The 56,671-nt window shown below is 71.1% G+C and carries 48 protein-coding genes and 1 tRNA gene; 21 read left to right on the top strand and 28 right to left on the bottom strand.

The genetic code is table 11. The features are described 5' to 3' along the window. The first annotated feature begins 38 nt into the window (after positions 1-38). From POL72_RS34240 to POL72_RS34225, 4 genes are all read left to right on the top strand, one after another. The gene (locus POL72_RS34240; protein WP_272100990.1) at positions 39-497 is read left to right on the top strand and encodes an SRPBCC family protein; all 459 of its coding nucleotides are present in this window, start codon (positions 39-41) and stop codon (positions 495-497) included. 124 nt (positions 498-621) lie between these two features. Continuing rightward, positions 622-1,080, top strand: a complete 459-nt coding sequence (gene trxA, locus POL72_RS34235) for a thioredoxin (protein ID WP_272100989.1) — start codon at positions 622-624, stop codon at positions 1,078-1,080. A 297-nt stretch (positions 1,081-1,377) separates the two neighbouring features. Beyond that, positions 1,378-1,647 carry a hypothetical protein gene (locus POL72_RS34230; RefSeq protein WP_272100988.1) on the top strand — a complete coding sequence of 90 codons (270 nt, stop codon included), beginning with the start codon at positions 1,378-1,380 and terminating at the stop codon, positions 1,645-1,647. After that, a complete protein-coding gene (locus POL72_RS34225) occupies positions 1,644-2,345 on the top strand; it encodes an RpnC/YadD family protein (RefSeq protein WP_272100987.1) in 702 nt (233 codons plus the stop codon). The genes POL72_RS34230 and POL72_RS34225 overlap by 4 nt, the downstream gene beginning before the upstream one ends. An 81-nt stretch (positions 2,346-2,426) precedes the next feature. Here the strand turns inward: POL72_RS34225 and POL72_RS34220 are convergent, their stop codons facing one another. The 14 genes from POL72_RS34220 to POL72_RS34155 all read right to left on the bottom strand — a co-directional run bounded on the left by POL72_RS34220 (position 2,427) and on the right by POL72_RS34155 (position 18,045). Next, entirely contained in the window at positions 2,427-3,596 is a 1,170-nt protein-coding gene (locus tag POL72_RS34220; RefSeq protein WP_272100986.1) for a sigma-54 interaction domain-containing protein, read from the bottom strand. 146 nt (positions 3,597-3,742) lie between these two features. Then, positions 3,743-4,498, bottom strand: a complete 756-nt coding sequence (locus POL72_RS34215) for an ABC transporter ATP-binding protein (RefSeq protein ID WP_272100985.1) — start codon at positions 4,496-4,498, stop codon at positions 3,743-3,745. A 69-nt stretch (positions 4,499-4,567) separates the two neighbouring features. Next, positions 4,568-5,350, bottom strand: coding sequence for an ABC transporter permease (locus tag POL72_RS34210; RefSeq protein WP_272100984.1), 783 nt, complete (start codon positions 5,348-5,350; stop codon positions 4,568-4,570). Positions 5,351-5,382: 32 nt separating this feature from the next. Next, positions 5,383-6,243: an ABC transporter permease gene (locus POL72_RS34205; protein WP_272100983.1), complete on the bottom strand. Its 861-nt coding sequence runs from the start codon at positions 6,241-6,243 to the stop codon at positions 5,383-5,385. 67 nt (positions 6,244-6,310) lie between these two features. Beyond that, entirely contained in the window at positions 6,311-7,348 is a 1,038-nt protein-coding gene (locus tag POL72_RS34200; protein ID WP_272100982.1) for an ABC transporter substrate-binding protein, read from the bottom strand. A gap of 206 nt (positions 7,349-7,554) precedes the next feature. Then, complete coding sequence (locus POL72_RS34195) at positions 7,555-8,982, bottom strand: porin (RefSeq protein WP_272100981.1); 1,428 nt, start codon at positions 8,980-8,982, stop codon at positions 7,555-7,557. 243 nt (positions 8,983-9,225) lie between these two features. Next, complete coding sequence (locus POL72_RS34190; protein WP_272100980.1) at positions 9,226-10,755, bottom strand: amidohydrolase family protein; 1,530 nt, start codon at positions 10,753-10,755, stop codon at positions 9,226-9,228. Positions 10,756-10,887: 132 nt separating this feature from the next. Next, a complete protein-coding gene (locus tag POL72_RS34185) occupies positions 10,888-11,124 on the bottom strand; it encodes a hypothetical protein (RefSeq protein ID WP_272100979.1) in 237 nt (78 codons plus the stop codon). Positions 11,125-11,542: 418 nt separating this feature from the next. Then, positions 11,543-12,439, bottom strand: coding sequence for an STAS domain-containing protein (locus tag POL72_RS34180; RefSeq protein ID WP_272100978.1), 897 nt, complete (start codon positions 12,437-12,439; stop codon positions 11,543-11,545). 292 nt (positions 12,440-12,731) lie between these two features. Then, the gene (locus tag POL72_RS34175; protein WP_272100977.1) at positions 12,732-13,097 is read right to left on the bottom strand and encodes a DUF1428 domain-containing protein; all 366 of its coding nucleotides are present in this window, start codon (positions 13,095-13,097) and stop codon (positions 12,732-12,734) included. Positions 13,098-13,370: 273 nt separating this feature from the next. Then, positions 13,371-14,399 carry a hypothetical protein gene (locus POL72_RS34170; RefSeq protein ID WP_272100976.1) on the bottom strand — a complete coding sequence of 343 codons (1,029 nt, stop codon included), beginning with the start codon at positions 14,397-14,399 and terminating at the stop codon, positions 13,371-13,373. 366 nt (positions 14,400-14,765) lie between these two features. Then, positions 14,766-15,725, bottom strand: coding sequence for a phosphotransferase (locus POL72_RS34165; protein ID WP_272100975.1), 960 nt, complete (start codon positions 15,723-15,725; stop codon positions 14,766-14,768). Then, positions 15,722-16,264: a hypothetical protein gene (locus tag POL72_RS34160; protein ID WP_272100974.1), complete on the bottom strand. Its 543-nt coding sequence runs from the start codon at positions 16,262-16,264 to the stop codon at positions 15,722-15,724. Before POL72_RS34160 ends, POL72_RS34165 begins: the two co-directional genes overlap by 4 nt. A gap of 275 nt (positions 16,265-16,539) precedes the next feature. Next, complete coding sequence (locus POL72_RS34155; RefSeq protein ID WP_272100973.1) at positions 16,540-18,045, bottom strand: FAD-dependent monooxygenase; 1,506 nt, start codon at positions 18,043-18,045, stop codon at positions 16,540-16,542. Between the two features lie 105 nt (positions 18,046-18,150). Between POL72_RS34155 and POL72_RS34150 the strand changes: the two genes are divergently transcribed. The 3 genes from POL72_RS34150 (at position 18,151) to POL72_RS34140 (ending at position 21,461) form a co-directional block, all read left to right on the top strand. Next, the gene (locus tag POL72_RS34150; RefSeq protein WP_272100972.1) at positions 18,151-18,855 is read left to right on the top strand and encodes a TetR/AcrR family transcriptional regulator C-terminal domain-containing protein; all 705 of its coding nucleotides are present in this window, start codon (positions 18,151-18,153) and stop codon (positions 18,853-18,855) included. Between the two features lie 280 nt (positions 18,856-19,135). Further along, complete coding sequence (locus tag POL72_RS34145) at positions 19,136-20,512, top strand: LLM class flavin-dependent oxidoreductase (protein ID WP_308738138.1); 1,377 nt, start codon at positions 19,136-19,138, stop codon at positions 20,510-20,512. A 112-nt stretch (positions 20,513-20,624) separates the two neighbouring features. After that, a complete protein-coding gene (locus POL72_RS34140) occupies positions 20,625-21,461 on the top strand; it encodes a cyclase family protein (protein WP_272100971.1) in 837 nt (278 codons plus the stop codon). Between the two features lie 64 nt (positions 21,462-21,525). Here POL72_RS34140 and POL72_RS34135 read toward each other — a convergent pair whose 3' ends face one another. Both POL72_RS34135 and POL72_RS34130 read right to left on the bottom strand, forming a co-directional pair. Further along, on the bottom strand, positions 21,526-21,915 hold the full coding sequence (locus POL72_RS34135; protein ID WP_272100970.1) for a tautomerase family protein: 390 nt from the start codon (positions 21,913-21,915) through the stop codon (positions 21,526-21,528). A gap of 177 nt (positions 21,916-22,092) precedes the next feature. Then, the gene (locus POL72_RS34130) at positions 22,093-24,006 is read right to left on the bottom strand and encodes a glycoside hydrolase family protein (RefSeq protein ID WP_272100969.1); all 1,914 of its coding nucleotides are present in this window, start codon (positions 24,004-24,006) and stop codon (positions 22,093-22,095) included. A 168-nt stretch (positions 24,007-24,174) separates the two neighbouring features. On the opposite strand from POL72_RS34130, the gene POL72_RS34125 reads away from it, so the two are divergent. The 4 genes from POL72_RS34125 (at position 24,175) to POL72_RS34110 (ending at position 29,560) form a co-directional block, all read left to right on the top strand. Continuing rightward, positions 24,175-25,341, top strand: a complete 1,167-nt coding sequence (locus POL72_RS34125) for an RtcB family protein (RefSeq protein WP_272100968.1) — start codon at positions 24,175-24,177, stop codon at positions 25,339-25,341. A 145-nt stretch (positions 25,342-25,486) separates the two neighbouring features. Then, entirely contained in the window at positions 25,487-27,271 is a 1,785-nt protein-coding gene (locus POL72_RS34120; protein ID WP_272100967.1) for a Rieske (2Fe-2S) protein, read from the top strand. A 73-nt stretch (positions 27,272-27,344) separates the two neighbouring features. Then, positions 27,345-28,232 carry a serine/threonine-protein kinase gene (locus POL72_RS34115; protein WP_272100966.1) on the top strand — a complete coding sequence of 296 codons (888 nt, stop codon included), beginning with the start codon at positions 27,345-27,347 and terminating at the stop codon, positions 28,230-28,232. A 5-nt stretch (positions 28,233-28,237) separates the two neighbouring features. Next, positions 28,238-29,560: a GNAT family N-acetyltransferase gene (locus tag POL72_RS34110; RefSeq protein ID WP_272100965.1), complete on the top strand. Its 1,323-nt coding sequence runs from the start codon at positions 28,238-28,240 to the stop codon at positions 29,558-29,560. A gap of 10 nt (positions 29,561-29,570) precedes the next feature. On the opposite strand, the gene glgX is transcribed toward POL72_RS34110, so the two are convergent. Continuing rightward, entirely contained in the window at positions 29,571-31,700 is a 2,130-nt protein-coding gene (gene glgX / locus POL72_RS34105; protein WP_272100964.1) for a glycogen debranching protein GlgX, read from the bottom strand. A gap of 78 nt (positions 31,701-31,778) precedes the next feature. Next, positions 31,779-32,030 (bottom strand): hypothetical protein, encoded by a 252-nt coding sequence (locus POL72_RS34100; RefSeq protein ID WP_272100963.1) that lies wholly within the window; start codon positions 32,028-32,030, stop codon positions 31,779-31,781. A gap of 620 nt (positions 32,031-32,650) precedes the next feature. Between POL72_RS34100 and POL72_RS34095 the strand changes: the two genes are divergently transcribed. Further along, positions 32,651-33,784, top strand: coding sequence for a hypothetical protein (locus POL72_RS34095; RefSeq protein ID WP_272100962.1), 1,134 nt, complete (start codon positions 32,651-32,653; stop codon positions 33,782-33,784). Positions 33,785-33,921: 137 nt separating this feature from the next. Here POL72_RS34095 and POL72_RS34090 read toward each other — a convergent pair whose 3' ends face one another. From POL72_RS34090 to POL72_RS34080, 3 genes are read right to left on the bottom strand one after another with little or no spacing between them, the layout of a single operon-like run. Further along, positions 33,922-34,053, bottom strand: a complete 132-nt coding sequence (locus tag POL72_RS34090; protein WP_272100961.1) for a hypothetical protein — start codon at positions 34,051-34,053, stop codon at positions 33,922-33,924. 39 nt (positions 34,054-34,092) lie between these two features. Further along, the gene (locus tag POL72_RS34085) at positions 34,093-35,286 is read right to left on the bottom strand and encodes a glycosyltransferase family 4 protein (protein WP_272100960.1); all 1,194 of its coding nucleotides are present in this window, start codon (positions 35,284-35,286) and stop codon (positions 34,093-34,095) included. 14 nt (positions 35,287-35,300) lie between these two features. Continuing rightward, a complete protein-coding gene (locus POL72_RS34080; RefSeq protein WP_272100959.1) occupies positions 35,301-36,380 on the bottom strand; it encodes a glycosyltransferase family 4 protein in 1,080 nt (359 codons plus the stop codon). Positions 36,381-36,651: 271 nt separating this feature from the next. On the opposite strand from POL72_RS34080, the gene POL72_RS34075 reads away from it, so the two are divergent. The 3 genes from POL72_RS34075 to POL72_RS34065 all read left to right on the top strand — a co-directional run bounded on the left by POL72_RS34075 (position 36,652) and on the right by POL72_RS34065 (position 39,426). After that, positions 36,652-37,548, top strand: a complete 897-nt coding sequence (locus POL72_RS34075) for a hypothetical protein (protein ID WP_272100958.1) — start codon at positions 36,652-36,654, stop codon at positions 37,546-37,548. A 79-nt stretch (positions 37,549-37,627) separates the two neighbouring features. Beyond that, positions 37,628-38,710, top strand: a complete 1,083-nt coding sequence (locus POL72_RS34070) for a nucleotidyltransferase domain-containing protein (RefSeq protein WP_272100957.1) — start codon at positions 37,628-37,630, stop codon at positions 38,708-38,710. 8 nt (positions 38,711-38,718) lie between these two features. Further along, positions 38,719-39,426 carry an apurinic/apyrimidinic endonuclease family protein gene (locus tag POL72_RS34065; RefSeq protein ID WP_272100956.1) on the top strand — a complete coding sequence of 236 codons (708 nt, stop codon included), beginning with the start codon at positions 38,719-38,721 and terminating at the stop codon, positions 39,424-39,426. Between the two features lie 87 nt (positions 39,427-39,513). Here POL72_RS34065 and POL72_RS34060 read toward each other — a convergent pair whose 3' ends face one another. From POL72_RS34060 to POL72_RS34050, 3 genes are all read right to left on the bottom strand, one after another. Next, positions 39,514-40,779: a glycoside hydrolase family 113 gene (locus POL72_RS34060; RefSeq protein ID WP_272100955.1), complete on the bottom strand. Its 1,266-nt coding sequence runs from the start codon at positions 40,777-40,779 to the stop codon at positions 39,514-39,516. A gap of 52 nt (positions 40,780-40,831) precedes the next feature. After that, entirely contained in the window at positions 40,832-42,850 is a 2,019-nt protein-coding gene (locus tag POL72_RS34055; RefSeq protein WP_272100954.1) for a serine/threonine protein kinase, read from the bottom strand. A gap of 282 nt (positions 42,851-43,132) precedes the next feature. Continuing rightward, positions 43,133-43,480: a transcriptional regulator gene (locus tag POL72_RS34050; protein ID WP_272100953.1), complete on the bottom strand. Its 348-nt coding sequence runs from the start codon at positions 43,478-43,480 to the stop codon at positions 43,133-43,135. A 204-nt stretch (positions 43,481-43,684) separates the two neighbouring features. Between POL72_RS34050 and fusA the strand changes: the two genes are divergently transcribed. After that, positions 43,685-45,796, top strand: coding sequence for an elongation factor G (fusA, locus tag POL72_RS34045; RefSeq protein ID WP_272100952.1), 2,112 nt, complete (start codon positions 43,685-43,687; stop codon positions 45,794-45,796). Between the two features lie 192 nt (positions 45,797-45,988). Here the strand turns inward: fusA and POL72_RS34040 are convergent, their stop codons facing one another. Then, complete coding sequence (locus POL72_RS34040; protein ID WP_272100951.1) at positions 45,989-47,629, bottom strand: L,D-transpeptidase; 1,641 nt, start codon at positions 47,627-47,629, stop codon at positions 45,989-45,991. 221 nt (positions 47,630-47,850) lie between these two features. Between POL72_RS34040 and POL72_RS34035 the strand changes: the two genes are divergently transcribed. Beyond that, positions 47,851-47,924: transfer RNA gene (locus tag POL72_RS34035), tRNA-Arg, on the top strand. Positions 47,925-48,504: 580 nt separating this feature from the next. Here POL72_RS34035 and POL72_RS34030 read toward each other — a convergent pair. After that, positions 48,505-49,539: a GNAT family N-acetyltransferase gene (locus POL72_RS34030; RefSeq protein ID WP_272100950.1), complete on the bottom strand. Its 1,035-nt coding sequence runs from the start codon at positions 49,537-49,539 to the stop codon at positions 48,505-48,507. A 91-nt stretch (positions 49,540-49,630) separates the two neighbouring features. Between POL72_RS34030 and pdxR the strand changes: the two genes are divergently transcribed. The 3 genes from pdxR to POL72_RS34015 all read left to right on the top strand — a co-directional run bounded on the left by pdxR (position 49,631) and on the right by POL72_RS34015 (position 52,350). Further along, positions 49,631-51,088, top strand: coding sequence for a MocR-like pyridoxine biosynthesis transcription factor PdxR (gene pdxR / locus POL72_RS34025; protein ID WP_272100949.1), 1,458 nt, complete (start codon positions 49,631-49,633; stop codon positions 51,086-51,088). Positions 51,089-51,248: 160 nt separating this feature from the next. After that, the gene (locus POL72_RS34020; protein WP_272100948.1) at positions 51,249-51,509 is read left to right on the top strand and encodes a SemiSWEET transporter; all 261 of its coding nucleotides are present in this window, start codon (positions 51,249-51,251) and stop codon (positions 51,507-51,509) included. Positions 51,510-51,687: 178 nt separating this feature from the next. Further along, a complete protein-coding gene (locus POL72_RS34015) occupies positions 51,688-52,350 on the top strand; it encodes a methyltransferase family protein (protein ID WP_272100947.1) in 663 nt (220 codons plus the stop codon). Between the two features lie 98 nt (positions 52,351-52,448). On the opposite strand, the gene POL72_RS34010 is transcribed toward POL72_RS34015, so the two are convergent. Further along, positions 52,449-53,765 carry a serpin family protein gene (locus POL72_RS34010; RefSeq protein ID WP_272100946.1) on the bottom strand — a complete coding sequence of 439 codons (1,317 nt, stop codon included), beginning with the start codon at positions 53,763-53,765 and terminating at the stop codon, positions 52,449-52,451. A 99-nt stretch (positions 53,766-53,864) separates the two neighbouring features. Here POL72_RS34010 and POL72_RS34005 point away from each other — a divergent pair, with 99 nt between their 5' ends. Further along, the gene (locus POL72_RS34005; RefSeq protein ID WP_272100945.1) at positions 53,865-54,350 is read left to right on the top strand and encodes a gluconokinase; all 486 of its coding nucleotides are present in this window, start codon (positions 53,865-53,867) and stop codon (positions 54,348-54,350) included. Between the two features lie 78 nt (positions 54,351-54,428). Here the strand turns inward: POL72_RS34005 and POL72_RS34000 are convergent, their stop codons facing one another. Continuing rightward, a complete protein-coding gene (locus POL72_RS34000; RefSeq protein WP_272100944.1) occupies positions 54,429-55,850 on the bottom strand; it encodes a hypothetical protein in 1,422 nt (473 codons plus the stop codon). Positions 55,851-56,671 lie beyond the last annotated feature (821 nt).

Below are 56,671 nucleotides of genomic sequence, written 5' to 3'. Positions count from 1 at the left end.
CTTCTCGAAGAGGGGCGCGATGCGATCCATGCTCGCGCATGCCCACCTTCGAGAAGCGCACGCGCATCGCCGCGCCCCCCGAGCGGGTCTTCGCCTTCCACGAGGAGCCTGACGCCCTCGAGCGCCTCACGCCCCCCTGGGAGCACGCGCGCGTGCTGGAGAAGACCGGCGGCATCCTCGTCGGCGCGCGCGTGGTCGTCGAGACGCGCGTCGGCCCCGTCCTGCTGCGCTGGGTCGCGGAGCACACGCAGTACGAGCGGGGCCGGATGTTCCAGGACACGCAGCGCAGCGGGCCGTTCAAGCGCTGGGTGCACACGCACCGAATGGACCCCGACGGCTCGGGCGGCTGCTACCTCACGGACCGCGTGGAGTACGAGCTCCCGCTCGGCGTGCTCGGCCGGCTCGGCGGCGGTCGCTTCGTCCGGCGCAAGCTGGAGCGGATGTTCGACTACCGCCACGAGGTGACGCGACGGGCCTGCGAAGCCCCGCCGCGGTAGCCCGCTCGCCGACCGCCGCGTCCGCCACGTCCGCCGCGCGGCCCACGCCCCGCTGGTTGCCAAGGCGTACGCCGGACCCAAGTTGCTCGCAATGCCGCGGCACGCGGCGGCGAGGAGAAGGAGCATGGCTATCTACCGTTGCGGCCGTTGCGGCTCGATCAACCGGGTTGCGGACCAGAGGATCAAGGATCGGCCGGTCTGTGGCCGCTGCAAGGCCCACCTCGACACGACGGGCGCTCCGCAGCCGGTGGACGGGGCCGCGCTCGAACAGGCGATAGCGAGCTCTCCTGTCCCCGTCCTTGTCGACTACTGGGCCACCTGGTGCGGCCCGTGCCGTGTCGTCGCGCCGACCCTCGACGAGCTCGGCCGCAGGAATGCGGGCAAGGTGCTGGTCCTCAAGGTCGACACCGACGCCGATCCGGCGGAGGCCGGGCGCCGGCGCATCCAGGGGGTGCCCACCTTCGTGCTCTTCAACGGAGGGCGAGAGCTCGATCGCCGCAGCGGCGTGACCTCGCGCGCCGATCTGGAGCGCTGGATCGAGACCAAGGCCGGGCAGCCCTCCACGCGCGCGAGCCACGCTTGAGCGCGCGCCGCGGGCCCTGGAGGGAGCGGAGCTGGGGAGCGGGGAGCCGAGAAGCGCGGGCGACGCGAAGCGCCTGGTCGATGTCACAAGCGCATCTTCAATCAAGCGTTGCGCGTCCGGCGACGCAGGCGTGGCGTTGAAGAATTGGTTCATTCCGCGTCGATCGACGCAGCCATTTGGATTTCTGCGTGCCTGCGACGCGCTGCTGTGAGGTGCGCACGCGAGGCGAGCAGAACTTGGCCGCTTAACACCGTTTCGGCGTAGTCACGCGCCGTGCCGAGCACACCGCACGAGGTTTTGATCGTCGCATTGCGCGAGCAGCCGGGGTTGCTCGGCGCGCTCGTCTCCAAGCTCACCGGCGTGCAGCTGCCGCGGCGCCTCAGGCCCGCCGACGCCACGCTCCGCTTCGTGAAGCCGGCGGAGCTGCGGCTCGATCTCGTCCTTCATGGCGGCCGGCGCCGCTGGGTCCTGGTCGAGCTCCAGCGCAGCGTCGACCGGCCAAGCGCCGCCGATGGCCCCTCGCGGCCAGCCTGCTCTTCAGTCAGACTGGCGCGCTCGGCGACGTGATCGTCATCACCGCGCGCCGCGCCGTCGCCCGCTGGGCCGAGCGCGTGGCGTGCGCGCGGACGCGCCTCGGGACGTTGCTCCAGCTCAAGCCGGTCGTGCTCCACCTCGGCCACGCCGAGGGCAAGGCGCTGCTCGACGAGCGCCACCCGGAGCTGGCGCTCTTCGCGGCCTGGGCCATGCAGCACCGCCATGGGCCTGGGGCGCGCGCCGTCGTCGAGCGCGCGTTCGAGCTGACCGAGCGGCTCCCGCGCGCGTTGCGACGGGCCCAGCAGCGTGCGATCCTCTCCGTGCTCAGCGAGCGAATGCTGGAGCTCCTCAGGGAGGCCTCGATGAACCCCGACAAGATCCCGGAGACACCCGCTGCCCGGAAGCTCCGCCTTTTCCTCGAAGCGCAGGGGCGGAAGAAGGGCCGGGCCGAGGGCGAGGCCAAGGGCCGGGCCGAGGGCCGGGCCGAGGGCGAGGCCAAGGGCCGTCAAGACGCGCTGATCACGCTGCTGCGGGCGCGCGGGCTCTCCCCCTTGCAGGACGAAGAGGCGCGCATCCGGGCCTGCGCCGACACGGCGAAGCTCGATCGGTGGATCGCGCAGGCGGCCACGGCCACGACGGTGCGAGAGGCCCTCGGGATCAAAACCCCGGCCGCGAGGGCTCGCCCCCGCACGCCAGGTCGCCCCCGGCCGACCTCCCCATCGCGCTCCTGAGCCGCCCCCGCCGGCATCGCTCGCCTCACCGCGCCCGCCGCACCCCGCACAGCCGACCTGACGCGCTCGCCCAGCGCCCGCTCAGGTCGTCCCCGGGGCGCGCGACGCGGAGCTCGCCTCTCCTCGCCCGAACGCCGCGGCCGCCGCCCCGCCGCGCGACGCCCGGTAGCGCGCCAGCTCTCCGAACTGCGCGAGCCGCGCGCGCACGATGTTCCTGCTGATGCCGAGCAGCCTCGCCGTCTGGAGCTGGTTGCGATCGCAGTAGCGGTACGCCGTCCGGATGATCGTCTCCTCGATCTGCTCGTGCAGGTTCGGCAGGTTCTGCTCGAACAGCGCGAGCAGCGCGCCCTCCAGCGCCGTCGCCTGCGGCGTCGGCCTCACCTGGGACACCGCGTCCGTCGCCCCCTGCTCCGGCGGAGGAATGCTCGCCCCCGCCTTCGGCTGGAGCGCCGTCAGGCGCAGATCCGCCGGGGTGATCTCCTGGCCTTTGCAGACAAGGAGCGCGTGGTGCATCGCGTTCTCGAGCTCCCGGATGTTCCCGGGCCAAGGGTGCCCGAGGAGCCGCGCCGTCGCCTCCGCCGTGAGCACGGCCGGCCCCGAGCCGAGCCGGTGCGTGTAGAGCTCGATGAAGTAGCGCGCCAGCGGGAGGATGTCGCCCGGCCGCTCGCGCAGCGGCGGGAGCGACAGCGTCGCCACGTTGAGCCGGTAGAAGAGATCCTCGCGGAACTTCCGCGCGATCACCGCCTCCTCCAGGTTCACGTTGGTCGCCGCGATGAGCCGCACGTCGATCGGGATCGGCTGGCGCGAGCCGAGCCGCACCACCTCGCGCTCCTGCAGCACGCGGAGCAGCTTGACCTGGAGCGGCAGCGACAGATCCCCGATCTCGTCGAGGAACAGCGTTCCGCCGTCCGCGGCCTCGAACCACCCGGCCTTCGAGGTCGTCGCCCCCGTGAAGGCGCCCTTCTCGTGGCCGAACAGCTCGCTCTCGACGAGGGACTCCGACCAGGCGCCGCAGTTGACCGCCACGAAGGGCCGCCCCCGCCGGTGGCTCAGCGTGTGGATGTGACGGGCCACGATCTCCTTGCCCGTGCCGGTCTCCCCCGTCACGAGCAACGTCGCGTCGCTCGGGGAGAGCTGCCGGATCCGCTCGAGGATCGCCTGCGAGCGCGGATCCTCGAAGACAAGCGCCTTGGCGCGCACGGAAAGGGCCAACGAGCTCGTGTTGGGAAGCGTGAGCAATGGCATCGTCATCGGGCTTCACTCACCATGATAGCGGACGGTTCATCCATTATAACGGATGCACCTGCCATGCGCCAGAGATCTTTCTCTGGCGCGACCCCACCGGTTGTCTCGGATGGCTTCTGGCCTTCCGTCACGCTGCGCCTCGATCCGTCGCGCTACGCCTCGAGGAGATAGCCGCGCACCTCGTCGACGAGGGCCTTGATCTCGTGGTCGGTGCGGGACCTCGGGCGCGGCGCGCTGACGGGGACGACGCGCTTGATCCTCCCGGGCCGCGGTTCGAGCACGACGACGCGATCGCCGAGGAACACGGCCTCCTCGACGTCGTGCGTGACGAGGATCATCGTGATCTGCTCCTCCTGCCAGATGCGCTGGAGCTCCTGCTGCAGCTTCGCGCGGGTCAGCGCGTCGAGCGCGCCGAACGGCTCGTCGAGCAGCAGGATGCCCGGCCGGTTGACGAGCCCTCGCGCGATCGCCGCCCGCTGGGCCATCCCGCCGGAGAGCTGGTGCGGGTAGGCCCGCTTGAACGCCGACAGGCCCACGAGCTCGAGGTGCTCGTCGACAGCGCGGGCCTTGTCGGCCTGCGTCCACGCCGAGCTCTCGAGCCCGAGCGCGACGTTCTGCTCGATGGTGAGCCAGGGGAAGAGCCGGTGCTCCTGGAAGACGATGCCCCGATCGAGGCTCGTCCCCTCGACGCGCGCGCCGCCGACGAGGATGTCGCCCTCGTAGTCGCCGTCCAGCCCGACGAGGAGCCGGAGGAGCGTCGACTTCCCGCAACCGCTCGTGCCCACGACGCTGATGAACTCGCCGGGGTGAATGGTCAGGCCGATCCCGCGGAGGACCTCCAGCGGCTTGTCCTTGACCACGTACTTCTTGCTGACGTCGCGAATGTTGATGACTCCAGGCGAGCCCATGAGTTCCTCCTCGAAGCAGACGAAGCAGACGGAATCAAACGTTGAAGACGTTGACGACGTTGACCACGTTCACACGCCGCGGACACGCCATCGCAACAGGCGGTCTTCCGCCGCCTTGGCCAGCGCGTTCAGGCCGAAGCCCACGAGGCCGGACACGATGAGCCCGACCAGCACGACATCCATGGCGAAGCGCTCGCGCCCGTCCACCATCAAGCTGCCGATCCCGGGGGCGGGCTCGAGCAGGTACTCGGCCCCGAGCGTGCCGAGCCACGCGTAGATGAGCCCCTGGTGCACGCCCGCGAAGAGCGACGGCGCGGCGGACGGCAGGATGACCTTGCGGAGGATCTGCCACCGCGAGAAGCGGAGCACCCGCGCCACCTCGATGTGCTCGACACCGACGCTCCGCACGCCTTCATAGGTGTTCACGACGACCGGGTAGAAGGCGGAGAGCGCGATGAAGGCGACCTTCGCCTGCTCGCCGACGCCGAGCCACACCGACATGAGCGGGATCCACGCGAACAGCGCGACCTGCTTCGCGGCGTGGAAGCTCGGTGAGAACAGCTTGTCGGCGGAGCGCGAGACGGCGAGGAGGCCGCCGACGGCGCCGCCCGCCACGACGCCCAGCGCGAGCCCAAGGAGATCCCGGACGAGGCTGGCGCTCAGGTGGCCCCAGAGCTCGCCGCTCTCATGAAGCGCCCTCGCGGCCTCCCAGACCGCGAGCGGCGGCACCAGGATGCGGGTGTTGGCGAGCTCGTAGCGGCAGACCACGAGCCACGCGACGAACAGCAGGACGGGCAGGACCAGGCCGCGCCGCAGCCGCGGCTGGATCAGAGCATGGGTGATGGCGCTCATCGTTCGATCTCCGGTAAGGTTCCGGTGAGATGTTACAGGGCCGCCCGCCGCCAGCGGAGGAGGCGGGCCTCGATCGCCTCGAGCCCCTTGTCGAGCACGAGCCCGACGATCCCCACGACGAGGATCGCCGCGAGCACCACGTCGAGCTGGAACAGCTGGCGGCCCCAGACGATCAGGAATCCGACGCCCTCGGAGGACGCCAGGAGCTCGACCGTGACGAGCGACAGCCACGCTTGCGTCAGGCCGTAACGGATGCCGACGGCGATGGACGGCACCGCGGCGGGGAGCACGACCTTCCGGAGCAGCTGAGCATGGCTGAACCGGAAGACCCGGGCCACCTCGATGTACGATCTCGGCACGTTCTTGATGCCCTGGAACGTGTTGATCGCCACCGGGATGAGGCTCGCCTGCGCGATGAGGATCAGCTTGAGCGACTCGCCGATCCCCGCCACCATCATGACCAGCGGAAGCCACGCGAGGGCGGGGACCTGCGAGAGCGCCTTGAAGAGCGGGTGGACGTGCTCCTCGATCCGCCGCGAGAGCCCCATGGCGATGCCGAGCGCGAGGCCCGCCGCGCCGCCCGCGGCGAAGCCGCCGAGGACGCGGCCGAGGCTGACGGCGATGTTCGTGTGCAGATCGCCCGAGCTCGCGAGCTCGGTCAGCGTCTGCAGGACGAGCCCTGGCGCCGGCAGGATCTGCGCCGGGATCAGCTCGCGCTGCGAGGCGTAGCTCCACGCGAGGAGGAGCGCCGCCGGGAAGACGAGCCCCACGGCGACGTTGCCCACCCGCCGCGACAGGAGCCGGGAGGCGCGGCCCGCGGGCAGCGCCACGTCGGGCGCCTCGAGCTTGTAGGCGGCCTGGGTCTGGCTTTCTTGAATTCCCTGCTGCGTCATCTTGGTTGCCTTTCTCTCGTGGCGTTCCGCCCTGCCCTGCGCTGGGCCCCTTCGCCGCGCGCTCCTCTCATGACCTCCCGGGGTGCTTGACCTTCCCGTTCACGTCGAACTCGGGCCAGTAGCCCTCGAGGTTCAGCTCCTTCAGCGCCGCGTTCAGGAACCGCAGATCGATCCAGGAGTCGACGTCGAACGTGTTCCTGATCAGGCCGAACCGCTTCGCGTCGACGACGGCCGCCTTGTAGCGGGAGATCAGGTATTCATCGAACAGGGGGCTCGCGCGCACCTTGAGCGAGTCGCCCGTCTGGTCCGCCTTGAAGTTCGAGTACGGCACCCCCGACTTGGACCAGAGCTGGTAGATCGGCGCCGGGTTGGCCTCGTTCTGCGCGATCCAGTGGGCGGCCTGCACGACGACCTTGACGACGCGCTTCGTGATGTCCGGATACTTGTTCGCGAAGTCCTCGGTGACGATCAGGTGGGCGTGCCGCAGGTAGGCCGGCGAGTCGTTCTTCGTCGAGTAGACGATCTTGGCGACCCCTTGATCCTGGAGCGTGAGGAGGTCGTATCCGCCGAAGGCGGCGTCGATGTCCCTGGTCGCCAGCGCCGCCTTCGCGGTCGCGGAGTCCATGTTGAGGATCCGGAGATCGCGCTCCGACAAGCCGCTGCCCGCGAGGATCTTGTTGACGGCGAGCTGCAGGTTCGTGCCCTTGAAGAGGGCGACCTTCTTCCCCTTGAGGTCCGCGAGCGACGCGATCGACGAGTCCGCCGGGACGGCCAGGTAGGTGTGCTGCCTCGTCGACACCCCCGCGAGGAGCTTCGTCTTGAGCCCCCCTGCCCTCCCGATGCTCGACGGCAGGTCTCCCTGGAGCGCGAAATCGAGCAGGTGGTTCGCGTACGCCTCGTTGACGGCGGGCCCGGCGCCCTTGAAGAAGGACCACTCGATCTTGATGTTGTCCTTCTTGAACTCCTCCTCCAGGAGCCCCCGCGCGTGCACCACGCTCAAGCTGCTACCGCCGACGAACGGCCGGTTCCCGATCCCCACCCCCGCGAACGCCACCCGGATGACGCTAGGCGCGTCCGCCCGCGCCACATGCGCAGACAACGTCAAAATCGCCGCCACCAACATCTGCACAAAAATCAAAGCTCGTCTCATATTTTTCCTCACTGAATTCATTGCCACGCGTCGCCGAGCGATGCTCGCCCGCACAGGAGACGGGCCCAGATCGGCGTCTTCGGCGCGCAGGCGTACTCCGGTACGCCGAGCACCGAAGACGTCGAGGTGGGCCCGTATCCGAAGCGGGCGAGCATCGCTCCTCAGAAGCCGCCTTGGAGCTGGGCTAGGATTTCGTGCGTGGCCCCCTCTGTGCTCGTGCGGTCGTCTCGACGGTTGAGGTTGAGCTGGAACTTCGTCGTCTCCGCGAAGAAGACGTTGAAGCCGAGCGTGTAGACGTCGACCCGGTTCTCTTTCACCTCGGTGCTCGGGTCGAAGAGGTCGACGCGGAGGAACGGCTGGTAGGTCTTCGGCCACCAGTCGTCGTAGCGGCCCTGGTTGCGGTAGCCCCTCAGGAACTGCTCGCCCCAGTTGTAGAAGAAGGTCGCCACGTGCGACAGGCTGGTTTGCCTCGTCTTCCGAGGGTCCTCTGCCGTCGTCCCGAGCGTCGCGTCGTCCTGGCCGTAGATGAACTCGTAGGTGACGCCGATCGGATAGTGGTTGTAGTAGATATCGCCGCCGAAGCGGCGCTTGACGCCCTTTCCGGACAGCGTCTTCTTCTCGTCCTTGAGGAACGTGTTCTGCCAGCCGATGTACGCGCTCCCGCCGAGCGTGATCTGGCGGAGGATGGAGTTGTAGTCGGACGGCACGGTGAACGCGAGGCGGCCGATGATGTCCTTCTCGCTGTTGTCGTCGGTCGTGTTCGGCCCGCTCCCGTTGACGATGCCGATCGCGTAGGCGAGGATGGGCGCCCGGTAGTTGTAGCCGTAGTCCACCTGCGGCAGGATGTCGCCGCGGACGATGAGCCCGAGGTCGCGCCGGTTCAGCCCGAGCTTCGTCGTGAACTGCGCGTTGGTGATCACCGGCTTCAGCTCCTCGCTCGCGGGGACCTCCAGCCCGAACGGCAGGAGCTGCTGGCCCAGGGTGACCTGAAGGACCCAGTCCTCGGGGGCGAGGGTGGGGAGCACGGAGTACGCCAGCTGCGCGTCCAGCAGGTTGAGGAAGCTGTTGTTGCTCGCCTGCTGGGGCGAGGCGCCGAAGCGCACCGAGTAGGTCAGGTTGCGGCCTTCCTCGTAGTCCTTGTAGAGGATGCCATTGAACGTGAGGGTCGCGGCGCCCGTGTCGAACGTCACCTTGCGATCGTTCGAGGTCGCCGTGTTCACCGGCTGCTCCGTCCATCCGATGCGCGCCTGGATGACGCCGCCGACGAGGAGGGAGCGGGTCGAGAGGGCGGTGTGGAGGTCGCGCTCTCGCTGCCACTGGAACTTGAAGTTCTCGAGGTCGGTGACGAGCCCTTGCAGGTCGTCGCGCGTGACGGCGTTGGGATCGGGCTCGACGAAGGCCTCCGCGGCCGCGTCGCCCGCGGGCGGGGTGCCGGGGGGCGGCGCGCCGGGAGCAGCCGGGGCGGCGGCCGCGGCGCCCGGCGCGGCGGGGGCCGCGCCAGCAGGCGTCGCGCCCGCGGGCGTCGGAGCCGCGCCAGCAGGCGCAGGCGCCGCGCCAGCGGGCACAGGCGCCGCGGCGCCGGGGGCCACGCCGGCAGGCGCGGGGGCCGCACCACCGGGCGCAGGTACAGGACGCTCACCCTGGGTTCTGCCGGGCGGGTTCTGCGCACTCGCCTGCGTCACGCAAAGGACGATGGTCGTCGTCGCGAGGATCGATGAGAGGGCGGTTCTTGAGCGGTCGAGCAAACGCATGAATGGATCCAGAGGGGTTCGTTGATTCACAGTTACCGTCGGGCGGGGCCGCTTCCGTCGCCCCGCCCCGGCGCTCCACGTTCAGGCCGCCTTGCTCTTCCGCAGCTTCTGCTCGACCGCGGTCCCGGCGAAGAAGCCGGGGTTCTTGCCGGCAAAGAAGTTGTAGGGATGGGTGAACACGAGATCGCGGAAGTTCGCCTCCGTGAGCGCCCCGCGCTCGACGAGGCTCCAGGTGTCCGCGAGGACCTCGGTCAGATCCGGCACGTCCCAGTGGCCGCTGTCCGACGCCCAGAAGGCGTTGAGCTGCACGCCGAGCGGGTTGACCTTCGTGTTGAACGCGTACGCGATCGTGGGGTCGTCCGCCTCCGAGCCGAAGTAGAAGTTCGGCACGTACCGGTCCCGGATGTCCTCGATCCGCTCGATGCCCGCCGCCGCGAAGTCGTCGAGCGCGCCCGCGTCCTGCGGCTGCCTCCGCGAGTTGTTCGAGACGCCGAGCGCCCCGCCGAGGACAGCGTTGATGTCGCCGAGCCGCGCCGCGACCTCCTCTCCGCCGTACTGCTGGTACAGCGCGTACAGCAGCTTCGCGTCGATCAGATCGGGGTTGTAGTTCTGGACCGCCCTGCCGTTGCGCTTCTCCCAGTGTCCCACCAGATCCGCGAACAGCGTCGCGCCCCACGCCGCCCCTCCCTCGAGGAAGCCGACGCGGAGATCGGGGAACCGGCGGGTCACGCCGCTGAAGAAGAGCGACTTCGCGAGCGCCTCGGAGGCGGAGGCGAAGTGGCCGATGTGATTGTACATGTAGCTCGAGACCGAGCTGCGGCTGGTCCACCCCATCCCGGCGGAGTGGGTGGTCAGCACCGTCCTGAGCTCGACCGCCTTGGCCCAGAACGGGTCGTAGTTGTGCTCGCTGTCCACGCCGAACGTGTCGAGCCAGTTCGCGTGCCGCGCGACGTCCGGGTGGTGCCGCGACGGGTACTTCTCGGCCACCGACCGGATCGGCCGCCGGAGGTTGCCCGGGATGAGGGCGACCTTGAGGCCGAGCTCACGCACGGCGAACTCGAGCTCTTCGACGCCCTCCTGCGGCGTGTGCAGCGGGATGGCCGCGACAGGCGTGAGGCGGTCGGCGTACGGCCGGTACACGTCGGCGTGATAGGCATTGACCGCGCGGATGAGCACCCGGCGCAGATCCTCCTTGCCGACGTGGGTGGCGAACGTGGAGACGTTCGGGAAAAGAACCGCGTAGTCCGTCCCCGACTCGCCGAGCCGCTCGTGCAGCAGGCTGGGCAGCGACACCGTGGCGAGATCGAGGGTGTTCTTCGTCGGCAGCGCCCACCACGGCGGGCGGACCGAGCGCTGCGCCGCGCGCTGCTCGGGCGTGAGCTCGTACCACTCGTTGCTCAGGTAGCCGAAGCCCCGGTTGATCGCGTCGCGGAACTCGTCGACGGACTTCGCGCCGCCGTACTTCGCGATGTAATCCTCGAGGATCGGGGCGAACTCGATCGTGTGCAGATCGGTGTCGATCACCGGGTAATCGAGCTTGTCGCGCACCACCCGCGAGCGAGAGGTCTTCTTGCCGTCTTTCAGCGAGAGGTGAGAGGATGAGACGCTCATGACGATGACTCCATGGCGCGATCGCGCGGTCACGCGGCGGCCATCGGCGCCGGGCAGCCGCGCCCAGGGCGCACGAGGCCGCGCGCCGACCAGGCGCCCGCTCCTGTGCTGAGAATGTGAGAGGCCTTCGAGCTAGAGCGCCGCGAGCGCGGCGCCCCTACAGCGCGTGGCGGTCCATCGCTCGACGTCAGCGCCGATCCGGCGGGGCGCGAGCCGCTGCGAGCGCCAGGAGAGCGCCTGCGCGCAGAGCTCGGAGCGCGTCGCGAGTCGACGCCACACGACGCCTGGCGCGCCCGGGAGGGCGTTCGTCAGGATCGTGCTCACGAGAATGGATGAGACCGCGCGGGGCGCGATCACTGGATCTTTCATGGCTCTCTTCAGGTCAACACTCGTCCTGACGCATTGCATTGCGCGGACCAAGCCTTCACCGTGGCCAGCAGAGCAGGTCGGGCGGAAGCACCGCAGATGCGCTCGGCCTTGTGACCGCGCGCTCGCGCTCCAGCGCGCCGCCCCGGGGGAGAATTCAGAGAGGGCTCGATGGCCCCGACGCCTCCCGGCAGCGAAGGAAACTGGCCGCGCGCGGCACACGCCGCGCACTCTGTCAGGAAAGAAGCTCGACGCTCGTTGCGCCGCTGCGGGTTGCGTTCTGCATTCTGCATGCGGCGTACCAGGCTTATGTCCGCTTCAAAAGACGTGGATCCGTTATATCAGACAACCCCGTGCTGCTGGAGCAGCAGGCGGGTGCTGCCCGGGTGCTTCTGCAGCAGCAGCCCTCGGGCAAGGTGCGTCATGGCTTGGACGGCGACGCGGATGCCAGGCTCATCCCGGTCGCGAACGAGATCGCGCTCTGCAGGTCGCGGCGGGTCATGATGCCGGCGAGATCGATGTCGAGGTGGACGATGGCCTGGGACACCTCCGGCCGGATCCCCGTCAGGACGACCTGCGCCCCGAGCAGCCGGACCGCCCGCGCCACCTGCAGGAGGGCGCTCGCCGAGGCCGTGTCGATGTGCGGCACGCCGGTGACGTCGATGATCGCCACCCGCGCCTGCCGCTCGACCACCTTGCTCAGCAGGTTCTCCATCATCTGCTGCGCCCGCGCCGCGTCCAGCACGCCCACGAGCGGCAGCACGAGGACGCCCTGGCTGATGGGAACGATGGGCGTCGACAGCTCCAGGAGCGTCCTCGCCTGAAGCCGGAGCGTATCCTCGAGCCGCTTCCGGTCGGTGATCACCTCCGTGAACAGCATGATCCCGCCGATCTCGCCGATCGACTTGTACCAGGGAAAGATCTTCCAGCGCACCCAGTCGACGCTCCCGTCGGCCCGCGGGAAGGGCTCCTCATCATTCGATTCCGTGGCTCCTGCGAGGCAGCGCCGGTGGATCGCCCTCCAGTGCTCGGGGATCTCGGGGAAGAGATCGTAATGGCACCGGCCGATGATATCCCGCTCCTTCATGCCGAAATCTTCCCGCCAGCGGTGACTGGCCAGGATGTAGCGCATGTCGTTATCGAACATGGCCACCGCAGCCGGGCTGTAGGTGACAAAGACGCGCGCATGCTCCTCGCTCTGGCGCAGCGCCGCCTCGAGGCTATCCCGCGCCTCCTCGGCCTCCTCCAGCTCCCGGATGCGCTGCTTCAGCTGCTGGTTCTCGGCAACGACAGCCGTGTAATCCACATCACCGTTCATCCGTACCCTCGGTTCCGTCCTGGTCTGTATATCAAAGAAGCGCGGTACGTGGCGCTCGACCGGCACACGCGTGCGCTACCGAGGGGTGAGACAAGGTTGCAGCCGTCGAGGCCGGCCGCTCGTGCTCGTGCGGGGGATCAAGCGGGGCGCCCTGCGCCAGCGTTCAGCGCGCTTCGTGCGCGGCCTTGAAGCCGGTGCTGTCCAGGTCCCCCATGTTGAGCATCGCCTCGGGGAACCGGGCCGCCTCCGCATACCAGAGGTGCGGCGTGATCTCGTTGGCCCTTGTGCTCGCCTAACGCTCCTCTCCGCTCGAGTCGAAGAGGACAGCGAACCCGCCCCAGATCATGCGCTTGGGGTCGAAAGGTGGATTCTCCGTCATCTGCATGCGCGGGTCGTCCTTCATCTTCGCGCCCGCCTGGTCGCGCACCTCCTTCGATGGCCACACGATCCAGGAGAACACGATGGTCTCGCCTGCCTCGGCCTTCACCGCGCCCTTGAAGTCGGTGATCTTGCCGTCGGGCACGTCGTCGCCCCAGCACTCGACGACGCGCGTCGCACCATACTCCTTGAAGACCTCCGCGGCCTTCACGCAGGCCTCGCGATAAGCTGCCTTTTTGTCCGTGGGCACAGGAGTGACAAAGCCGTCGATGTAGCTCATGGGCGCGATTATGCAGACCTGCCGCTCACGGCGTCAAGCACGGCTCCTCCACGCAAATGGCGGACTCTGCAGTTCACGCGGAGGCCGTCGGTCCCGAGGCAGGCACAGCAAATCGCGGCAAACAGGCCCTGGCGCGGGCGATGATCCGGAGAGAGAAATCGAGATGCGTACTCGCAATGCGCCCTGCGCGTCGTCGAGGACGGCGACCGCCGCGCCTGCCGTGCTGGCTTTGGGCGCACCGGATCACGGCGTGCGCCCCGCGCCTGACCATCGCTAGCGGTAGGGCCCGCCCCCGGTGCCGCGCAGGAGGTTGCGCTGGACCCTTGCGCGCACCTCGTCGAGCGTGTCGATGGCCCACACCATCGTCTCCGGCGCGATCGAGGAGGCGATCGGTCCCACGGTCACGCCGCGATCGTCGATGGCGACGGGGCCAGCGCGATCGTCGAGGGCGAGGAGGGCCCTACGGGCGCCAGGGTCGAGCAGCTCGGGGGCTCGGTCGGTCTGCCGCGGATCCACGCGCACGAGGAAGCGACGATCGAACGCCTCGTCGTCAACGACGATGTCCTGCCCGCCCAGCATCGTGACGAGGCCGTCGAGGAGCCGTTCACGCCGGACGGCGAGGCCAAGGCCGAGCTCGGTCTCGAAGCTCGCCCGCGCGATGACCCGGTGGCGATCGCGCGCCGCGCGCTCCGAGCCGATCTCGATCGGGCCCCCCTCGATGCGGCCCGTGACTGAGAGCGGCGCGCTCGCGAAGGCGAGGCCGCGCGCCGCGGCGAGCGCGCGGAGCGCCTCGGCGTGTCCGGCGAGCGACGCGGCGGCGCGGAGGCCAGCGCGCGCGCCGTCGAGGAGCTCGACGATCTGCGCGGCGCTGTGGGCGGCGCGCACGATCCACGCCTCGTCCATGCCGAAGCTGTACGGCTCGGAGAGCGTACAGCCGCCATCGTGGATCCGGACGTCGTAGGACGCGCGGTGCAGCGCGACGAGGTGCTCTCGGAGCGCCACGGTGAAGAGATCCCCTGTCCGGGAGGGATCGTCAGCCGCGATCGAGAACTCGCTGTCGAGATCGTCGCTGCCGGTCGCGACCGCGTTCACGAACCCCAGCGCCACGTCCCGACGGTGCATCTCGAGGCCGAGATCGAGGGGCGGCTGGAGCCAGCCGTGGACGAGGACGTGCGCTTGCCGTTGGGTCCAGCTGATCTCCACGGAGACGAGGCGCCCCGCCACGAGGCCCCTCGCCTCGCGGTCCCGTGCGGCGAGGCCGAGCGTCGCGGCCGCGGCCTGGACCTTCTCCCAGCTCCCCATGCACCCACGCTATCTGCGCGAACCACCGGGCGCAATCATCGCAATCCCGCGCACCTCCGCCCAACGGACCTTGCCTCACTGCCAGCCCTGGTTGGCGCGAACGTAGAAATGTCATGGTTCCTTCAGCGCCAGCGCGCGCTTGCCGCGCACCTCGGGCTCAGGCCGCTCGAGAGGACTTCACCGAGAAAGACAAGGAGTCCCCACAGGGGGACCCCGAGTCTCCCTGAATGTGCTGCTGTCGTTCTGCACAGCCGCCCGGTCGCGTCCCGACTGGCAACGTCACGCCGCCCGCTGAGCTCGCTGGAGATCATCGAGGTGGGTCGCGATCCTTGCCGCGGGCTCGCGCCCCAGGCCTCCAGCGTGGCGTCATGGCAAGCCGCGCAGGACGTCGAGCGCCCGGGCTTCCCGCCGCACCTCGCGCAGGAAGGCGGCGGCGACGACGCCGGGGTGCGTTCGCTCCGGCGCGGCGCCGAACGCGGCGAGGACCTCGGCGAGCGGGCGGGACACGTCGTCTTCGGGAGGCGGCCCGCCGAGGCGCGCAGCCCCGAAGAAGAAGCTCGCAGCGTAGAAGGCGAGGGCGATGGCGCGCGCCAGGCGCGCTCGCTCGCGCTCGCCGTCGTTCGCGGGCCTCCCGAGGTACGCCTCGAGCAGCGCCTCCCGCTGCTCAGGCCGCGGGTACGCAAAGACCCCGAGCTGCGCGAGATCGATGAACGGATCTCCCGCGCCCGCGTGGGTCCAGTCGACGAAGTACACGCGCTCGGCCGCCACGAGCACGTTGTTCGGGTTGAGGTCGCGATGACACGCGGCCGCGTGCGCGTGGGGCGCGCTCACACGCTCCAGCTCGGCGATGGTGCGCACGAGCTCGGCTGGCAGGCCCACGCCTGCGAGCGCGGCGCACTGCGCGTCGAGAAAGCGCAGGAAGTCCATGCGCGACGGGCCGCGCGGGAACGGCGGACCGTCGTGGAGCCGCCGCAACGCCGCCGCGACCCGCTCGATCTGCATCGGATCGCTCGTCGGGCGGAGCGGCGTCCCCGCGATGCGGTCCATGATCGTCACGCCCGTCCGCGCGTCCGCGTGGTGCAGGCGCGGCGCGACGCCGCGCTCGGACGCGACGCGCATGCACGCGCTCTCGCGCGCGGCGCGCTCCGGATCGCTCGGATCGAGCGCGAAGCGCTTCGCGACGTAGGGCGCGCCGTCGACGACGAACGCGATCAGCGCGGCGCCGGAGAACCCGCCGGAGAGCGAGGTCACGTCCTGGACCGGGCGCCCCGGGAACGCGGCCTCGAGCGCGGCGGTGACGTCCGGGTGCAGCTCCGGGGCGCTCATGCCCACCCCCGCATCGAGGCGAGCCGCTTTGCGTAGAGGCGGCTCCGCGCGGCGACATCGGCAGGCCGTGCCCAGTCCCACCCGATCGCCTGCCAGTCCGGGTCGTCGGGATCGAGCCCGAGCGACGCGACGAACGCGCGATCGGCGACGAAGAAGTGGTGTTTGTACGCGAGGAGATAGCCGGGCGACGCCTCCGGCAGCGCCTCGACGTGGGCGCGCGCCTCCTCGTAGGTCGCGAACCAGTGGTGCAGCACGCCGCCATCCCGGCCGTAGAGCAGCGTCCCGAGCTCGGGCGCTCCGGGCTCTCCCGCGAGGGCGAGGCGCGCGCGCTCCCAGCTCGAGAAGCCGCACTCGCGCGCGACCACCGCGAGGCAGTGCTTCCGGCGGATGCCGGCGACGGCCGCGGCGAGCGCGGCCTCGTCGGCGCGCCCGAGCTCGGGCAGCGCGCGCAGGCGCAAAAGCGCCTTGACGTCGTTCGACGCGAGCTGCTTGTGCAGCAGCTCAGCGCGGGTCTTCAGCTCGCGAACGGGATCCATCATGGACGTCTCCTCTCGAATCGGCCGCTACCCGCTCCCTCGGCCCGAGGATGTCGACGTGGTCATGACGGTGCGAGGTGACTCGCGGTCGTCGCGTCGCAGGGTGAAAGGCTTCTTTCCGGCGGGGAGGGCGCCCCTGCGCACCCTGGCCAGACGCTAGCGCTTCGCGTCGGGGCGCGCCAGACCGAATCCAGGAGCGTGCGGGCTGAACGCGCGAACGGGCGTCGGTGCGCCACCTTCTCCACCTCTTCCGAAGGTGTGAGCGCGCCCTCGCGGCCTCACGCGGGCCCGCACCAGGACTCGAGCGCGCCCCTCAGATCGGCGAGGCACGTCGCCCGTCGGGCGGCGTCGCTCGCCCACGCGACGTGCCCGTCCGGCCTCACCAGGAGCGCATCGAGGGCGGCGAGATCGCTCTCCGGCGCGGCCGTCGCGCGGACGACGTCGACGCGATCGCTCCACGCCGCGCCTGCCTCCCGGAGATCGACCGCACCGGTGAGGTCGAGCAGGACGAACCGGCCCGTGGGGAGCAGCTCGTACAGCCGCGCGGCGCCGCGGTCCGTCACGAGCGCGCGATCGGGCGCCCGCCTGCCGACCCAGGGGTGGGCCGCCGCCGTGTCGCCGGGCGGATACGCGACATCCAGCGCGCTCACGAGCTCGGAGATCCGCCGATTGACGGGCTCCATGGCGAGCAAGTCGCTCATCATCTTTCGGAGCGCCAGCCCCGCCTCCGAGACGTCGCCGAGCTTCGTTTGAACCTCCGTGTTGCGCCCCACGGCCAGGCCCACGGGGTGGCGCTCGTCATGATAGCTGTCCAGGAGGCGGGGCGGCGCCCAGCCGTTCACCTCGGCAGCGAGCTTCCATCCGAGGTTCATCGCGTCTTGCAGTCCGACGTTGAGCCCCTGGCCGCCGGCGGGAAAGTGGATGTGCGCCGCGTCGCCCGCGAGCAGGACCCGCCCACGCCGGTACCGCTCGGCGACCCGCGTCGCATTGCCGAAGCGCGACAGCCACCGCGGATCGCGCATCCCGAAGCCCCTCCCGACGATCCTCGCGACGCCGCTCTCGAGCTCCCCGAGCGTGACCGGCTCGGACGTGGGCACATGAGCCCGCTCCGGGTCGAACACGACGAAGCGATAGACGCCCTCGTGATCGCCGGGTGGAAGCGGGGCCGCCAGCACGGAGCCGCGCGAGCACGTGTGCCTGAACGGCCTGGCCGGAGGCTCGTCGAGCTCCACATCGCCCAGGATGGCCGTCACTGTCGTCTCCGTGCCCGGAAACCCGATGCCGCTCGAGCGCCGCACGGCGCTCCTCGCTCCGTCGCACCCCACCACGTAACGCGCGCGCTCCTCGACCTGCCCCTCGGGGCCTTCGACCCGCAAGGCGACCTCGCCTTCGCTCTCCGTGACCTCGACGACCGAATAACCGCGCTGGATCTCGGCGCCCAGCTCCCGGGCCCGCTCCTCCAGGAGCGCCTCCGTCTGGGCCTGGGCCAGCCACAGCGTGTACGGGTGCCGCGTGTCGAGGCGCGAGAAGTCGAGCGAGGTGTCGAGCCACGCGAAGTGCCCTGCCGGCATCGGCACACCCCGGCGCTGGAAGCGGTCCACGATCCCGCGCTGATCGAGGATCTCCAGGCTCCTCGGGTGCACCGTGAGCGCGCGCGATTGCTCGGTGCGCGTCCGCCGCTGCTCCAGCACGCGGACCCGGACCTTCGCGAGCGCGAGCTCCGAAGCCAGCAACATCCCTACCGGACCACCGCCAACCACCACGACATCATTTTGCACCGACATTGAAACCTCCACGCCCCCGACTCTAACAACGTTAGAGTAAATTGAACGATGTTAGAGTCAAGGCCGTGCTTCGACTTCCGGGTACGAACGAGGGAAGGACCGGCGATGCGGCTACGACGTGAGCAGGTCGTCGCGACGGCGCTGCGTCTCCTGAACGACGTCGGGCTCGATGCGCTGACGATGCGCCGGCTCGGGCAGGAGCTGGAGGTCCAGGCGGCGACGCTCTACTGGCACATCAAGAACAAGGAGGAGCTGCTCGACGCGATGGCGGAGGCCATGCTGGCGGGCTGCGCGGAGAGCGTGCCGGTAGCGCTCTCGGGGATGGAGCGCGCGGCGGACATGGGCGAGCGGCTCCGCCGGGCGCTCCTCGCGCACCGCGACGGGGCGCGGGTGTTCGCGGGGACCTACGTCGCGCAGGACAACACGCTGCGGGTCTCGGAGGTGCTGATCGGCGCGCTGAGCGACGCCGGTCTCTCCCCGCGCGCCGCGGCGTGGGGGTGCTGGTCGATCGTGTACTACGTGATCGGCTTCGCCCTCGAGGAGCAGGCCCTGGTGGTCCGCCCGGGAGCGGACCGCGGCAAGGCCGATCCAGCGCTCTTCCGCGAGGCGGTGGAGCGAGGAGCTTACCCGCACCTCGCGGCGGCGCTCCCGCACCTCCTGAGCGCCGACACGGACGCGCGGTTCCGGTACGGGCTGGAGCTCATCCTCAAGGGACTTGAAGCGGAGCTCGAAGCGGCGCCGCGACCGAGCGAGTCCAGGAGCTCGCCGCGCGCCGGAGCCAAGAAGCGGGCGCCCCGCCGGAGCGGCTGACCGCCGCCGGCGGGGATGGCCGGCCTGTCGGGTGCTCCGGGAGCAGCGGATCGCCACCGGTTGCTGCTGCCGCAGCAGCGCACCAGCAGCGTTCCGTGCGCATCGAAGCTCCACGCGTCCTGCCAGCGGGCGCGCCGACCCGCGGCCGCCGCCATACGCCGAGCGGAGCGGCGGCATTGGAGTTGCCTATCGCCCGCCGTCCGCCGCTTCATGCATCGCGCCGTCGGCCGCCCCTCCATCAAGCCGCCCGCGCGCCCCCGAGCTTGAGAAGGAGTATCCCGTGACCGTGCCCCACCGACCCGGCAAGCTGCACCTCAACGCGTTCCTGATGACGATAGGACACCACGAGTCGGCGTGGCGGTACCCGGAGAGCAACCTGACCGGCACGTGGGACGTGGCGCACTACCAGCACCTCGCCCGCGTCGCCGAGCGGGCGAAGTTCGACTCGATCTTCTTCGGCGACGGCCCGGCGCTGCAGGGCGACATCCGGTACCGGCCCGTGGGTCGGCTCGACCCGACGGCGCTGCTGCCGGCGTTGGCCGTGGTGACCGAGCGGATCGGGCTCGTGGCGACGGCCTCGACCACCTACAACGAGCCTTACAACCTGGCCCGCCGCTTCGCCACGATAGACCACATCAGCGGGGGCCGCGCCGGGTGGAACATCGTCACCACCGCGGGCAGCGACGCGGCCCAGAACTTCGGGCTGGACGAGGTGCCGGAGCACCGGCACCGGTACGAGCGCGCGGCCGAGTTCGTCGACGTGTGCCTCCAGCTGTGGGACAGCTGGGAAGACGACTTCCTGATCGGCGACAGGGAAAAAGGGCGCTTCGCGGACGGCGACAAGATCCACCGCATCGACCATGAGGGCCGGTTCTTCCGCGTGCGCGGTCCGCTCAACGTGCCGCGCACGCCGCAGGGTCACCCGCTCCTCGTCCAGGCCGGCTCCTCGGAGGACGGCAGGGAGTTCGCCGCCCAGTACGCCGAGGCGGTGTTCACCGCGCAGCAGACGCTGGCCGAGGGGCAGGCGTTCTACGCGGACCTCAAGCGGAGGGTCGCCGCGTATGGACGGAGGCCGGCGCTCGTGAAGATCCTCCCGGGGATCGTGCCAGTCCTGGGCGGCACCGAGGAGGAGGCCCGCCGGCGCGAGAACGAGCTGGCCGAGCTCCAGGTGCCCGCCTACGGCCTGAAGCAGCTGTCCGGCCTGATCGGCGTCGAGCTGACGGAATCGGACCTGGACAGGCCGCTTCCTCCCGTCGTCGACGTGACGGCGGTGCGGGGGATGCAGAGCCGCTTCGCGCTCGTCACCGACCTCGCGCGACGGGAGAACCTCACCGTGCGGCAGCTGCTCTCGCGCCTCGGGGGCGGCCGCGGACACCGCACGTTCACCGGTACACCGGAGCAGGTGGCGGAGACGATCGAGGAGTGGTTCACGCAGGGGGCAGCGGACGGCTTCAACGTGATGCCGCCGCTGCTCCCCTCCGGCCTGGAGGCGTTCGCGGAGCACGTGGTGCCCATCCTGCAGCGGCGCGGCCTGTTCCGTACGGAGTACGAGGGCACGACGCTGCGGGACCACTACGGGCTCCCCCGGCCGGAGAACCGGTTCGCGGCCCGCCGAGCGGCCGGCGACCAGGTCGCCGCCGCCGCGCCGGCGCGCTGAACGCGCGTCAGGCGACGGACCGGCGAGCGAGGTCAGGATCGATGCCCCGGCGCGAGGCCGGTGACAGGATCATCTCACGCGGCCGGTAGCATGGCCGGCCAGGAGGGGCTCGATGCGAACGTTGATCTCGACGGTTATCTTGCTCGCCGCGCACTCGGCGGGCTGCGCGGCGGAGCAGGCCGGAGCGCGGGGCGACACCTCTGCCGGCGCCGGCGCGAGCGCCGTCCGCCTGCCCGAGGGCGCGCGGCTCGTCGACCTGACCTATCCCTTCGACGACAAGACCATTTACTGGCCCACGGCGACGACCGGCTTTGCCCACGAGACGGTGCACCACGGCAAGACCGAGGGCGGCTACTTCTACTCCGCATACACGCTCTGCGCGCCGGAGCATGGCGGCACGCACCTCGACGCGCCCATCCACTTCGCCGAGGGCAAAACGACCGCAGACGCCGTGCCCCTGTCGCGCCTCGTCGGCCCCGCGGTGGTGGTGGACGTGTCGGCCGCCGCGGCCAGGGACAGCGACTACCTCGTGAACCTGGCGGACATCGAGGCGTTCGAGCGGGCGCACGGCGCCATCGAGCCGCGCACCATCGTGCTGATCCGGACGGGCTGGGGCGCGCGCTGGCCTGACAAGAAGAGGTATCTCGGCGACGATCGACCTGGCCACGCCGAGGCGCTGCACTTCCCCGGCATCGGCGAGGACGCCGCGCGGGCGCTCGTCGCGCGGAACGTGGGCGCGGTCGGCATCGATACGGCGAGCATCGACAACGGCCCGTCGAAGGATTTCATCACCCATCGGGTGCTGCTCGGGGCGGATATCCCCGCGTTCGAGAACGTCGCCTCGATGGAGTCGCTGCCTCCGCGGGGCGCGCTCGTCATCGCGCTCCCGATGAAGATCCGCGCCGGCTCCGGCGGGCCGCTGCGCATCGTGGCCGTGCTGCCCCGCTGACCGCCGGATCCGCACCGGCGCCCGGCCCGCGCTGCCGCGCGGGGAAGCCCGCGAGCGCCCGGACCTAGAGGTTGATCTTGTAGTTCAGCTTGACCTCGTCGCCGTGCATCCCGCGAAACCCCCAGTCGTGGGGCGGCGACTCCGAGATGCATATCTCGATGTCCTGGTGGTCGATCCCCACCTCATCCCGGATCTTGTCGAACAGCAGCCGCACGAGCTTCTTCTTCGTCTCCACGCTGCGCCCGGTGATCATCGATATCTCGATGATCGTATAGGCGTCTGTGCGCCCGCCCGGCGCCAGCATGTCCTCGCTCTCCATCGGGAAGAAGCGATGCGCCCGCTTGTCCTGCGGCATCTGCAGCGCCTCCATGACGCAGGCGTGGATCACCCTCGACAGGGCCTCCTTCACCGGATTGAGCTTCTCCTTGATTCCGTAGATCTTCACCTGAGCCATGCGCGGTTCTCCTGGAACAACGTCAAATCATCCATGCCACTGTGCTCTCGCCTCTCGATCGCGCCGAAGGCGCGGTCCGCCGGCTCTCCGGCTCTCGGGCGCCCCGCTCGGCGAAGCGACGCCGGGCCGCGGCCGCGCGCCCTCCGGCGACGCCATCCCCGTCTGCGCGCGCTCTCTTCAGTCGTCCGCGTCGTCGCCCTTCGGCCCGGACTGCCCCGCGGCGGCCTCCTCGCCCTCGTCCTCGGGGAGCCCCGCGCCCGCCGCCTCCGCGGAGAGCGCCATCCGCTCGGCGAGGGGCCGCTCGGGCAGCGTGAGCAGCGGGCCGTCGCCGAGCTCGCCTATCATGTTGAGGTACGCGTTCATCGCGTGGCACACCGAGTCGGTGCGCACGTAGCGATCCCTGACGCTCCAGAACACCCCGCCGGCGGCCGCCTGCGGGTTCTTCACAACGAACGAGCTCTCCGGACCGTACGTGTACTGCAAGAGCAACCGGATCGCGGCGACCACCGCATCCTTGTACCGATCGCAGCCCTCGGTGCCCTTCTTCCGGCAGTGGTGGTACACCTCCGACATCACCTCGGCGAGCCAGCCGCTCCCGCTGCTCGACAGCGACCGCTGCCAGCGGCCGTAGCGGTAGGCGTCCTCGGGCCTGCGCCACTGCCGCTTCACGAGGTCGTCGGCGCAGCGGAAGACGGTCTGCTCGACGCGCTGGTCGCCGCCGGCCTTGGCGAAGTCGAGGAGCGACTGGACCGCCCACGAGCTCGAGATCGGGTTGGGCTTCCTGTAGTCGTCGCCGAGGAAACACCCTTTCTCTGCGATCCTGGCGAGCAGGTAGTCCGCGGTCCGGGCCGCGGCGTCGAGGTACTTCTTGTTCTTCGTGGCCCGGTAGGTGCGCGACAGGGCGGAGAGGACCTGCCCCGTGTAGAGCGTCGAGTCTTTGCCCTGGACCTTCCACGCTCCGCCCTCCTGCCCGATCAGGGCCGAGCGCACGCTGCCGTCCGGCCGCTGCATCGAGATCAGCCACTCGGCCGCGAGCACGGCGGACTCGAGGTACCTCTTGTCCTTCGTGACGCCGTGGAGCTCGAGGAGCGTGAAGATCGACTTCGACGCCGTGCCGACGACCAGCCGGCGCTCGGGCCGCTCGCGCTCCAGGTCGAACGCGTAGAAGAAGCCGCCGGCCGTGCGATCGCGCGCCTCGCGGCTCTGCATGCCCATCATGAAGCCGGCGGCCTCCGTCGCCAGGCGGAGCAGGCGCTCGTCGGGCTTGTAGGCGTGCAGCTTGAGCAGCGTCAGCGCCGTAGACGCGGTGTAGATCGTGTGCAACTCGCGCTCGAACCGGTCCGCGGGGGCGTGGTAGTACTTGTGAACCCCCTTGTGCCGCGGATCGATGACGCGCAAGAGATAGCCTTTGCCGTCCTCGATGCGCCGCGCGAGGAGGGCCTTGTCGAGGGCGCGGACCGGCACGAGCCCCTCGACGAGCTCGACGCCCTTCCCCGGGCGCTCGACGCTCTCCACCATCGACTCGTGATGAGCCGGCAGCTCCACGACCAGCCGCGCGCCCGCGAGCGCCTCGCGCGCGCCGCCCGCCGCGGCCACGGCCCTGCGCGCGGCGTCCTTCAGCGCGACGCAGAGCCCCGCGTCCGACGCCTCCCCGCGGGCGATCTGCTTCCCCTCCCGAAAGCCCATCACGACGGCGCGGAAGGGGCGTTTGGACGAGAGGGCGAGATCGCACGTCACCTTGTCACCGCCCGCCGCCACCTGACGGACGAAGGCGACGGCGCGATCGCGGAAGGCGCCGTTGTCGAGCTCGGCGCCCGCGCCCCCGTTCTCCGGCGGCTGGATCACCGGGTCGGGCACCCGGGGCAGGTTCGCCGCGATCTGGGCCGCGAAGCGGTCGTCGCCCGGGGGAAGGGCGCGCTGTCCACCTTCCGCACCTTCCGCGGCGCTGGCCGTCGCGGAAGGTGCAGCGGCGAGCTTCCCGGCCGCGGGGTCCTCGCTCGGCTTGCGGCCGTCACAACCGCTCGTGACCCCACACGACAGAGCGGCGAAGGCCGCCAGGGTTGCGATGGAGAGCACGCGAGCAGACGGCATGGACAAGGACCCCGAAGCGGCGATTCGACGCGTATCAAGAACCCAGAGGTCCCGCAAGGCCGAACGGGGTAGCCGCGCGCCTCGCGATGCGCCCGCACGCGCGCCTCGCGATTCGGCCGCATGCGCCCTCGCTATTCGCCTGCATGCGCCCCGCGCTATTCTGCCCGCATGGGACCCGCGCAGATCAAGGGCAAGAACGTGGACATCAAGCTGTGGACCCGGCCGGACGAGGTCGAGTCGATCGCGCTGGAGCAGCTGCGGAACATCAGCGCCCTGCCCTGGGTGTTCCACCACGTCGCCGCCATGCCCGACGTCCACTTCGGCAAGGGCGCGACCGTCGGCTCGGTCATCGCGATGCGGGACGCGGTCGCGCCGGCCGCCGTCGGCGTCGACATCGGCTGCGGGATGGGCGCGCTCCGCACGAACCTCACCGCGGCCGATCTGCCCGACGACCTCCGGCGGATCCGCAGCGACATCGAGCGGGCGATCCCCGTCGGGTTCGCCGCCCACGACGCCCCGCCGGAGGGGTTCGAGCGCCTCCCGCTCTGGGACGAGTTCGCGAGCCTGAGCCCGAAGGTCCAGGGGCTGTTCGCGCGGGCGCGCTGTCAGCTCGGCACGCTGGGGGGCGGCAACCACTTCATCGAGCTCTGCCTCGACACGGACGGCGACGTGTGGCTGATGCTCCACTCCGGCTCTCGCAACATCGGCAAGGAGCTCGCCGAGATCCACATCGCCACGGCGAAGAAGCTCGCCCACAACCGCGACCTGCCCGATCGCGATCTCGCGGTGTTCCTCGCCGGCACCCCGGAGATGAAGGCCTACCGGCACGACCTCTTCTGGGCGCAGCGGTACGCGCGGACGAACCGCGAGGCCATGTTCCACCTCGCCGAGGGCGTCCTCCGCCGGCACTTCCCCGAGCTCGCGATCCAGGACGCCATCTACTGCCATCACAATTACGTGGCAGAAGAGTGTCATTTCGGCGAAGAGGTGCTGGTGACGCGCAAAGGCGCGATCCGAGCAGGCAAGGGCGAGCTCGGCATCATCCCCGGCTCGATGGGCACGCGCTCGTACATCGTCCGCGGCCTCGGCAACCCCGAGGCGTTCGAGAGCGCCTCGCACGGCGCGGGGCGCAGGATGAGCCGCGGCGAGGCGAAGCGGCGCTTCACGGTCGGCGATCTGGCCGCGCAGACGGCCGGGGTCGAGTGCCGCAAGGATGGTGGCGTCCTCGACGAGATCCCCTCCGCCTACAAGCCGATCGAGCGCGTCATGGAAGACCAGCGCGATCTCGTGGAGATCGTCGCCGAGCTCCGGCAGGTCCTCTGCGTGAAGGGGTGAACGACCGGCGCGGGTCCGGACAGGGAACTTTTCGCGGCGGCCCCGTTCGCGGCCCCTCCCCGCCCCGCTCTCGGCTACGATGCACGTCGCGTTCACGACGCGCGCCGCGTACCCACCGCGGCGCGCACCGCCGCGCGGAGAAGCCATGAAGTCGGACTGGATCGATCTGGGCCCCCTCTCCGAATTTTCGGCGGAGGTGCCCGTGCTGCGCAAGGACGACGCGGGGCGGCGCTTCGCCTGCGTCCTCCGGGGCGGCGAGGTCCACGCGCTCGACGATCGCTGCCCGCACCAGGGTTACCCGCTCTCGCAGGGCGCGCTGCGCGACGGCGTGCTGACCTGCGCGTGGCACAACTGGAAGTTCGAGCTCGCCTCGGGCGCCTGCACGTTCGGCGGCGAGCCCGTGCGGCGCTACGCCACCCGCATCGACGACGGGCGCGTACAGCTCAACCGGGCCGTCGACACCGCGGCCGAGGTGCGGCGCCTCGTCGCCGGCCTGCGGGAGGCCGTCGTGCGCGACGAGCCGGCGCGCGCCCTGCGCGAGGGCCTCCGGCTGGGCGCGCTCGGGCTCCACCGGGGGGAGACCGGCCTCGGCAGCCTGCACCTCGCGTTCGAGGTGCTCGCCAGGGACGGGGCGGAGCGCGCCGAGTACGGCTTCGATCACGGCCTCGCCCTGCTCGCGGACCTCTGCGCCTGGGTCGAGCGCGGCAGGATCCCCGCCGAGGAAGCGTTCGTGGTCGCCGCCCACGCGATCGGCGAGGCGTCGACCCGGCTAGGCCCCCGCGGCAAGGGCCACGGCAAGGTGGGGGCCCGCTCGCCCCTCGCGCGCATCGCCGACTTCGAGCTCGACGAGCCGACGAAGGTGAGCGAGGCGCTCGCGGCGGAGCGCCGCGACGAGGCCGAGGCGCGGATGCGCGAGCTCGTCGAGATCCGCGGCACGGCCGGCGCGCGCCGCGCGCTCATGCCCTTCGTCGCGCAGCACCTGTACGACTACGGGCACGGCGCCATCTTCCTCTCGAAGGCGCTCGAGCTGGCCGAGCGGTTCTCGTCCGCCGCCGACGAGGTCCTCGCCGCCTCCACGGTGCAGCTCGCCTGGGCGACCGCCGACACGAGCCTGCCCCCCTTCACCGCCACGCGCGCCGCGCTCGCGCGCCTCGCCGATCTGGCCCTGCCCGGCCCCGACGGCGCCGCGGCGGCCACGCGCCCGGACGCCGCGCCGCTCGAGGGCGCGGAGCGCGCCGCCTTCGAGGCCGAGGTGCTCGCAGGAGAGCAGCCGGCCGTCGAGGCGACGGTGCGCTGGCTCGCGCGCGGCGCCGGGCCGCTCGCGCTGCTCGGCGCGATCGGCCACGCCGCCGCCGTCCGCCTCGCGCGCTTCGACTCGGCCTGGGAAGCGCGCCTCGACGCCGAGGTCGGGGTGCTCGACGTCACCCACGCCGTCACCTTCGCGGAGGCGGCGGCGGCGCTCGGGCGCGAGGCCCTCCCGCGCGAGGCCGCGCAGCTCGCGGTGCTCGCGGCCGGCTTCGTCGGCAAGCTCCGCAAAGCGGACGCCGCCGCGCCGCAGGCGTCCGCTACGACTGCTGCTACCCGCGCGCGAGGCGGCGGGCTGCTCCAGGCGGTGGAGGCGCGCGACGTCGGCGCGGCGCTCGCGATCGCGCGGGAGCTCGACGCCGCGGGTCGCCGGCGCGCGTTCGCCGAGCTCGCCCCCTTCGCCGCGTTCGACGCCGCGGTGAGGCCCATTTTCACGGCGCACGCCGTGAAGACGCTCGAGGCGCTGGAGCGGCTCGAGTCGTCCGATCCTCGGCCCGACGGCGCGTACCTCGCGGCGCTGCTCACCCACGTCGTCCCCGTCCGGCGGGAGCTCTCCGCGCGCCGGATCGCGGCTGTGGCCAAGAAGTTCATGTCCGATGGGCGGCCACCCGACGGGCTGTATTGAGCGGGCCGCCCGCCCGGCGGACGGAGACCGGAGAAACGTGCACTGGTGCGAGCATCATTCATACTGACTGTCTATGCGGCTTGAGCCTGGATCCCACGTAGCGCCGCACCTGACGCTCGACAGCCTCCTCCGGATGGGAGGCGTCGGCAGCATCTGGACGGCGCATCACCTCGGGCTCGGCAAGGAGGTCGCCGTCAAGTTCATCTCTGCGTCGCTCGCGACCGATGCGACCGCGGTCGCCCGGTTCCACCGCGAAGGCGCGCTCATGACGAGGATCAAGAGCCCCCACGTGGCCGAGGTGTACGAGCACGGCGTCGCCGCCAACGGCCTCTCGTACATCGTGATGGAGCTGCTGCGGGGCGAGGAGCTGTCCGACCTGCTAGCGCGCGCCGGGCGCCTCCCCCTGGAGGAGACACTCGCCCTCGTCTCGCAGCTCTGCGCGGGGCTCACCGCCGCGCACAAGCTCGGCATCATTCACCGGGACATCACGCCACAGCACGTCTTCCTCGCCGACACCGACGGAGGCACCTGCGTCAAGCTGCTCGATTTCGGGGTCGCCAGGGGGGATGTCGACCCGGATGGGACCACGCTGACGAACACGGGCGCGGTGGTCGGCAGCCTCGTTTATATGAGCCCGGAGCAGTTCTTCAACCCGAAGCTGGTCGACGGCCGCTCGGATCTCTGGTCCGTGGGCGTCATGGCCTACCACGCGCTCACCGGCGCGCCGCCGTTCGAGCAGAAGGGGATCGAGGCCCTCCTCGGCGCCATCCGGATCGGCACCTTCTCGCCTCCGAGCCAGCGTTGCGCCGAGATCACGCCTGCCCTCGACGCGTGGTTCGTCAAGGCGCTTGCCCGTGAGCCGTCCGGCCGCTTCGGATCGGCCGAGGAGATGTCCGAAGCGCTCCGCCGGGCCGCCGCCGGGCCGCCGGGCCCAGGGAGCGCGCCTCCCAAGGTAGATTGACCGGCATGGCCCGCGCCCGCACCCCGAGCCGTTCCAACCATGAGCTCGTGTTTCGCAGCGCCCGCAAGGGCGAGGAGGGCACCCTCGCGACGGTCGCCTACCGCGCGTTCCAGGCGGGTGATCCAGAGGCGTGGCTGCGGTATTTCACCGAGCACGCGCACCTCGCCCTCGACAACGTGATCGTCGCGGAGACCGACGGCCAGCTCGTCGGGTACGTCGCCTCGCTCGACCTGACGATGAGCTTCGCGGGCGCGGACGTGCCGTTCCAGGGCCTCTCGTCCGTGGCGGTGCTCCCGGAGTTCCGCCGCCGGGGCATCGCGGATCGGCTCGTCCGCGAGAGCCTCCGCCGCATGCGCCGCCGGGGCGAGGCGCTCACCCTGCTCCACCCTTTCCGGCTCTCGTTCTACCGGAGGTTCGGCTTCGGCGTCTGCGAGCTCCGCGACGTCGTGCGCACCTCGCCCGATCGGCTCCCGGACTCGGTGCTGCGCCGCCACGTGCGGGCCTTCTCCCGCCCGCGGGACGAGCCGCTCATCAAGCAGGCCTACGACGTCGCGCGGGCCGACACGACGGGGCAGCTGAAGCGGAGCGACTACTGGTGGGACGTGCGCGTCTTCAAGCGCTCTCCGAGCGGCGCCGTCTACGTGGATCCGGGCTCCAAGGCGATCGCCGGCTACCTGTTCTTCGACGTCCCGGAGGGCGGCGCCTACGGCGCCCAGCAGCTGGTCGTCCGCGAGCTCCACGCGCCGACGCCGGGCGCTTACCGGGGGCTCATCGGCTTCCTCGGCGCGCTCGGCGATCAGTACGAGGTCGTGGAGCTGACGCTCCCGCGCGGCCAGGGCGCGCCGCTGCTCGACGAGCCCGGCATCCGCGACGAGCCGATCGTGTACGAGACGGCGGCCCGGCACCCCGCCGGCCTGTGCCCGCCCGCGCACACGGCGCAGCGGCGCAGCGTCCTCGGCCTGACGGCGGCGGGCGCGATGGGGCGCATCGTCGACGTCGCCGCCGCGCTCGCGCTGCACCCGTCGCCGCGGAAGCACGGCGTCCGCGGCGCCATCGGCGTCGACGTCGAGGACCCCGTGTTCACGGACGCGCCGCGCGCCTTCGACGTCACCTTCGCGGCGCGCGGCGTCCAGACGGCGCCCGGCAGCACGGCGGGAGACCGCCTCTCGCTCTCCATCGAGCGGCTCACGCAGATCTATTTCGGCGCCGCCTCGGCGCGCGATCTCCTGGGCCAGGGCTTCGTGGTGGGCAGCGCCAAGGCGGCCGCCCTCCTCGACGCCGCGTTCGCCGGCCCCCCCCTCTTCCTCGGCACCTTCAACGCGTTCTGAGCGCCCCGCACTAGGCGCCTCGCCTGCTCCGGAGGAAGAGCTTGAGCGAGCGCGACGTCAGCGCCGTCTCTTCCCCGCCCCTCCGCGTCTCGACCGCGGCGTCGTCGTGGGTGTCCACGAGGAGCTGCCACGGCCTGGCATCGTCGGCGAAGGGGAGGAGGAAGCCCAGGTCGCACGGCGACGCGTTGAGCAGCAGGACGAAGTCGTCGTCGACCAGCCGATCGCCCGCCTCGTCCACGTCGTCGAGCCCCTCTCCCGACAGGAACACGCCGACGCACTGCGTGAACGGGTTCGACCAGTCCTCGTCGGTCATGAGCTCCCCGTCCGGGCGGTACCACTGGATATCGTAGGTCTTGCCGCCGCGGATCGGGCGCCCCTTGAAGAAGATCGAGCGCCTGAGCGCTGGGTGCTCGTGCCGGATGCGGAGGCATTTGCGCGTGAACTCCAGCAGCGCGCGCGACGATTCGTCCCAGCCCCACGGCTGCCACGTGAGCGGGCTGTCCTGGCAGTAGCCGTTGTTGTTCCCCTCCTGCGTGCGCCCCCGCTCATCGCCGTGGAGGATCATCGGAGTCCCCTGCGAGAACAGGAGCGACGCCATGATGTTCCGCGCCTGCCGCGCCCGCAGCTTCAGGATCTCGGGGTCGTCGGTCGGCCCCTCGACGCCGCAGTTCCACGAGCGGTTGTCGTCGGCGCCGTCGCAGCCCCCCTCCCCGTTCGCCTCGTTGTGCTTCTCGTTGTAGGAGACGAGATCCGCCAGGGTGAAGCCGTCGTGGGCCGTGACGAAGTTGATGCTCGTGTACGGCTTGCGCCCGCTGTTCTCGTAGAGGTCGCTGCTCCCCGTGATCCGGAACCCGAGATCGGAGGCGATGCCGCCGGAGCCCCGCCAGAAGTCCCGCAGCGTGTCCCGATAACGGCCGTTCCACTCCGCCCAGCGCACCGGGAAATTGCCCACCTGGTAGCCGCCGGGGCCCACGTCCCAGGGCTCGGCGATGAGCTTCACCTGGCTGAGCACCGGGTCCTGGTGGATGATCGTGAAGAAGCTCGAGAGCTGGTCGACGTCGTGGAGGCCGCGCGCCAGCGCCGCCGCGAGGTCGAAGCGGAACCCGTCCACGTGCATCTCGAGGACCCAGTACCGCAAGGAGTCCATGATCAGCTGGAGCGTCTGCGGGTGACGCACGTTGAGGGTGTTCCCCGTGCCCGTGTAGTCGAAATAGTAGCGCTCGTTGCCAGGGACGAGGCGGTAGTAGGTCGGGTTGTCGATGCCGCGCAGGCTCAGCGTCGGGCCCAGGTGGTTGCCCTCCGCCGTGTGGTTGTAGACGACATCGAGGATGACCTCGATGCCGGCGGCGTGGAGCGCCTTCACCATCTCCTTGAACTGACGCACCTCCGACGCCACCTCGGCGCCTGCGCGGTACCCGACGTCCGGCGCGAAGAAGCCTATCGAGTGGTATCCCCAGTAGTTCCGGAGCCCCTTGTCGAGCAGGAATTTCTCGTGCACGAAGGCGTGCACGGGCAGGAGCTCGATGGCCGTGATGCCGAGATACCGCAGGTATCCGATGATGGCCGGGTGGGCGATGCCAAGGTAGGTCCCGCGGAGCTCCTCGGGGATCTCCGGGTGTTGCATCGTCAGGCCGCGGACGTGCGCCTCGTAGATGACGCTGCGGTGGAACGGCACGTACGGGCGCCGGTCCCCGCCCCAGTCGAAGGACGGGTCGATGACGACGCCGAGCGGGGCGCCGAGCGCCTCCCCCTCGGCCATGGCGAGGTCGCCGTCGGGCTCGCCGCTCCGGTGGGCGAACGCGCCCGCGTCCCACTGGACCCGCGAGGCGAGCGCCTTCGCGTACGGATCGAGCAGGCGCACCCGCGGGTTGAAGCGCAACCCCCGCTCCGGCGCCCACGGGCCGTGCACGCGATACGCGTATTTCTGCCCGGGCCCGACCTCCGGCACGTAGACGTGCCAGACGAGGGAGGTGCGGTGACGCATCGGCAGGCGTTGCTCGTTCCCCTCATCGTCGACGAGGCACAGATCCACCGCCTCGGCGTTCTCCGAAAAGAGGGCGAACTGCGTTCCAATACCGTCCCATGTCGCGCCCAGCGGGTACGGATCCCCCGGGCGCAATCCTTTGCGCTTGTGGCTCATGCTGGTCTCGGTTTCGCGATCCACGGCTGGGGCGGCACCCCCTCGGGCCTCGGCGCCCCGGCCGGCGTGTTTGCGCGGCTAGGCGACGTGAGGGCGCCGGCTGCCCATGGCGTCGGTCACGATATCCGCGACGCTCCGTGCCATCCCCTCCGCAATGCGGAGCGCCTGCGCCTCATCCCCCTCCGGGGTGCACATCCTGAGGCGCTCGATCATGTCCACGAGCCGCCGGGCTAGCTCGCACGCCTCGGTCATGGAAGCTGGTGACTCGAGGGAGGCCCTCCGCGGGAGGGAGACCATCTCTTCGCTCGGCGTCATCGTGGTCGACATCATGCCTGGCTCCTTATCAGTGATGGCTGCGGTCCGCACCCCCCAGAGCAGGCGTCGTGCCAGCGCGGCTCCGGTGCGGATGCTCACCGTAGACACAACGGTGGGTGCTCGGCTGACAGACTGGGCGGCACAAACCGCCACAGGTGGGGCGATTTGTCCCCCTCACAGCCCATCCTCGCTCGGCAAGGCGGGGTAGCGCAACGAACAGCCAGATGCAAAAATTGAAGACACGATGCATACCGTACGGGTTCGCTGTACGGAGGCTGTACGGGACGGCCGCTCGGGCTCTGCTGGGGGTGTGCTCGAGCTTCCATGGCCTCTGCGCATCCCTTGCCGTGGGGGCGGGCGGGCCGTGTGCGCTCGCAGCTTGCGGGACGAGGACGGCGTCGCGCGCGCCTCACGGGGGACGAACGTGGCGAGCACGATCGCGGCGCGGGCCCTGCCTTACGCGCGCCGTCCGGGAGGCAGGTGGGCCGCGCTCCGCGCGACGTCGCGTGAGACCGCGACGTGATCCTGATCGCTGCGCGGCCCCGAGGCGGCTATGGCTACGCCCGGGGGGGCCAGGTTAGTATCCGTTCCTCCGCGGCGGCCGCCGGTCCAACGCGTCGCGGTCGAGAGAGCACATGATCGGAACACTCCAGGCGAAGCTCCAGTATCTCAAGAACAAGAACCTCCACAACTGGCTCGGCGGCTACGCCCGGCAGAGGATCGAGAACGCCCGTGCTCCGCGTCCGCTCGGTCCGCGGCACCTGCTCTTCGCGGTCTGCGATCACTGGGAGCCAGGGTGGGAGAACGCCACACCGGAGGTCGGCGACGCGCGGGTGAGGGCGTGGTCGAAGGGGTATCCCGAGATGGCCGGCGCGTACCGCGACGCGGACGGCCGGCACCCGCGTCACAGCTTCTTCTTTCCGGGGGAGCAGTACACGCCCGGGTGGCTCGACGCGCTGGCGGACCTCACGCGCAGCGGCTTCGGCGAGGTGGAGCTGCACCTGCACCACCACAACGACACGGAGGAGAACCTGCGCGCGGACATCCTCAGGTACCTGGACATCCTGGGGAAGCACGGGCATTTCTCGCGCGACCCGGACGGGCGCATGCGTTACGGGTTCATCCACGGCAACTGGTGCCTGGCGAACTCCGGGCGGGACTCGCGGAACTGCGGAGTCGACGCGGAGCTCCCGCTCCTCTTCGAGACGGGCTGCTATGCCGACTACACGTTCCCGTCGGCACCCGACGAGTCGCAGCACTCCATCGTGAACCAGATCTACTGGCCGACGGGCAACCTGGCGCGCCGGAGCGCCCACGCCGTGGGGGCGCGGGCCAAGGTCGGCGAGGTGCTGGAGGACAGGATCCTGATGATCGAGGGCCCGCTCGCGCTCGCGCTGACACGCCGGGGGAGCCGGGTGCGGATGCGGATGGAGTACGGCGCGCTCCAGGCGGTCGATCCGCCGACGCCGGACCGGGTGAAGACGTGGGTGGATCAGAACATCCACGTCGAGGGGAGGCCCGAGTGGGTGTTCGTCAAGGTCTACACGCACGGCGCGCCCGAGGAACAGGCGGAGTCGCTGCTCGGCGCCGGGGGCCACGCGCTGCACCGGGAGCTCACCACCCGTTACAACGATGGCAAGGAGTGGGTGCTCCACTACGTGACCGCGCGGGAGATGTACAATATCGCGATCGCCGCGCTCGAGGGAAAGACGGGCAATCCCGGTGACTACAGGGATCACCGCCTGAAGCCGCCGCCCTGCGCGAGCTGACGCGACCAGTCCCCCCTCCGACAACACCGTAGGCCCGAGGCGCATAGCGTTAACCACGCTTCGCGCCGCGTTCTCCTACATCCGAACGTTTACGTGGTCGTGAACGTTTACGTGGTCGTGGTCGTGGTCGTGAACGTTTACGTGGTCGTGAACGTGAACGTGGTCGTGGTCGTGGTCGTCAACGGTAGGCCGTGAACGACCACGACCACGACCACGTTCACGTTCACGTTCACGTTCACGTTCACGTTCACGTTCACGTTCACGTTCACGTTGGTGTCCGTCGCGCGGATCGGGCAGCTGACAGCGCCTCAGCCCGGCCCGCGACCGCTCTGTTCGCTGAGGACCTCTTTCAGGAGCGCGTGATAGCGCTCCCCCACGACGTCCCATGACAGAGCCCCCACGCTGCCCCGCAGGGCCTCCGGCTCCCATGCCGTGTCCATCGCTCGCGTCAACGCGGCCCCGAGCGCCCCGGGATCGCCGGGAGGGACGAGGAGGCCATTGCCCCCGTGCCCTTCGCGGACGAGCTCCGGCACTCCGCCGACACGGGTTCCGACGACGGGGCGGCCCGAGGCGAGCGCCTCCAGGACGACGTTCGGGCAGCCCTCGCGGCGGCTCGGCAGGCAGAACACGTCGCACGCGGCCATGTAGTCCGGGATCTCGACGGGCAGCGCCCAGCCGAACAGCCGCACGCGATCGCCCAGGCCGAGCGCGCTCACCTTCGCGCGCAGCGGCTCGAGCAGCTCGCCACCGCCCACCATCATCAGGTGAATGTCGCGGCGGCCCGCCCGGTCGAGGTGCGCCATCGCGTCCACGAGGACGTCCACGCCCTTCTCGGGCACGTGATAACCGGCGTACAGCACCACCTTCGCGTCCGCCGGGACGCCGAAGCGCCGCCGCGGCTCGGCCCGATCCCGGATCGCGAACCGCGCGCCATCGACCGCGTTGTGCTGCACCACGACGCGCTCCCGCGGCACCCCGAGCTCGACCAGGCGCTCTCCGAGCGCCCCGCTCACCGCGACCACCCGGGCGCAGCGCTGGAGCGCCGGCGCGATCTGGGCCCGCAGCGCGGCGTTCCTCGGCTGCTCGTTGATGTCGCTGCCGAGCACCGTCGTGACGACAGGCACCCCCGCCTCCCGCGCGAACGCCTCCGCGGCGACGGTGTCGGGATAGGCCCACGCGGCCAGGATCGCGTCGTACGGGAACTCGCGCCGCAGCCCCGCCATCGTGCGCCGGAGCGATGCGCGGAGCGCCTGCGCGTGCAGGCTCGGCAGCCCCGGGATCGACCAGTACGTGGGGAACAGCGCGTCGATGCCGGTGTGCGCCTCGCGCGTGCCGCCGAAGAGCTCCCGTGACGCCCCGCGCGCGCGCGTCCACCAGGGGATCGGGGCCACGAGCCGGAGCTCGCAGCGGCGCGCGAGCGCCCTGTACGTGTGATAGCTGTACGGCGCCATCGTCGGCAGCCGCGTGGAAGGGTAATGATGGGTGAAGACCAGTACCTTCATCGCGCGCTCGCCTGTCACGTGAGGCGGAAATAGAGTTGCTCGTATTTGCGCGTCATCTTCTCGAACGAGAAGTCGTCGCGCACCCGGACGTGCCCCGCCTCGCCGAGCCGCCGCCCCAGCGCGGGATCGCTCGCGAGCCGCTCGATCGCGTCCGCGAGGGCGTCGTGCCCGTCCACGGGGACGATCAGGCCGTGCTCCTCGTGCCGCACCACCTCCGGGACCCCGCCGACCGGCGTCACCACGACAGGGAGGCCGCGCGCCATGGCCTCGAGGACGGCGAGCGGCAGCCCCTCGTCGCGCGAGGGCAGCGTGAAGAAATCGGCGGCGACGAGCAGATCGGGCACGTCCTTGCGGAAGCCGAGGAAGCGCGCCTCGGCGCCGTGGACCCCGAGCTCCCTCGCGAGCCCGTGGATGCGATCGCGCTCGTCGCCGTCGCCGACGACGAGCACCGTGACCGCGACGCCCCGCTCCCGGAGCCGCGCGAGCGCCCGGAGCAGCACGTCGTGCGCCTTCACCGGATGGAACGCGGCGGGCATGATGCCGACGAACACGTCCGGGCCAAGGCCGAGCTCGGCGCGCACCTCGTCGCGCGTCCGCTTGGCCGGGGTGATGTCGATCCCGTTGTGAATGACAGAGATGTTGCTGGCCACGCCGACCGCGCCGCTCTTGTTTGCCGTGTCCTGCGAACAGCCGACGACAGCGTCCGTTTCACGCCACTCGAAGCGCGACGGAACGCGGATGATCCCGCGGGTCTGGGCGTGATCGGTGAAGACGAGCCGCGCGCGCGTAAGGAGCTTGCCGATCGTGGCGTAGTGGAGCGCAGTGGGGTTGTGCGCGTGGACGACGTGCGGCCGGGAGCGCCCGAAGGAGAGGGCCGCGTGCGCGAGCCGCTTGGGGAGACGCCCGCCCAGCACCGTGGTCGGCAGCGTCCGCTGCCGCGCCAGCTCCGCCAGCGGACCGCCGCGCAGCGCGAGGATGGAGGCGTCGTGGCCGTGGCGCCGCTGCGCCTCGGCGAGGCGCAGCACGAAATGCTCCATGCCTCCGCCGTTCAGGCTGCTCACGACATGGACGATCCGCAGCGTCGAATTCCCCATGAAGGCTTGCTACCCGAATCGGGTCTCCTGTTGAAGCGCAAACCGCACCCACCATCACCCCACGCGCTGCCAAACGCCCACCCGGCACGCCGGCGGTCTTGGCGTCTGGCGCGCGTCCACGTTCGTCGACGCGCGTCCACGTTCGTCCACGCTCGCCGACGCACGCCAACGTTCATCGACGCGCGCCCAAGGTCGCTGGATCAGCGTACCACCTCGCCTCGCCGTCACCTCACCTTTTGATTTGCCGAGCGGAAGCGGCTACTAGACGGGCATGAACCCTGAGCTTCGGCGCGCCCTTGACGAAGGCATGCGCCGCGTGCCCGGCATGGACGCCGCGACGAGGCTGCTCGCCGTGCGGCTCGAGACGGTCAGAGCGCTCCTTGCGCGCCGGCTCGCCGAGAACCCGCTCCCCGTGCCCGACGCCGTGACCCCGAGCGAGATCCCATCGGTCGCCGAGCTCGGCCCGGGGGACAGGGTGCTCGCGGAGCTCGATCAGGACGGCTTCGCCTTCGCGGTCCACCCGGCCGACGTGGCCTTCTTCAACCGGCGCAGCGAGAAGATGCCGCGCCTGCGCTACCGGCTGCACGTCGTGCTGCGCAACGGCTACGTCTGCGTCCGCAAGCGCTTCATCGGCCAGCCGCAGAACGCGCCGCTCCAGGCCCACCTCTTCGCCCTGCTGGGTCTCTTCTTCTACAACGAAGCAGCCTCGCTCTTCCGCCTTCGCGACCTCCCCAACGTCCCGAGGATTCGCGATCTCAGCCTCGCCACGCGCACCCTTTACCTCGACTACGTGCGCGGACGGACGCTGCAACATCAGGTCGCCGAGCGCGGGGAGAAGGTGCTCGACATCGACCTCGCGCCGCTCGGCCAGCTGTTCGATCCAGACCGCGATCGGCGAGAGATCGAGGCGTTCGCGAGCCGCGGAGGAGAGGCCTACCGCGGCCGGATCGAGGAGATCGTCCGGGCGATGAACGCTCGCGGCGTCGCGCCGCTCGACGTCAAGCTCGGGAACGTGCTCGTCGGCGAGAAGACGGGCGCCCTGTACTGGGTCGATTTCGAGCGGGCCGCGCTCGAGGGCACCCCCCGCTACCGCGACCGCCTCGAGGAGCACCATGACCTCGTGAACCGGTGGTTCGGGCTCGCGCTCCCCGGCGACGGCGGGGCGTGAGGCGCGCAACGCGGTGCGCCGCGGCGCGCTCTGATGCGATGCGCTCAATGAACGGCTCCCGCGATCGAGGGTGCGATCGATGACGAACGATGAAGGCGCGGCGCCGCGGAGCGCCATCGAGCGGATCGGCGAGAAGACGGGCCGATCGTGGCCGAGCATCGAGGCGGCCGCGCGGCTCTCGGCGGAGACCCGGGCGCGGCTCGCGGCGCTGCTCCGCGAGCAGATCCCGTGCGACACGAGCGTGGTCGTCTTCGGCTCGCTGGCGCGGGGCGAGTACACCACCGGCAGCGATCTCGACTGGACGCTGCTCATCGACGGTCAGGCCGACGAGGGGCATTTCAGCCAGGCCCAGGCCATCACGAGGATCCTGAAGGAAGCGAAGTTCCATGAGCCGGGCCCGACGGGCGTGTTCGGCAACGTGGCCTTCAGCCACCCGATCCTCCACCAGATCGGCGGGCAGGAGGACACGAACAAGAACACGACCCAGCGCATCCTGCTGCTCCTCGAGTCGCTCGCGATCGGCCAGCCGGACGCCCACGAGCGGGTGCTCAGGCTCGTGCTCTCACGGTACGTGGAAGACGACCGCGGGCTGCGCTACGGCAGCAAGCGCGAGATCCTCCCGATGTTCCTCCTGAACGACATCGTCCGGTACTGGCGCACGGTCGCCGTCGATTTCGTCTACAAGCAGCGGGAGCGCAGCTCGGGCTGGGCGCTCCGCAACGCGAAGCTCAGGATGTCGCGGAAGCTCATCTTCGTGAGCGGGCTCCTCACCTGCTTCGGCTTCGAGCTGTTCTGCAAGGATCGGACGACGTTGACCGACGACGGCGAGCGGCTCTCGACGCCGGCGCTCGTGCGCTTCCTGCGAGAGCGCATCCGGGTGACGCCCCTGGAGAGCCTGGCCGAGGTGCTGCTCCGGCCCTCGATCTCCGCGGAGACGGCGCGCACGCTGTTCGACAGCTACGACGCTTTCCTCGCGCTCCTCTCGAACGAAGAGGAGCGCGGCCGGCTGAAGCAGCTGCCGCTGGACGATCAGCTGGGCAGCGACCCGACCTTCAAGCGGGTGCGGGACATCGGGCGTGAGTTCCAGGGCGGACTCGACCGGCTCTTCTTCAAGGAAGACGAGGAGCTCCGCAAGCTCCTCCAGACCTATGGGGTGTTCTGATGCGACCCGTGGGCTACTCGACAGGGGCGCTCGCCCTCAGCGACGTCGAGCGGGCGCTCTCGATGCTCGAAGGGAGCTCGGCGACCGCCGTGGAGCTCTCCGCGCTGCGGATCTCGGAGCTCAAGCCGCTGCTCCGGCTCCTCGGCTCGCTCGACCTGTCGCGGTACGACTACGTCTCGTTCCACGCTCCGAGCCGCTTCGACGCGGCGGAGGAGCGCGCCGTCGCCGACGCCATGGCGGAGGTGGCCGCGCTGGGATGGCTCATCGTCCTCCACCCCGACACCGTCCATGATCTCGGCACCTTCCGGCAGCTCGGCGGCTTCCTCGCGCTCGAGAACATGGATAAGCGAAAGCGGACGGGCCGCACCGTGGAGGAGCTCGGGCCCTTCTTCGACGCGCTGCCGGACGCGTCGTTCTGCTTCGATATCGGCCATGCGCACCAGGTCGATCGCACGATGACCGAGGCCCATTTCCTCGTACGGGAGCACAGGACACGCCTGAAGCAGCTCCACGTGAGCGAGGTGAACGCGGGGAGCCGCCACGACGCCCTGAGCCAGGGCGCGGCGCACGCGTTCCAGCGGATCGCCGCCCACGTCCCTGACGACGCGGCGCTGATCCTGGAGACCCCGGCGTCGCCCGCGGAGCTCGAGCGACAGATGGCCATCGCGCAGGCGGCGCTGTCGAGCCTGAAGGGCCTGGAAAGCGCGCACGCCTGAGGCTGCGCGCGGCGCAGCCTCGACGGGAGCCGCAGCGCCCGGGTCCGGCCGCCTCCCGGGCAGGCCCGGGAGCTCCGGATTGCCCAGCTACGGGAACAGGCTCCCGGGCTCGTCGGGATCGAGCTCCCATCCGAAGAGCCCCGGGGTGCGCGCGCGGTGCCTGCCGAGCGCGTCGCCCGGCAGCCGGGGGCCGTCGGCGGCCCAGCGGGCGGCGAAGGCGTCGCGCAGCACGAGCTCCGCGAGCTTGCCCCTCGGCGAGAAGCCCCACTCGGCCTCTTGCGAGACGTCGTCCGGATCGGCGTAGAGCCGCCAGACGAAGAACCCGGCGCACGTGCGTGCGTCGAGGAACGGCGCGATCACCGCGGCGTAGGCCTCGGCCTGCGAGCGCTGATCGACCACCACGTCCTTCATGCGATCGGGCCACTCCCACGGGCGCACGGCGGGATCGCGCCGCGTGGTGTAGCCGATCTCCGTCAGCAGGATCGGCTTGCCCCACGCGCGCGCCACGGCGTCCACCCCGGCCGCCACCTTGCGCCCCCCGCGCAAGAGCTCCTCGAACGACGCGCCCTCCCGCTCCGCCAGCGGGTAGAACGCGTTGATGCCGATGAGGTCGAGCGCGTCGAAGATCAGCGTGTGCTCGACGTCGTCCCAGTTCGCCGAGTAGGTGAGCAGCCCCGGGTACACGCGGCGCACCGCCTCGATGATCGGCAGGAAGCTCGCCGCCCGCGGCGTCGTCACCCAGCTCCGCAGCTCGACGCCCACGCTGAGCATCTCCGCGCCTCCCTCGCGCGCGACCGCGGCCCACGTGAGCAGGAACCGGCGGTACGACTCGGCCCAGCGCGCCCAGCCGGCGTCGTCCCCGGGATCGATCAGGGCCCGCCACTCGCCGCTCTCGACCCAGAGGTGCGGGACGAGCAGCACCTTGAGCCCGCGCGCGTGCGCCTGCGCGATCGCCGCGAGCACGTTGCGCCGGTTCTCCTCGAACGGCGCCTCGAAGACGAGATCGACGCCCGTGCCCTTGCCGTCCCCCACGCGGCCGAACGGCGTCAGGCTGACCCAGGTCGCGCCCATGGCCACCGCCTCATCCATCGCCCGCCCGCTCGCCGCGGTGCCGTAGCCGCGGCCCGGGTGCCGCAGGTTCTCGATCGGCCCGATCGTCACGCCGCGCACGCCGCCCCAGCCCGACACGGCCCACCCCTCCGCGCCGTACGGCAGGTGCTCCGGCGCGACCCGCGGCGCCTGCTGCGCGACCCGCGGCGCGGCGCTCGCAGGGCGCACAGGCGCACCGACCGCCGCCGACACGGCGAGCGCGGCGCACGCCGCGCGGGCGAGCGCGCAACCTCCTCGACTCATCCCTGGCACGGGCCGCCTTATACCAGGCAGGCAGACCGCCGGGCCGCGGACGTCACCCGCCGTCGCCCGCCTGGGGTCGCTGCGCGCCGTCGCCCTCCGCGGGCTGCTGCGGCTCGCGCACGCCCTCGGCGGGCTGCGCCGGCTCACGCGCGCCCTCCTCGGGCCGCGGCGGCTCGCGCCGGGACGCGTCGCGCTCTTGCCGCGCGCGGGTGGTCGCATCGCGCCACGCCCGCTCGCGCTCGAGCTTCTCGCGCCGCCGGCGCCGCTCGCGCTCGACCTCGTCGTAGATGACCTCGGGGCGCCGCGCGTCGAGCCGGGCCCCCCGCGCTTGCGCCACCCGCGGCGCCTCGCTGTCGGGGCCCGCGGCGCTCGCGGGAATCAGCTCGGCCTCGGGGGGCTCGGCCGCCGGGAGCTCGGGCGAGGGCTCGGGCGCCGCAGGGACGGCCGCGCTCGGCCGCCCTGCCACCACCGACGAGCGCGCCTCCTGGACCGCGCGCTTCGCCAGCCCCTTCGCCGCGGGAAGCGCGCTCCCACCCCCGTCGAGCGTGCGCATCTGCACGAGCCACACGCCGCCGATGCCCGCGAGCATCCCGAACAGCGCGAACGCGATCGCGAGCCGCCGGGGCCACGGCGACGGCCCCCGGCGCACCACCGTGAGCCGCTCCGCATCGGTCTCGGCCTGCGCGCGCGCCGTGAGCCCCGGCGTGACGCGAGGCGCCGCACCATCGCTGACGCGGTGCACGACCTTGCGGCCGAGCGGAACCGGCGTGTCCTCGGCAGTCGGCCGCTGCACTGGCCCGCTCGCCTGGGGATCGGAGCGGCGCTCCGGCGGTTTCACCGTCAGGACCGGCGGGGGCGGAGTGCGGCTCGCCCGGAGCTGATCGCCGCCGTCCCACGCCGCTCCCGCGTGCGACACCAGCGTGACGTCGGACAGACGGGGGCCTCCGGGAGCTTCCCACTTGGCCGTCGTCTCGAGGTCGCTCAAGAGATCGTCGGGCGACATCCTCGGCAGGTCCGCCAGCGTGTCGGCCTCCCACTCGTCCTCCACCGGCGCCGGGGCAGGCGTCGCCATGCGGACGGTCTCGTCCGCCCGGAGCGCCTCCCACACGCGCTCGGCCGCGTCCTCCGCGCCCTCGCCCCCGAAGCGCGCGAGCGCGAACGCGAGCTTCGCGACGTCCGGGGGGCGCGCCTCGGGGTCCTTGGCGAGGCAGCGCAGCAGGAGCGCCCGCAGCTCCGGGGGCTCGACGCCCGCCGGAAAGGGCGCGGGCGGCTCGGTCAGGACCTTGGTGCAGATCTCGAGCTCGGTCGGCGCATCGAACGGGCTCGCCCCGCAGAGCAGCGCGTAGGCGACCGCGCCGATCGACCAGATGTCGGCGCGCTCGTCGATGCCGCCCGCCGAGCGCATCTGCTCCGGCGCCATGAAGAGCAGCGATGTCCGCATGGCGCCCGAGGCGGCGTTCGGCCCCTCGCTCTCGACGCCGCACGCGACGGCCGACACCCCGAAGTCGAGGACCTTCACGCTCGGGGCGCCGTCGCCGAAGCTGAGAAAGAGGTTCTCGGGCTTGATGTCCCGGTGGAGGATCCCGAGGCCGTGCGCCTCGGCGACCGCCTCGCAGATCTGCAGGAGGTACTTCACCGCCTCCCTGACCCGGATCGGCCCGCGGCGCCGCAGGTAGCTCGTGACGTCGGAGCCCTCCAGGTACTCGCTGACCACGAACGGCGCGCCACCTTCGACCCCGACGTCGAGGATCCGCGCGACGTACCTGCCCTTGAGCGCGCGCGCGGCGCGGGCGCCGCGGAGCAGCCGATCGACGGCGTGCCTGTTCTCGACGAGCCTCGGATCGACGCGCTTGAGCGCGACGCGCTGGCCCGACAGGCGATCGGTGGCGAGCTGGACGACGCCCACGCCGCCGGCGCCGATCCGGGTCTCCACCGCGTACCTGCCGGCGACGATCTCCTGCCACCTCGGGCCGCCCTCGGCCGCCCGAGGCGCACGTTCAGCGTCGGTCCACGCGTCGGTCCGCTCCCGCGCAGCCGCGCGATCCTCTCCTCTGGGCTTCAGCGACGTCAACGCACTGCCTCGGTGTGTGTCCGCGAGCTCCGCGGACAGAGTAAAAGCCTGTCCCCTGAATAGCAGACTCAGAGTGCTGCTATCGCGTCCATGACGTGTCGTCTAGTGACACCCGCGCACGAAAATGTCCGTTCTTCACGCATTTTGGAGCAGCTGGCTGGCCGGCCAGCTGGCCGGCCGGCCGGCCTGCAGCCCTCTCCATGAGCGGCATCAGCGGCACCTGTCATGCGCCATCGAGCCATCGACACCGCCCCCATGCGTTTCATGTGCCACCCACGCAGCTCACGGCGGGAGCCCCAATGCGAGCGCGACCAGATAATCGACGCCGCTCAGGATCAGGACGAGCGCTACGGCGGACGCCGCGCCGAGCCCGAGCGCCTTCAGCGCGCGGAAGCGCGCTGTTCCGCGTGTTCCACGCGCCCCCGGCCGCCCGTGCTGGACGCCGCGCGTGACCCAGCACCACCCGAGCATGGACAGCGGGCCGAACGCATAGAGGGCCGCGCCCCAGGTCGCTCCGTTCCAGCAAGCTTCCCGCTGCTCGGGCGTGAGCCGCCGTCGGTCCCAGCGCTGCAGCACGAACGGCAGCGCGATACCGAGGACCATCTGGAGTGCGAGGCGGAGAGTGCTCATTTCGTGCGCCGAGCTCCCGGGCGAGCGCTCCACTCAGGCAGCGCCGGACAAGCGCAAATCACCGGAGCACGCCGCAGCGCGTCGCGGCAGAGCTCGGGTGAGCGACGCGCTGCCCGGCTTCGCTGACCTCCTGCCTCGAGGAAAGCGCCGCAAAAATCGCGTGCCGGCCTTCTCGATCTCGACGGGGATTGGTACGAACGAGGGATGACAACGACTGAGGCAGGGGACATCAGGAACGTTGCAATCATCGGACACAAGGGGGCTGGGAAGACATCGCTTGCCGAGGCCATGCTGTACGTCGCCAAGGCGACGGCCAAGCTCGGCAAGGTGGACGACAAGTCGAGTGTCCTCGACGAGACCGCCGAGGAAAAAGAGCACGTTTGCTCGTTCGAGGCGAGCGTCGCGCACCTCTCCTGGGCGGGGAAGAAGGTCAACCTCGTCGACACGCCGGGCGAGGGGAGCTTCCTCGCCGAGACGCGGCTCGCCCTCGCGGCGGTCGACGCGGCCATCCTCGTCGTGAGCGGCAAGGACGGCGTGCAGCCGATCACCGAGCGCGTCTTCGGCTGGGTGAGGGACGCAAAGCTGCCGTGCATGATCGTCGTGACGAAGGTCGACGCCGAGAACGCCCGCCCCGACGAGGTGCTCGCCGAGGTCCGCGCGCGCCTCAAGGCGCCGCTCGCGGTGATGGAGGAGCGCGTCGGCGAGGGGCTCCAGCACCGGGGGGTCGTCGCGATCCGGACGAAGAAGGCCTGGCTCGACAAGCCCGAGGCGCCCGCCGCGGCCGCGGGCTCTCCCGTGCCGGCCGACGCCGCGGGCGCCGTCGAGAAGGCCCGGGGGAAGCTCGTCGACGACGTCGCCGGCAGCGACGACGAGCTCACCGAGCGGTACCTGACCGAGGGAGATCTCACGCAGGAGGAGCTCGACCAAGGGCTCCGCGCCGCGGTCCGCCGGGGGACGCTGATCCCGGTCTATTTCGCCTCCGGGGTCCGCCCGAGCGGCGTCGCCGCGCTGCTCGACGGCATCGTCGAGCTCGTGCCGCCGCCGACCGAGCACCCGGCCTGGAGCGGCGTCGTCCCGAGCGGCAAGCCCGGCGCCGCGCCGCAGGCCGCGGAGCGGCCGTCGTCGGCGGAGGCCCCGGCGGCGGCGTTCGTCTTCAAGACCTCGATCGATCCGCACGCCGGCCGCACCTCGTTCGTGCGCGTGCTCTCCGGCGTGCTCCGGCCCGACGCCACGATGCTCAACGCGAGCACGGGCGGCTCGGAGCGGCTCGGCAAGATCCACAGCGTGGTCGGCAAGGACCACAAGCAGGTGGACGAGGCGCGCGCCGGGGACATCGTGGCGCTGCACAAGCTGAAGGCCACGCTGAGCGGGCACACGCTCTCGGACGAGAAGCACGCGTTCCTGCTCTCCGCGCCGGAGCTGCCGCCGGCCCTCTTCTCGCGCGGCGTGCGGTTCGATGCCAAGGGCGGCGAGGACAAGGTCGGCAACGCGCTCTACCGGCTGACCGAGGAGGACCCGGGGCTCAGCGTGCACCAGGACGCGTCGACCCGCGAGCTCGTCGTCTCGGGCCTCGGCGCCCTGCACCTGGAGATCACGGTGGAGCGCATCCGCCGGCGCGTCGGGGTCGACTGTCGGCTCGGCCCGCCGCACATCGCCTACAAGGAGACGATCTCGAAGAAGGCCACGAACATCGAGGGCAAGCACAAGAAGCAGACCGGCGGACATGGCCAGTTCGGCGTCTGCTACATCGACATGGAGCCTTTGCCGCGTGGCGGCGGCTTCGTCTTCGAGGACGCGGTCGTGGGCGGCGTCGTGCCGCGGCAGTTCATCCCCTCGGTCGAGAAGGGCATCGTCAAGTCGATGTCGAAGGGCGTCCTGGCCGGCTACCCGATGATCGACGTCAAGGTGCGGCTCTTCGACGGCAAGTACCACGACGTCGACTCCTCGGACGCGGCGTTCCAGATGGCGGGCAGCAAGGCCTTCAAGGCGGCCGCCGCGCAGTGCGCGCCGGTGCTGCTCGAGCCCATCGTGCGGCTCTCGGTGACGGTGCCGAGCGTCGCGATGGGCGACATCATCGGCGACATCAACAGCCGCCGCGGGAGGATCATCGGCACGGACTCGGTCGAGAGCCAGACGATCGTGAACGCGTTCGTCCCGCTCGCCGAGGTGCTCGAGTACGAGTCGAAGCTGAAGAGCATGACCCAGGGCAAAGGCACGTTCACGATGAACGTCGAGCACCTGGAGGTCTGCCCGCCGATGGTGCAGGACAAGGTGATCAAGGAGAGCGGCTTCAAGGCCGAGGCCGACGAGGACTGACCCCCGCCGCCTCCTCCGCGCAGGCGTGAACGAAGCTTCGCCCTGCGTTCTCCTACGTCCGAACGTTTACGTAGTCGTAGTCGTGGTCGTGGTCGTGGTCGTCAACGATAGGCCGTAGACGACCACGACCACGACCACGACCACGACCACGTAAACGTTCACGTTCACGTTCACGTTGGCGGGTGAGCCAGCCTACGGATGGATGTGGACGATGGTCCCTTCCCCCGTGGCCTTCCCCGCGCTGACCCCGTGCCACCCGTCGGGCACGGGGGGATCGGTCCAGAGGAACACCCGGCGCGCGTCGATCGGCGACAGGTTGATGCACCCGTGGCTGCGCGGCTTGCCGTAGTCGTCGTGCCACGGCGCCGCGTGGATCGCGTAGCCGGCCTCGAAGTACTGCACCCACGGCACGTCGCGGAGCTCGAACTTGTTGTCGACCTCGTGCGCGTCCATGGTCGTCGTGACGTGTTTGTCGCGGATCCGGAACGTCCCCCGCACGGTCGAGAAGGTCTTCTTGGGGTCGCCGAGCCCGTCGCGGCCCGTCGCCGCCGCGGTGGCGTACACGGGCTTCTTGCCCTCGTAGAGGATGAGCGTCTGGCTCAGGATCGAGATGTCGATCCACTTCACCGTCCCCTGCGCGAACGACGGCAGCTCCGAGGGCTTGACCGCGATGGCGACGTCGGAGTCGCGCACCCACGTCCCGTCCTTCGCCTCGACGAGGCGGGCGCCGCCGACCTTCTTCGAGCGCCCCGTGAGCTGCACGGCGGTGTGCCAGGGCAGCTCGCCCGCCTTCTCCATCTCGCCGCCGGAGATGTCGTAGCGCTTCGCGTCCTGCCGGTGCACGAACGCGAGCGGCAGCTCCCACCCCTTGGTCATGTCGACGCCGTGGAACGTGGAGCCGCGGGCGGGCTTGAGCTTCGAGGTGGGCACGAGCCGCGCGTCGGTGGTCATGGCGAAGCGCCGCCCGCCGTCGCCCATGAAGGTGTCGATGAGGGCGAGCCCTGCCTTGCGCGCGATCCGGTTGGTGATGATCGCGTAGCCCGGCACCTTGAACGACGAGATGTTCGGGAGCTGCCGCCCGCCCTTGAAGAACCACGGGATCTCGTCGCCGCCGTTGCCGCCGTTGCCGCCGAAGAGCTCGCTGTCGCCGAGCTCGGGCGGCTCTGCGGGCGGGTCGGCGGCCGCGTTGCCCGCCGCGTCGAGCGGCACGTCGTTGGCGCCGACCTTGATCTCGTCCCACTTCTTCTTGAGCTTCTTGTAGCTGCGGAGGTGCCGCTCCAGGCTCATTTCGTACTGGAGCTGCTCCTTCGTCGACGGCATCCGGTAGTAGTTCGGCGCGATGGCCCGGACGAAGGCGTACGGGTACGGCATCGGCTTGGACAGGTCGGGCCGCCGCGTGAGCGCCCGGAGGATCGGGTGCTGCATGTCGATCGTGGCGTCGCCGTCCGCGCACATGTACCCGGCGGGCAGCACGCGGTAGTAGCCGCCCTGGCAGTCGTCGAACGCGGCGGGCTTCTCCCCGCGGGGCGCCGTCCCGCCCGCGCGGAGGTAGCCGAGCTTGGCCGAGCGCCGGTCCGCCTTCTCGTAGATGGGCGCGACCATCTGCACGGCGCCGATGCGGAGCCCGTCCGGGCGCGGCAGGGTGGCGGGGTCGTTCTCGGCGGCCTTCTGGGCCGCGCCCGCGGAGAGGCTGATGATGCCCTCGGGCGTGGCGTTCTCCCCGCCGCTGCAGGCCGGCAGGACCGGCAGGGCGAGGGCGGCGACCGCCAGGGCGAGCGGGAGGGGTCCGCGCGCCGGGGCCGGGCTCGCAGAGCTTCGCTGTCGGGCATCCATGCCCCGGGAATGCCGGACAGACGGGCCAGTGGCCAAATTTTGGCGGATGGCGCGAGGCTCTCGCCGCCGGCCGGGCGGGCGGCGCCGCCCGGCTGGCGCGGGCCCTCGGCGAGCGGTGGGCGACGACGGCGGGAAGCAACGCGCGCGAAGGTGCAGGAATGGGGTTGCGCGAGAGCCAGGTCTTGGGTAGGTTCGGGGCCCCTCGCGAAACCCGCGAGAGTGCGCCACTAGCTCAGCTGGATAGAGCGTCGGCCTCCGGAGCCGAAGGCCAGTGGTTCGAATCCACTGTGGCGCGCTGGGTTCTCAGCCTTTCCGCAACTTTCGCGGCTGTGCCGGCCATATCTCGCGCGGGCGTCCACACGAGCGCAATGGCGGGAGGTGCGTGCTCCGGTCCTCTGCTCTTCGGACCGCCGGTCAGGGGGCTCTCCGGCGAGGACGACGGTGGCTGGCCACTCCTCGGCAATCGCGACGAGGCGAGCGAGTCCACGGCGTGGCCGCACGCCCCCAATCAAGATACGCAGCTCATCAAGGTAGCGCGGATCGTCGCTCGTGCAGGCGAGAGGGCCAGTCCCGACGCTGTCTCCCCTTGCGCCCACGATCGAACGGTATCCCCTGCTCGTATCTAGTTCACCTTCGTAACCGTCGAGAATCGAGGCGCTTCGAGCCTCGTCGCCCCAGAAGTTGAGCCGTGCTCAGCGGCGGATCAGGCATTCATCTGGGATCTCTTGGGGACACCCTTCTTCGGTGGTCAACGCCATCTCGATCGGTGCGAACTAGCCTTCCGCTGGCGAAAACGGGGTCGGAGGTGCCGTGTGTCTCGCGGGCCGCCGCGGTGCAGCGGCGCGGCCGCGCCGCGTTGACGCCTGGCCGCCGCTTCACGCACGGATGAGCTGCATCTCCGTCGACGTGAACGGCCGCGGCGGCAGCTCCGCGCGGTCGCGGAACCCGAACCTCGCGTAGAACGTGTGCGCGTCCTGGGTGCCCAGGTGGACATGGCTCACGCCTCGGACCGCCGGGTGCCCGAGCAGCAGACGCACCACCGCCTCGCCCACGCCGCGGCCGCGCAGCGAGGGCGCGACCATCACGTCGTACACCCACGCGCGCCTGCTCCCGTCGCTGATCGCCCGCGCCGTCGCCACGAGCCGGCCCGCCGCGTCGCGCGCGCCCACCCACGCCGACGAGCCGAGCTGCGCCCGGCCGATCGCCTCGCGCGGCACGCCCTGGTTCCAGTAGCCGCCCTCCAGCAGATCGACCGCCTCCGCCACGTCGCGCGGGCCGAGCGCGCACGAGAGCACGCAGCCCGCCGGCGCCTGCAGGAACGCGGGCACCGGCGTGTCCGGGCAAGCGGCGCGGAGCAGCTCGATCGCCGCGGGATCGCCCGGCGCACCCCGCTCCCAGAGCTTCGTGAGGATCCGCGCCCGCTCCTCGGGCGTCCGGTTCTGCGAGAGCTTCGCCTTGCCGTCGAGCCGCGACAGCGGGACCGCGAGCACGAGGATGCCGGCGATCGCCTTGCGGTAGAGCGGGCTCGACGCGTCGAGCGGCGTGTACCCGCCCTCGGGCTGGTACTTCTGCATCAGCGCCTCCAGCACCTCGGCCTTGTGGTCCGGATCGTCCACGCGCTCGATCATCCCGTGGGCCTGCGCGCTCCGGTAGAGCGTCGTCGCCGGGCACGCCCGCTCCGGATCGGTGAAGTAGCTCGGGATCGACGCGACGACCTGCTCGCACGACACCACCGCGGGCCGGCCGACGGCCTCGGTCTTCTCGCCCACGGGCGCGCCGTGGAACGCGATCGCGCCCCGGAGCACGACGCCGTGCACCGTCCTCAAGACCGGCTCGCCCTCCGCCGTCGTCGACGCCAGGTGGACCACCTCCGCGAGCCCGAGGAACGCCTCGGCCTCCGCCCTCTCCATGCGAAAAATCTCCCTGCGCATGGACCCAGGTTGCCGCGCACCTGGTACTCCCGAAAGATCCGGTTCGACGTTTTCTGCTAGACCAGCTGGCATGCCCTGGGAGCTCGCCCTCGCCGTCGATCCCACCGCGCCACAGCCGATCTTCCTGCAGATCGCGCGCGCCCTCGCCGACGACATCCGCCGCGGCCGGCTCCGCGCCGGCGCCGAGCTGCCGGGCAGCCGCGCGCTCGCGCGGTCCCTGTCGGTCCATCGCAACACCGTCCTCGCCGCGTACCGCGAGCTCGCCGCCGAGGGCTGGATCGAGGCCAGCGCCGCGCGCGGCACCTTCGTCTCGGCGGAGCTGCCGGCGCCGTCGCCCCGCCGCTTCGCCCGGCGCGCCGCCGCGCGGGCAGAGGTGCCGGCGCGGCTCGGCTTCGACCTCGGCGCGACCTCGCTCCGGCGCGTGCACATCCCCCCGCCCGGCACGCTCCGCATGACCGGCGGCCTCCCCGACATGCGCCTCGTCCCGACCGCGGCGCTCGCGCGCGCCTACCGCCGCGCGCTGCACGCCGGGTCGAATCGGCTGCTCGACTACGCCGATCCGCGCGGCGACGAGCGCCTCCGCGCCGCCCTCGCCGCGATGCTCTCGGCGGTGCGCGGCCTCGCCGCCGGGCCGGAGTCGGTCCTCGTCACGCGCGGCAGCCAGATGGCGCTCGACCTCGTCTCGCGCGCCCTGATCGCGCCGGGCGACGCGGTCGCCGTCGAGTCCTACGGCTACCGCCCGGCGTGGGAGGCGCTCCGCCTCGCCGGCGCGCGGCTCCTCCCGGTGCCGGTCGACGCCGCGGGCCTCTCCGTCGACGCGCTCTCGGAGCTCGCCGAGCGAGAGCGCCTGCGCGCCGTCTACGTCACACCGCACCACCAGTACCCCACGACCGCGGTGCTCGCGCCCGGCAGGCGCATCGCGCTCCTCGAGCTCTGCCGGGCCCGCCGGATCGCGATCCTCGAGGACGACTACGATCACGAGTTCCACTACGACGGCCGCCCGGTGCTGCCGCTCGCCAGCGCGGACACGGCCGGCGTCGTCGTCTACATCGGCACCTTGTCGAAGATCCTCGCCCCCGGGCTCCGGATCGGCTTCGTGGTCGCCCCGGAGCCGCTGATCGAGCGGCTCTCCCTCCACCGCACCTTCGTCGACCGGCAAGGCGATCACGCCGTGGAGCGCGCCGTCGCCGAGCTCCTCGAGGACGGCGAGGTGCAGCGCCACGCGCAGCGCGCGCGCCGCGCCTACCGGGCGCGGCGCGATCTGCTCGTCGCGTCGCTGCGCGCACGGCTCCCCGACGCGCTCGACTTCGCCGTGCCAGCAGGCGGCATGGCCCTGTGGGCCAAGGTGGACGCCGCGATCGACACGGACGCCTGGGCCGAGCGCGCGCTCGCGCGGAAGGTGGCGTTCTCGGCGGGGCGGCGGTTCGCGTTCGACGGCAAGAAGCGCCCCTACCTGCGGCTCGGGTTCGCGGCGCTGGACGAGCGAGAGATCAGCGATGCGGTGGAGAGGATGGTCGAGGCGCTGTGAGCGCCCAGGCGGGCGGACCGGCTGAGCGCCGCGGCCTTCCCGAGGGTCGACGCCGCGCGTGGAAGCGTGGAAGCGTCGACAAAACATCCTTATCTCCCTGTCTCTCCGGGTACGCCTTCCCTATGCATCACGGGCGAACCGAAGGGACACGACAGGATAGATGAAGCCAGAAGCAGTGACCGCTCTCGGGCTCGTCGCGGCGACCCTCACCACGGTCTCCTTTCTTCCTCAGGTGCTGCGCACCGTGCGCACACGCGACACACGGTCGATCTCCGTCGGCATGTACGCGGCGTTCGTCACCGGCGTAGGCCTGTGGCTCATTTACGGCCTGCTCATGCAGGACGTGCCCATCGTCGTCGCGAACGCGATCACCTTCGTGCTCTCGGGCATCGTGTTCCTCCTCAAGCTCCGATACGGCTGAACTCTCCTCTTCTCTCGCAGGCGCTGTCTTCGACAGACCGCGATCGTCCCGCGGCCCCACCCTCATCGAAGCGCGCTGCGCCCGCGGTGGATGGATGATGGATCCGACGCGGCAATAGCCCTGCTGGCTTGACCTCGCTCGCGCCCCCTCTCACGATGCGAAGTAGGGGGGAATACAAATGAATGGCGCGGTGCTCTACGATCTCGCGATGCGGCTGCCGCTCGCCGTCCTCATGCTTTATAACGCCCTGTTCGTCGGGCGCGATATCCATGCTCACCTGTTTCTCTGGAGCGGGCCCAGGGGGCTCACGTACGGGACGACGGTGGCATCGCTCGTGGCCACCGAGGCCTACCTGCTGCTCGTCGCGGCGTTCACGCTCGTTCGCCTCCGCCCTGTACGCAAGCTGAGCGGCGTCGTACCTCGCATCACCGCGCTCGCCGCCGGCCTGCTGCCGGCGAGCATCGCATGGCTGCCCAAGGCCCCGCCGATGCCCGGTCGTCAAGCGGCGGGCACGCTGCTCATCATCGCTGGAATGGCGCTCGCCGTGGTCAGCATCGGGTGGCTGGGCAAGTCGTTCAGCGTCATGCCCGAGGCGCGACGCCTCATCACCGGCGGCCCCTACCGGCTCGTGCGCCACCCGGTCTATCTGGCCACCTTGATCCAGGGGACGGGTATCATCTTGATCTATCCGTCCATGGCCGCGATCCTGATCTACACGGTCGAGATGATCCTGCAGATCATCCGCATGGGATACGAGGAGCGCGTGCTGCGCGACACCTTCCCGGAATACGACGACTACGCGCGCCGGACGTCCGCGCGGCTCGTCCCCCGCCTCTACTGAGAGGGCCCGCGCGGCGCGCACCGCGGCAGGCACGCGCCGCCATGGGACAGGACGCCACGCCTGTCGCAGGACGCCTCGCTCTTCCGGGCCCGGCGCTCCTACCTGGACGGGTCGGCCACGCGGCCGACGAACAGGATCGCGCTCGTCGCGCGATCCCGGATGACGAAGAGGAACGGGCGGTCGAAGCGGATGGTGGCAGGCTCGGGCGCCGACGTCTCGCCGATGACCACCGCCGTCGCCGCCGCCGCCTCGGTGCCCGCCTCGTTCACGGAGACGAACGCTTTGTGGAGCACATCGGTGATGAACAGGCCGCCCTGGCCGTCGATCCCCGAAAAATCCGCGCCATCGGAGAAGGCGGCGGGCATCCCCAGATCCTCGAGCGGCGGGGCGAGATCCAGGGTCGAGACGATCTTGAACCTCGGCAGCGTCATCGTGACGCTCCGCGATCCGAGGGAGGCGAGGACGCCATCCAGCCGCGCCTGGTCGAGCCCCGCCTCGAAGGTCGCGAGCTCCGGCGGGAGCACGAGCACCATCGACAGCTCGCCGCCGTCGTAGGGCAGCTCCAGCGCCTCGTAGCCGTCGCCCTCGCCATAACGGACCTGCGCATGGTTGGCCATCATCGGCACGGACACCGTGGAGCCGTCCGCCAGCGTGAAGCTCCCCGGGGTCGTCTCCTCCTCCTCGAACGGAAACTGCCACGCAGCGTTGAAGTAGATGGCGTTCGTCAGCACGAGCCGGGTCGAGGGCCCGAGGGCGCCTTCGGGCAGGATGTCCTCGATGCGGTCCTCGGTGCGCTCGGCCACCCAGCCATTGATGATCCCCCGCGCCTCGTCGGGCGCCTGGACGAAGTCGACGACATGCAGCCCGGCCCCGTAGCTCTCCGCCAGCACGTCGAGGAACGACGGCACGAACGCGGAGCCGACCTGCCCCCAGATCGCGTTGGCCACGTGGAGCCGGAACCCCTTGCCGTCCTGCCCGTCGGCGCCCTCTCCGCGGCGCGCGAGCGCCAGATCGAGCGCGTTGAACGCCGGGTGGAGCCGCGCTTGCGGCAGCGTGAAGCGCAGCGCGCGCGCCATCTGCTCCGCCGTTTCCCCGCGCGCGCCAGCGTACGCCATCGCCAGCGCGCTCGACACGCTGTACGGCGAACAGAAGAGGTTGCCCGGCGCGGCGCCGATCCGGCGGTAGAGCTCGAGCGCGAACGCCGTGTTGCCGAGGGCGAGCTCCCTGGCGTCGGCCTCCGATACCCGAGGTGCGCGGGCCCGCTGCCTGTCCGAGGCGACGACGCAGCCCGCGGTGCCCGGATCGGCGCACCCGGACGGCGAGGGCTGCGGCTCCCGCTCTGCGCCGGCAGAGGAACAACCGGCGCAGAGGAGGGAAAATGGCAACAGGACCACAGGGATCGGAGAACTACGCATGCGCCCGGCGCAGCAGGGGGCGTGCCGAACCGCCCATGATAGGATGGATCCCGCCATGCGGAGAGCGCGAGAGACAGCCCTCGGAGAGGCGCGGCGCCCGTGATCGTGCTCGTGATGGGCGTGAGCGGCGCCGGAAAGACGACGGTCGGGGCGCGCCTTGCGCGCGAGCTCGGATGGGAGCTCGTCGACGCGGACGACTTCCACCCCGCCGCCAACATCGAGAAGATGCGCTCCGGCAAGCCGCTGGACGATCGGGACCGCGCGCCGTGGATCGCAGCGCTCACCGCGCGCATCCGCCAGCTCCTCGACGAGGGGCGCGGCGCCGTGATCGCCTGCTCGGCGCTCAAGGCGGCGTACCGCGCGCAGCTGCTCGTCGACCCCGCGCGGATGCGCCTCGTGCACCTGACCGGCGATCCCGCGCTGATCGCCGCGCGCCTCTCGGCGCGCAAGGATCACTTCATGCCCGCCGGCCTCCTCGCGACGCAGCTCGCGGCGCTGGAGCCGCCCGAGGACGCGATCCGCGTCGACATCAGCGGCACCCCCGAGGAGATCGTCGCCGCCATCCGCCGCGCGCTCGGCGTGTGAGCCGGACCGCGCCGCGCCCTCCGCCGAAGCCAGGCTCTTTCCAGGCGATCTCTCGGGAGAACCGAACGCCCGCGCGCCTCAGCCCGGGTCCGGCAGGCGGGTCAGGAAGAGCGCGCCCTGGTCGCTGGAGAGGCGTTCGCCCCCGAGCGCCATCGTGCCATGGAAGGACCCGGCCAGCATCGGGCTCTCCCACGGGTCCATCTCCAGCCCGGAGACGTGGACGTCCGCGCCGATGCGCCGGGTCCACTGCTCCTCTCCGCTGGAGCTGAGCCCGGCCGCCCACGCGCTGCACGACGCCGGCTCGCCCGCCGACCCGCACAGCGCGTCGCCCGCCAGCACCACGCGCTCGCCGCTCGCGGTGACGCGGCGGGGGCTCCGCGCGTCGAAGCGCTTCACCCAGATCACGCGGCCGTCCGGGCCGATCTTGGCGACGAACGGCCGCGGGCCGCCCGGCAGATCGGGCTCGCCGAAGACGCCGCTGCCGGAGAGCAACGCGGCGCCTTCTGGATCCACGGCGAGGTCGTACGCCTCCTCGAGCTGGTCCGGCGAGCCACGGAACCGCTTGTGCCACACGAGCTCTCCGTTCCGGTCCAGCTTGGTCACGAACGTCGCCGTGCCTCGCCCGTCCTGGCTCGCGAGGATCGCGTTCCCGTCGCGGTCGACCTTGATGCCGATCTCGTCGCTGTCGGAGCCGCTCGGCGGCAAGCTGACCCACGCGAAGCGACCCGAGGCGTCGAGCCGGACGACGAAGGCGCCGATCGCTCGCCGCTCGATCCGCGCGCCGGCGACCTTCGCGGCTCCCTCCAGCCTGCCGAGCACGAGCGCGCCGCCGCGGCCATCGGCGGCGAGCGCCGTGCCGCTCAGGATCGCGCCCTCCTCCGCGGAGATCTGCGCCGCCCAGCTCGCCGCGCCGCGCGGGCCGAGCTTCGCGAGGAACAGGTCCGCGCCCGAGGGCGACGCCGCCGTGAGCCGGTGCGCGCCGAAGCGGACCGTGCCGGCGAAATCGCCGAGCACGAGCGTCTGGCCCCCGCTGCTCGCGGCCACGTCGATGGCGCTCTGCGCCGTGCCGTCGCCGAATTGCTCGCTCCAGAGGGGAGCGCCGCACGCGTCGAGCTCGGCCACGAAGGCGTCCGTCGCGCCCGCGCTCCGCAGCCGGGTGCTGCCGAAGGTCAGCTCCCCTTCGAAGGAGCCCGCGAGCAGCGCGCGGCCGGCGCCGTCGATCGTGAAGCCGCGCAGGGTCGCGCCCTTGCCAGGATACTGCCGGCTGAACGATCTCTGCCGACACGCCCGCTCGGCCCGCTCGCCGTCGTCGAGCCCGGCCGCACTGGCCGACCGCCCGCCGGGTGCGACCGCGGCACCCAGACACACGCCCCCGGGGCCGACTGCCCCCATCTCGCACATCCTGGGAGGCGGGCCGTGCTCCGCGTTCGCCCGCATTGCACCACCGCTGTCGCCTCCCGGCTCGCCCTCCGCGACAGCGTCCGCAGCCTCCGAGGACATACACCCGGCTCCACAGCAGATGACGCCGCAGAGGGCGCTCAGTGCTCTCAAGACAGACCACATACTGCATCTCCTCTCCCGCCTCGACGCGGGCACACTGGAAACATTGCAGGATGCGGACCATGGCCCGCGCCTTTCAAGCTTCTCGCGAAGTTGAAAAATCCAAACTTTTCTCGCTGAATGCGGGCTCATCCGGGGCAGGACGCGCTCGTGCAGAGCCGCTTCATGTCCTCTCCACACCGTCGCTCCCCGGAGAGCTGGCCACTCGACCCCGGCCGCGCGAACGTTCGATTCACGCACTGGCCCGCTCGCGTCGACAGAGGTGGATAGAGCGCCTCTCGCCATGGACATCGCATGTTCCGAATCCAGATCATCGACGCACGCGATCTGGCCGAGTCGCTCGCCGCTGCCGTCGAGGCGCGGGCGACTGGCATCTTGAACGCCGCCCGGCCCCGGCGAGGCGCAGGCGATGGGGCGGGCTGCTCGCGCGCGAAGCCCCGACGCCGGGGCGGGCGTCGAAGCCGCGAGCCGCGGGCGGGGCGCTCGCGCGGACCTGAGGCCGCCCTCCTCCGGGCTCCGCGGGTGGCTAGCCGCGCGCGCAGAACGAGAAGACGGGAGCCTACCACCGTAGCGCACCCGCGCCCACTTAGGGTAGGATGCTGCCACCCGACTCCGGCGGACGTATCCCCGCTGGAGGAGCCCGCAGCCACGGGCGACGGCCCCTCCATGACCCCCTACCCATCTACGATCACGACGGAGCTCCCTGCGAGCGAAGGCGCGACTGCGCGGCCCCCCGCGCCAGCCCCGCCCTCGCCGCCGGC

The sequence above is a fragment of the Sorangium aterium genome, from assembly GCF_028368935.1.
Lineage (GTDB): Bacteria > Myxococcota_A > Polyangia > Polyangiales > Polyangiaceae > Sorangium > Sorangium atrum.
The sequence above is the reverse complement of the archived record's forward strand: the minus strand, read 5'-3'. Positions and strand labels throughout refer to the sequence as shown.

What these genes read in the sequence shown, in the direction of transcription:
- POL72_RS34240 (WP_272100990.1), top strand. Translation starts at nt 39, where the DNA reads ATGCCCACCTTCGAGAAGCGCACGCGCATCGCCGCGCCCCCCGAGCGG.
- trxA (WP_272100989.1), top strand. Translation starts at nt 622, where the DNA reads ATGGCTATCTACCGTTGCGGCCGTTGCGGCTCGATCAACCGGGTTGCG.
- POL72_RS34220 (WP_272100986.1), bottom strand. Translation starts at nt 3,596, where the DNA reads ATGACGATGCCATTGCTCACGCTTCCCAACACGAGCTCGTTGGCCCTT.
- POL72_RS34215 (WP_272100985.1), bottom strand. Translation starts at nt 4,498, where the DNA reads ATGGGCTCGCCTGGAGTCATCAACATTCGCGACGTCAGCAAGAAGTAC.
- POL72_RS34210 (WP_272100984.1), bottom strand. Translation starts at nt 5,350, where the DNA reads ATGAGCGCCATCACCCATGCTCTGATCCAGCCGCGGCTGCGGCGCGGC.
- POL72_RS34205 (WP_272100983.1), bottom strand. Translation starts at nt 6,243, where the DNA reads ATGACGCAGCAGGGAATTCAAGAAAGCCAGACCCAGGCCGCCTACAAG.
- POL72_RS34190 (WP_272100980.1), bottom strand. Translation starts at nt 10,755, where the DNA reads ATGAGCGTCTCATCCTCTCACCTCTCGCTGAAAGACGGCAAGAAGACC.
- POL72_RS34185 (WP_272100979.1), bottom strand. Translation starts at nt 11,124, where the DNA reads ATGAAAGATCCAGTGATCGCGCCCCGCGCGGTCTCATCCATTCTCGTG.
- POL72_RS34180 (WP_272100978.1), bottom strand. Translation starts at nt 12,439, where the DNA reads ATGAACGGTGATGTGGATTACACGGCTGTCGTTGCCGAGAACCAGCAG.
- POL72_RS34175 (WP_272100977.1), bottom strand. Translation starts at nt 13,097, where the DNA reads ATGAGCTACATCGACGGCTTTGTCACTCCTGTGCCCACGGACAAAAAG.
- POL72_RS34170 (WP_272100976.1), bottom strand. Translation starts at nt 14,399, where the DNA reads ATGGGGAGCTGGGAGAAGGTCCAGGCCGCGGCCGCGACGCTCGGCCTC.
- POL72_RS34165 (WP_272100975.1), bottom strand. Translation starts at nt 15,725, where the DNA reads ATGAGCGCCCCGGAGCTGCACCCGGACGTCACCGCCGCGCTCGAGGCC.
- POL72_RS34160 (WP_272100974.1), bottom strand. Translation starts at nt 16,264, where the DNA reads ATGATGGATCCCGTTCGCGAGCTGAAGACCCGCGCTGAGCTGCTGCAC.
- POL72_RS34155 (WP_272100973.1), bottom strand. Translation starts at nt 18,045, where the DNA reads ATGTCGGTGCAAAATGATGTCGTGGTGGTTGGCGGTGGTCCGGTAGGG.
- POL72_RS34150 (WP_272100972.1), top strand. Translation starts at nt 18,151, where the DNA reads ATGCGGCTACGACGTGAGCAGGTCGTCGCGACGGCGCTGCGTCTCCTG.
- POL72_RS34140 (WP_272100971.1), top strand. Translation starts at nt 20,625, where the DNA reads ATGCGAACGTTGATCTCGACGGTTATCTTGCTCGCCGCGCACTCGGCG.
- POL72_RS34135 (WP_272100970.1), bottom strand. Translation starts at nt 21,915, where the DNA reads ATGGCTCAGGTGAAGATCTACGGAATCAAGGAGAAGCTCAATCCGGTG.
- POL72_RS34130 (WP_272100969.1), bottom strand. Translation starts at nt 24,006, where the DNA reads ATGCCGTCTGCTCGCGTGCTCTCCATCGCAACCCTGGCGGCCTTCGCC.
- POL72_RS34125 (WP_272100968.1), top strand. Translation starts at nt 24,175, where the DNA reads ATGGGACCCGCGCAGATCAAGGGCAAGAACGTGGACATCAAGCTGTGG.
- POL72_RS34120 (WP_272100967.1), top strand. Translation starts at nt 25,487, where the DNA reads ATGAAGTCGGACTGGATCGATCTGGGCCCCCTCTCCGAATTTTCGGCG.
- POL72_RS34115 (WP_272100966.1), top strand. Translation starts at nt 27,345, where the DNA reads ATGCGGCTTGAGCCTGGATCCCACGTAGCGCCGCACCTGACGCTCGAC.
- POL72_RS34110 (WP_272100965.1), top strand. Translation starts at nt 28,238, where the DNA reads ATGGCCCGCGCCCGCACCCCGAGCCGTTCCAACCATGAGCTCGTGTTT.
- glgX (WP_272100964.1), bottom strand. Translation starts at nt 31,700, where the DNA reads ATGAGCCACAAGCGCAAAGGATTGCGCCCGGGGGATCCGTACCCGCTG.
- POL72_RS34100 (WP_272100963.1), bottom strand. Translation starts at nt 32,030, where the DNA reads ATGATGTCGACCACGATGACGCCGAGCGAAGAGATGGTCTCCCTCCCG.
- POL72_RS34095 (WP_272100962.1), top strand. Translation starts at nt 32,651, where the DNA reads ATGATCGGAACACTCCAGGCGAAGCTCCAGTATCTCAAGAACAAGAAC.
- POL72_RS34085 (WP_272100960.1), bottom strand. Translation starts at nt 35,286, where the DNA reads ATGAAGGTACTGGTCTTCACCCATCATTACCCTTCCACGCGGCTGCCG.
- POL72_RS34080 (WP_272100959.1), bottom strand. Translation starts at nt 36,380, where the DNA reads ATGGGGAATTCGACGCTGCGGATCGTCCATGTCGTGAGCAGCCTGAAC.
- POL72_RS34075 (WP_272100958.1), top strand. Translation starts at nt 36,652, where the DNA reads ATGAACCCTGAGCTTCGGCGCGCCCTTGACGAAGGCATGCGCCGCGTG.
- POL72_RS34070 (WP_272100957.1), top strand. Translation starts at nt 37,628, where the DNA reads ATGACGAACGATGAAGGCGCGGCGCCGCGGAGCGCCATCGAGCGGATC.
- POL72_RS34060 (WP_272100955.1), bottom strand. Translation starts at nt 40,779, where the DNA reads ATGAGTCGAGGAGGTTGCGCGCTCGCCCGCGCGGCGTGCGCCGCGCTC.
- POL72_RS34050 (WP_272100953.1), bottom strand. Translation starts at nt 43,480, where the DNA reads ATGAGCACTCTCCGCCTCGCACTCCAGATGGTCCTCGGTATCGCGCTG.
- fusA (WP_272100952.1), top strand. Translation starts at nt 43,685, where the DNA reads ATGACAACGACTGAGGCAGGGGACATCAGGAACGTTGCAATCATCGGA.
- POL72_RS34040 (WP_272100951.1), bottom strand. Translation starts at nt 47,629, where the DNA reads ATGGATGCCCGACAGCGAAGCTCTGCGAGCCCGGCCCCGGCGCGCGGA.
- POL72_RS34030 (WP_272100950.1), bottom strand. Translation starts at nt 49,539, where the DNA reads ATGGAGAGGGCGGAGGCCGAGGCGTTCCTCGGGCTCGCGGAGGTGGTC.
- pdxR (WP_272100949.1), top strand. Translation starts at nt 49,631, where the DNA reads ATGCCCTGGGAGCTCGCCCTCGCCGTCGATCCCACCGCGCCACAGCCG.
- POL72_RS34020 (WP_272100948.1), top strand. Translation starts at nt 51,249, where the DNA reads ATGAAGCCAGAAGCAGTGACCGCTCTCGGGCTCGTCGCGGCGACCCTC.
- POL72_RS34015 (WP_272100947.1), top strand. Translation starts at nt 51,688, where the DNA reads ATGAATGGCGCGGTGCTCTACGATCTCGCGATGCGGCTGCCGCTCGCC.
- POL72_RS34010 (WP_272100946.1), bottom strand. Translation starts at nt 53,765, where the DNA reads ATGCGTAGTTCTCCGATCCCTGTGGTCCTGTTGCCATTTTCCCTCCTC.
- POL72_RS34000 (WP_272100944.1), bottom strand. Translation starts at nt 55,850, where the DNA reads ATGTCCTCGGAGGCTGCGGACGCTGTCGCGGAGGGCGAGCCGGGAGGC.